General features: G+C 65.0%; 48 protein-coding genes, 1 tRNA gene and 2 rRNA genes (2 of these 51 running past the window's edge). 24 read left to right on the top strand and 27 right to left on the bottom strand.

The genetic code is table 11. The annotated features are described in order from the left end of the window. On the bottom strand, positions 1-256 hold the 5' portion of the coding sequence (locus AC2TZ7_RS04860) for a hypothetical protein (RefSeq protein ID WP_489866085.1). It extends 53 nt beyond the left edge of the window; the window shows 256 of its 309 coding nt (coding positions 1-256); it begins with the start codon at positions 254-256; its stop codon lies off the left edge, out of view. Positions 257-371: 115 nt separating this feature from the next. Here AC2TZ7_RS04860 and AC2TZ7_RS04855 point away from each other — a divergent pair, with 115 nt between their 5' ends. After that, the gene (locus tag AC2TZ7_RS04855; protein WP_489866084.1) at positions 372-1,652 is read left to right on the top strand and encodes an acetylornithine deacetylase/succinyl-diaminopimelate desuccinylase family protein; all 1,281 of its coding nucleotides are present in this window, start codon (positions 372-374) and stop codon (positions 1,650-1,652) included. Between the two features lie 137 nt (positions 1,653-1,789). Here AC2TZ7_RS04855 and panC read toward each other — a convergent pair whose 3' ends face one another. The 3 genes from panC to AC2TZ7_RS04840 form a co-directional block, all read right to left on the bottom strand. Further along, a complete protein-coding gene (panC, locus tag AC2TZ7_RS04850) occupies positions 1,790-2,629 on the bottom strand; it encodes a pantoate--beta-alanine ligase (protein ID WP_489866083.1) in 840 nt (279 codons plus the stop codon). Further along, positions 2,626-3,450: a 3-methyl-2-oxobutanoate hydroxymethyltransferase gene (gene panB, locus AC2TZ7_RS04845; RefSeq protein WP_078604386.1), complete on the bottom strand. Its 825-nt coding sequence runs from the start codon at positions 3,448-3,450 to the stop codon at positions 2,626-2,628. The genes panC and panB overlap by 4 nt, the downstream gene beginning before the upstream one ends. A 192-nt stretch (positions 3,451-3,642) precedes the next feature. After that, entirely contained in the window at positions 3,643-4,575 is a 933-nt protein-coding gene (locus AC2TZ7_RS04840) for a L,D-transpeptidase (RefSeq protein WP_489866082.1), read from the bottom strand. 198 nt (positions 4,576-4,773) lie between these two features. Between AC2TZ7_RS04840 and AC2TZ7_RS04835 the strand changes: the two genes are divergently transcribed. From AC2TZ7_RS04835 to AC2TZ7_RS04810, 6 genes are all read left to right on the top strand, one after another. After that, a complete protein-coding gene (locus AC2TZ7_RS04835; RefSeq protein WP_489866081.1) occupies positions 4,774-6,219 on the top strand; it encodes an aldehyde dehydrogenase family protein in 1,446 nt (481 codons plus the stop codon). Between the two features lie 118 nt (positions 6,220-6,337). Further along, a complete protein-coding gene (locus AC2TZ7_RS04830; RefSeq protein WP_489866080.1) occupies positions 6,338-7,078 on the top strand; it encodes an SDR family oxidoreductase in 741 nt (246 codons plus the stop codon). A 63-nt stretch (positions 7,079-7,141) separates the two neighbouring features. Next, positions 7,142-8,152, top strand: a complete 1,011-nt coding sequence (locus AC2TZ7_RS04825; protein WP_489866079.1) for a P1 family peptidase — start codon at positions 7,142-7,144, stop codon at positions 8,150-8,152. Between the two features lie 33 nt (positions 8,153-8,185). Continuing rightward, positions 8,186-9,664, top strand: coding sequence for an NAD-dependent succinate-semialdehyde dehydrogenase (locus AC2TZ7_RS04820; protein WP_489866078.1), 1,479 nt, complete (start codon positions 8,186-8,188; stop codon positions 9,662-9,664). Between the two features lie 113 nt (positions 9,665-9,777). Then, on the top strand, positions 9,778-11,181 hold the full coding sequence (locus AC2TZ7_RS04815) for a YcjX family GTP-binding protein (protein WP_489866784.1): 1,404 nt from the start codon (positions 9,778-9,780) through the stop codon (positions 11,179-11,181). Beyond that, complete coding sequence (locus AC2TZ7_RS04810) at positions 11,178-12,176, top strand: YcjF family protein (protein ID WP_489866077.1); 999 nt, start codon at positions 11,178-11,180, stop codon at positions 12,174-12,176. The genes AC2TZ7_RS04815 and AC2TZ7_RS04810 overlap by 4 nt, the downstream gene beginning before the upstream one ends. A 129-nt stretch (positions 12,177-12,305) precedes the next feature. Here AC2TZ7_RS04810 and AC2TZ7_RS04805 read toward each other — a convergent pair whose 3' ends face one another. The 4 genes from AC2TZ7_RS04805 to ruvC form a co-directional block, all read right to left on the bottom strand. Further along, positions 12,306-12,713, bottom strand: a complete 408-nt coding sequence (locus AC2TZ7_RS04805; RefSeq protein ID WP_472159184.1) for a group III truncated hemoglobin — start codon at positions 12,711-12,713, stop codon at positions 12,306-12,308. After that, positions 12,706-13,740 (bottom strand): Holliday junction branch migration DNA helicase RuvB, encoded by a 1,035-nt coding sequence (gene ruvB / locus AC2TZ7_RS04800; protein WP_489866076.1) that lies wholly within the window; start codon positions 13,738-13,740, stop codon positions 12,706-12,708. The genes AC2TZ7_RS04805 and ruvB overlap by 8 nt, the downstream gene beginning before the upstream one ends. Before the next feature lie 85 nt (positions 13,741-13,825). After that, the gene (gene ruvA / locus AC2TZ7_RS04795) at positions 13,826-14,494 is read right to left on the bottom strand and encodes a Holliday junction branch migration protein RuvA (protein WP_489866075.1); all 669 of its coding nucleotides are present in this window, start codon (positions 14,492-14,494) and stop codon (positions 13,826-13,828) included. Then, a complete protein-coding gene (ruvC, locus tag AC2TZ7_RS04790; RefSeq protein WP_098409801.1) occupies positions 14,491-15,024 on the bottom strand; it encodes a crossover junction endodeoxyribonuclease RuvC in 534 nt (177 codons plus the stop codon). The genes ruvA and ruvC overlap by 4 nt, the downstream gene beginning before the upstream one ends. A 215-nt stretch (positions 15,025-15,239) precedes the next feature. Between ruvC and AC2TZ7_RS04785 the strand changes: the two genes are divergently transcribed. Continuing rightward, positions 15,240-15,425, top strand: coding sequence for a DUF1127 domain-containing protein (locus AC2TZ7_RS04785; protein ID WP_489866074.1), 186 nt, complete (start codon positions 15,240-15,242; stop codon positions 15,423-15,425). Between the two features lie 78 nt (positions 15,426-15,503). Here AC2TZ7_RS04785 and AC2TZ7_RS04780 read toward each other — a convergent pair whose 3' ends face one another. From AC2TZ7_RS04780 to AC2TZ7_RS04765, 4 genes are all read right to left on the bottom strand, one after another. Then, a complete protein-coding gene (locus tag AC2TZ7_RS04780) occupies positions 15,504-15,851 on the bottom strand; it encodes a hypothetical protein (RefSeq protein ID WP_489866073.1) in 348 nt (115 codons plus the stop codon). A gap of 92 nt (positions 15,852-15,943) precedes the next feature. After that, a complete protein-coding gene (locus AC2TZ7_RS04775) occupies positions 15,944-16,813 on the bottom strand; it encodes a 50S ribosomal protein L11 methyltransferase (protein WP_078604393.1) in 870 nt (289 codons plus the stop codon). Between the two features lie 79 nt (positions 16,814-16,892). After that, positions 16,893-17,537: a peptide-methionine (S)-S-oxide reductase MsrA gene (gene msrA / locus AC2TZ7_RS04770; protein ID WP_489866072.1), complete on the bottom strand. Its 645-nt coding sequence runs from the start codon at positions 17,535-17,537 to the stop codon at positions 16,893-16,895. Between the two features lie 68 nt (positions 17,538-17,605). Further along, complete coding sequence (locus AC2TZ7_RS04765; protein WP_489866071.1) at positions 17,606-18,838, bottom strand: MFS transporter; 1,233 nt, start codon at positions 18,836-18,838, stop codon at positions 17,606-17,608. Between the two features lie 123 nt (positions 18,839-18,961). Between AC2TZ7_RS04765 and AC2TZ7_RS04760 the strand changes: the two genes are divergently transcribed. From AC2TZ7_RS04760 to AC2TZ7_RS04750, 3 genes are all read left to right on the top strand, one after another. Continuing rightward, entirely contained in the window at positions 18,962-20,026 is a 1,065-nt protein-coding gene (locus AC2TZ7_RS04760; protein WP_098409797.1) for a YeeE/YedE family protein, read from the top strand. A gap of 287 nt (positions 20,027-20,313) precedes the next feature. Continuing rightward, positions 20,314-22,197: a GAF domain-containing protein gene (locus AC2TZ7_RS04755; protein WP_489866070.1), complete on the top strand. Its 1,884-nt coding sequence runs from the start codon at positions 20,314-20,316 to the stop codon at positions 22,195-22,197. Between the two features lie 8 nt (positions 22,198-22,205). Next, the gene (locus AC2TZ7_RS04750) at positions 22,206-22,592 is read left to right on the top strand and encodes a response regulator (protein ID WP_098409795.1); all 387 of its coding nucleotides are present in this window, start codon (positions 22,206-22,208) and stop codon (positions 22,590-22,592) included. Positions 22,593-22,629: 37 nt separating this feature from the next. On the opposite strand, the gene AC2TZ7_RS04745 is transcribed toward AC2TZ7_RS04750, so the two are convergent. Together AC2TZ7_RS04745 and AC2TZ7_RS04740 are read right to left on the bottom strand one after the other, a co-directional pair. Beyond that, complete coding sequence (locus AC2TZ7_RS04745) at positions 22,630-23,154, bottom strand: hypothetical protein (RefSeq protein ID WP_255266387.1); 525 nt, start codon at positions 23,152-23,154, stop codon at positions 22,630-22,632. Continuing rightward, positions 23,147-23,767 (bottom strand): helix-turn-helix transcriptional regulator, encoded by a 621-nt coding sequence (locus AC2TZ7_RS04740; protein WP_489866069.1) that lies wholly within the window; start codon positions 23,765-23,767, stop codon positions 23,147-23,149. The genes AC2TZ7_RS04745 and AC2TZ7_RS04740 overlap by 8 nt, the downstream gene beginning before the upstream one ends. Before the next feature lie 773 nt (positions 23,768-24,540). Between AC2TZ7_RS04740 and AC2TZ7_RS04735 the strand changes: the two genes are divergently transcribed. The 9 genes from AC2TZ7_RS04735 (at position 24,541) to AC2TZ7_RS04695 (ending at position 36,442) form a co-directional block, all read left to right on the top strand. Further along, positions 24,541-25,917, top strand: a complete 1,377-nt coding sequence (locus AC2TZ7_RS04735; RefSeq protein ID WP_489866068.1) for a hypothetical protein — start codon at positions 24,541-24,543, stop codon at positions 25,915-25,917. Positions 25,918-26,092: 175 nt separating this feature from the next. Then, the gene (locus tag AC2TZ7_RS04730; protein WP_489866067.1) at positions 26,093-28,396 is read left to right on the top strand and encodes a hypothetical protein; all 2,304 of its coding nucleotides are present in this window, start codon (positions 26,093-26,095) and stop codon (positions 28,394-28,396) included. 36 nt (positions 28,397-28,432) lie between these two features. Beyond that, entirely contained in the window at positions 28,433-30,514 is a 2,082-nt protein-coding gene (locus AC2TZ7_RS04725; protein WP_489866066.1) for a type I secretion system permease/ATPase, read from the top strand. Then, the gene (locus AC2TZ7_RS04720) at positions 30,511-31,863 is read left to right on the top strand and encodes an HlyD family type I secretion periplasmic adaptor subunit (RefSeq protein WP_489866065.1); all 1,353 of its coding nucleotides are present in this window, start codon (positions 30,511-30,513) and stop codon (positions 31,861-31,863) included. The genes AC2TZ7_RS04725 and AC2TZ7_RS04720 overlap by 4 nt, the downstream gene beginning before the upstream one ends. A 244-nt stretch (positions 31,864-32,107) precedes the next feature. Beyond that, entirely contained in the window at positions 32,108-32,395 is a 288-nt protein-coding gene (locus AC2TZ7_RS04715) for a FeoA family protein (RefSeq protein WP_075775765.1), read from the top strand. Next, positions 32,392-34,299 carry a ferrous iron transporter B gene (feoB, locus tag AC2TZ7_RS04710; protein WP_489866064.1) on the top strand — a complete coding sequence of 636 codons (1,908 nt, stop codon included), beginning with the start codon at positions 32,392-32,394 and terminating at the stop codon, positions 34,297-34,299. The genes AC2TZ7_RS04715 and feoB overlap by 4 nt, the downstream gene beginning before the upstream one ends. A 118-nt stretch (positions 34,300-34,417) precedes the next feature. After that, positions 34,418-35,065, top strand: coding sequence for a HupE/UreJ family protein (locus AC2TZ7_RS04705; protein ID WP_489866063.1), 648 nt, complete (start codon positions 34,418-34,420; stop codon positions 35,063-35,065). Next, complete coding sequence (locus AC2TZ7_RS04700) at positions 35,055-35,855, top strand: hypothetical protein (protein WP_489866062.1); 801 nt, start codon at positions 35,055-35,057, stop codon at positions 35,853-35,855. The genes AC2TZ7_RS04705 and AC2TZ7_RS04700 overlap by 11 nt, the downstream gene beginning before the upstream one ends. Next, entirely contained in the window at positions 35,852-36,442 is a 591-nt protein-coding gene (locus tag AC2TZ7_RS04695) for a DUF1007 family protein (RefSeq protein ID WP_489866061.1), read from the top strand. The genes AC2TZ7_RS04700 and AC2TZ7_RS04695 overlap by 4 nt, the downstream gene beginning before the upstream one ends. Before the next feature lie 131 nt (positions 36,443-36,573). On the opposite strand, the gene AC2TZ7_RS04690 is transcribed toward AC2TZ7_RS04695, so the two are convergent. Continuing rightward, complete coding sequence (locus AC2TZ7_RS04690) at positions 36,574-37,689, bottom strand: CaiB/BaiF CoA transferase family protein (protein WP_489866060.1); 1,116 nt, start codon at positions 37,687-37,689, stop codon at positions 36,574-36,576. Further along, on the bottom strand, positions 37,689-38,909 hold the full coding sequence (locus AC2TZ7_RS04685; protein WP_489866059.1) for an acyl-CoA dehydrogenase: 1,221 nt from the start codon (positions 38,907-38,909) through the stop codon (positions 37,689-37,691). Before AC2TZ7_RS04685 ends, AC2TZ7_RS04690 begins: the two co-directional genes overlap by 1 nt. Positions 38,910-39,043: 134 nt before the next feature. On the opposite strand from AC2TZ7_RS04685, the gene AC2TZ7_RS04680 reads away from it, so the two are divergent. Then, the gene (locus tag AC2TZ7_RS04680; protein ID WP_489866058.1) at positions 39,044-39,934 is read left to right on the top strand and encodes a LysR substrate-binding domain-containing protein; all 891 of its coding nucleotides are present in this window, start codon (positions 39,044-39,046) and stop codon (positions 39,932-39,934) included. On the opposite strand, the gene AC2TZ7_RS04675 is transcribed toward AC2TZ7_RS04680, so the two are convergent. The 6 genes from AC2TZ7_RS04675 to glpD form a co-directional block, all read right to left on the bottom strand. After that, positions 39,931-41,058: a zinc-dependent alcohol dehydrogenase family protein gene (locus tag AC2TZ7_RS04675; RefSeq protein WP_489866057.1), complete on the bottom strand. Its 1,128-nt coding sequence runs from the start codon at positions 41,056-41,058 to the stop codon at positions 39,931-39,933. The genes AC2TZ7_RS04680 and AC2TZ7_RS04675 overlap by 4 nt on opposite strands. Positions 41,059-41,135: 77 nt before the next feature. Beyond that, the gene (locus AC2TZ7_RS04670) at positions 41,136-41,624 is read right to left on the bottom strand and encodes an ureidoglycolate lyase (protein WP_489866056.1); all 489 of its coding nucleotides are present in this window, start codon (positions 41,622-41,624) and stop codon (positions 41,136-41,138) included. A gap of 80 nt (positions 41,625-41,704) precedes the next feature. Further along, complete coding sequence (locus AC2TZ7_RS04665; protein ID WP_489866055.1) at positions 41,705-42,538, bottom strand: bifunctional allantoicase/(S)-ureidoglycine aminohydrolase; 834 nt, start codon at positions 42,536-42,538, stop codon at positions 41,705-41,707. Further along, positions 42,538-43,953 carry an allantoinase PuuE gene (puuE, locus tag AC2TZ7_RS04660; RefSeq protein WP_489866054.1) on the bottom strand — a complete coding sequence of 472 codons (1,416 nt, stop codon included), beginning with the start codon at positions 43,951-43,953 and terminating at the stop codon, positions 42,538-42,540. Before puuE ends, AC2TZ7_RS04665 begins: the two co-directional genes overlap by 1 nt. 86 nt (positions 43,954-44,039) lie before the next feature. After that, on the bottom strand, positions 44,040-45,527 hold the full coding sequence (glpK, locus tag AC2TZ7_RS04655; RefSeq protein WP_489866053.1) for a glycerol kinase GlpK: 1,488 nt from the start codon (positions 45,525-45,527) through the stop codon (positions 44,040-44,042). 21 nt (positions 45,528-45,548) lie between these two features. Further along, positions 45,549-47,108 carry a glycerol-3-phosphate dehydrogenase gene (gene glpD / locus AC2TZ7_RS04650; RefSeq protein ID WP_489866052.1) on the bottom strand — a complete coding sequence of 520 codons (1,560 nt, stop codon included), beginning with the start codon at positions 47,106-47,108 and terminating at the stop codon, positions 45,549-45,551. A 331-nt stretch (positions 47,109-47,439) separates the two neighbouring features. Here glpD and AC2TZ7_RS04645 point away from each other — a divergent pair, with 331 nt between their 5' ends. Further along, the gene (locus AC2TZ7_RS04645; RefSeq protein WP_489866051.1) at positions 47,440-48,363 is read left to right on the top strand and encodes an aldose epimerase family protein; all 924 of its coding nucleotides are present in this window, start codon (positions 47,440-47,442) and stop codon (positions 48,361-48,363) included. Positions 48,364-48,408: 45 nt separating this feature from the next. Here the strand turns inward: AC2TZ7_RS04645 and xylB are convergent, their stop codons facing one another. Continuing rightward, positions 48,409-49,845 carry a xylulokinase gene (xylB, locus tag AC2TZ7_RS04640; RefSeq protein ID WP_489866050.1) on the bottom strand — a complete coding sequence of 479 codons (1,437 nt, stop codon included), beginning with the start codon at positions 49,843-49,845 and terminating at the stop codon, positions 48,409-48,411. 157 nt (positions 49,846-50,002) lie between these two features. Here xylB and AC2TZ7_RS04635 point away from each other — a divergent pair, with 157 nt between their 5' ends. Both AC2TZ7_RS04635 and AC2TZ7_RS04630 read left to right on the top strand, forming a co-directional pair. Further along, positions 50,003-51,031, top strand: coding sequence for a sodium:calcium antiporter (locus AC2TZ7_RS04635; protein ID WP_489866049.1), 1,029 nt, complete (start codon positions 50,003-50,005; stop codon positions 51,029-51,031). A gap of 142 nt (positions 51,032-51,173) precedes the next feature. Then, positions 51,174-53,087 carry a DEAD/DEAH box helicase gene (locus tag AC2TZ7_RS04630; RefSeq protein ID WP_489866048.1) on the top strand — a complete coding sequence of 638 codons (1,914 nt, stop codon included), beginning with the start codon at positions 51,174-51,176 and terminating at the stop codon, positions 53,085-53,087. Positions 53,088-53,366: 279 nt separating this feature from the next. Here AC2TZ7_RS04630 and AC2TZ7_RS04625 read toward each other — a convergent pair whose 3' ends face one another. The 4 genes from AC2TZ7_RS04625 to AC2TZ7_RS04610 all read right to left on the bottom strand — a co-directional run. Continuing rightward, entirely contained in the window at positions 53,367-53,858 is a 492-nt protein-coding gene (locus tag AC2TZ7_RS04625) for an ATP-binding protein (protein WP_489866047.1), read from the bottom strand. Between the two features lie 137 nt (positions 53,859-53,995). Continuing rightward, a tRNA-Met gene (locus tag AC2TZ7_RS04620) sits at positions 53,996-54,072 on the bottom strand. A 195-nt stretch (positions 54,073-54,267) separates the two neighbouring features. Beyond that, positions 54,268-54,382: ribosomal RNA gene (rrf, locus tag AC2TZ7_RS04615) — 5S ribosomal RNA — on the bottom strand. 84 nt (positions 54,383-54,466) lie between these two features. Continuing rightward, a 23S ribosomal RNA gene (locus AC2TZ7_RS04610) occupies positions 54,467-56,405 on the bottom strand; it runs 895 nt beyond the window's last position.

The raw sequence follows: 56,405 nt of genomic DNA, 5'->3' as shown, positions 1-56,405 counted from the left end.
AAGCCGCGACCGGGATCAGCGCGAGCACATAGGTCGCGGCGAACATCTGGCGCGGCACGTAGCCGTTCGAGCAGCTCGCCGTGTCGGAGAAGAAATGCAGCACGAAGCCCGCACCGCAGGCGGTGCCGGTCATGTAGAAAGCAGGCACGATCATCGCGACAGGCACCAGCGCCAAAAGCTTCGCCCAGTCGTATTTCGACAGCCACCCTCCGACCGCAATGCAAAGCACGAGCGCGAAGGCCAAGAACAGGTTCATCCGTCCCTCCGTAGGAATTTGAACCGCAATAGCGCGCGGGGGCGGTAAAAGCCATGTGTTTTCAGTCCTTGCGTTTTCGCTTGGCCCGCGGCGGCGCCCGGCGCTAGCCTTGGGTATGGACCTCGCCACCCGCCTGAAATCCGCCATCGACGCGCGCCGCGACGAACTGATCGCGCTGACGCAGGCACTGATCCGCATCCCGACACTGAACCCGCCGGGGCGCAATTACCGCGAAATATGCGACTTCCTCGCCGCCTATCTCTCCGAGCGCGGCTTCACGACCGAACTGATCCGCGCCCATGGCGCGCCCGGCGACAGCGAGACCTATCCGCGCTGGAACCTCGTCGCCCGCATCGAGGGCGCGCACCCCGGCGACTGCGTGCATTTCAATTCGCATCACGACGTGGTCGAGATCGGCCATGGCTGGACCCGCGATCCGTTCGCAGCCGAGATCGACGGAGACCGCATCTACGGGCGCGGCGCCTGCGACATGAAAGGCGGGCTCGCCGCCTCGGTGATCGCGGCGGAGGCCTTCCTCGACATCTGCCCCGATTTCGCGGGCAGCATCGAGATTTCCGCCACTGCCGACGAGGAATCGGGCGGCTATGGCGGCGTGGCCTATCTGGCCGAGCAAGGCCGCTTCGATCCCGCCCGCGTGCAGCATGTCATCATCCCCGAGCCGCTGCACAAGGACCAGATCTGCCTCGGCCATCGCGGCGTCTGGTGGGCCGAGATCGAGACCCATGGCCGCATCGCGCATGGCTCGATGCCGTTTCTGGGCGACAGCGCGATCCGCCATATGAGCGCCGTTCTGAGCGAGATGGAGGAGACGCTCTACCCGCTCCTTCTGGGCAAGCAGACCGAGATGCCCGTGATCCCCGAGGGCGCGCGGGCCTCGACCCTGAACGTCAATTCGATCCATGGCGGCGCGCCGGAAGAGGGGGCCGATTACACCGGCCTGCCCACGCCCTGCGTCGCCGATCGCTGCCGCATCGTGATCGACCGGCGCTTTTTGATCGAGGAAGACCTTGCAGAGGTAAAGGCCGAAATCACCGACCTGATGGAGCGCGTGAAAGCCCAGCGTCCGAGCTTCCGCTATGAAATCCGCGACCTGTTCGAGGTGCAGCCCACGATGACCGACAAGGGCGCGCCGATCGTGCGCTCCACCGCCGCCGCAATCGAGGCCGTGCTCGGGCGCGAGGCGGCTTACGTCGTCTCTCCCGGCACCTATGACCAGAAGCATATCGACCGGATCGGGCGGCTGCAGAATTGCATCGCCTACGGGCCGGGGCTACTGGAACTCGCCCATCAGCCCGACGAATGGGTCGGCATCGAGGATATGGCCGACAGCGCGAAGGTCATGGCGCTGGTTCTGGCAGAGTTGCTGGGGACTTAGGGGCGCTGCCCCTCGGCGCGGGCCGCGCCTCACCCCGGGATATTTCAACCAAGGCGAAGCAGGATCATTTCCGTCTTCGGGCTTGCCCAAGTATCCCGGGGGCGACGCAGTCGCGGGGGCAGCGCCCCCTCGAGTTATCAGACGGCGATATTGTCGATCAGGCGCACATCGCCCAGCCAGATCGCGGCCAGCATCCGCGCCGGTTGCGACAGGTCCGTCGCAGGTTTCAGCCCGTCGACCGTGCGCAGTTCGAGATAGTCGAGCGCCCCGAAGCCCGCGTCTTTCAGCTCGGCTTTCGCATCGTTGAGCGCGCCCTCGACCGGCACGCCGTCGCGGATCTTCGCGGCAGTCTCCTGCATCACCGTATGCAGGCGCGGCGCCAGTTCGCGCTCCTCAGCCGTCAGCCGCACATTGCGCGAGGACATCGCGAGCCCGTCCTCCTCGCGGATGGTCGGGCAGCCGATGATGCGGATCGGCATGTTGAGATCGCGGGTGAGCTGCTGGACCACCTGCAATTGCTGCCAGTCCTTCTCGCCGAAGAACGCGCGCCCCGCCTGCGTCATGCCGAAAAGCTTCGAGCAGACCGTCGCCACGCCGTCGAAATGGCCGGGCCGAAACGCGCCTTCCAGCGGCTCGGTGATGCCCGCGACGGACACGGTGGTGGCGAAGCCGTCGGGATAGACCTCGTCCACGCCCGGCGCAAAGAGCACATCGACCCCTTCCGCTTCCAGAAGCGCCAGATCCTGCGCCTCGTCGCGCGGGTATTTGTCGAGGTCCGAGGCGTTGTTGAACTGCATCGGGTTCACGAAGACCGTCACGATCACACGGTCCGATTGCTTGCGCGCGGCGCGGGCGAGGCTGAGGTGGCCGTCATGCAGCGCGCCCATCGTCGGCACCACGCCGACCAGCATCCCCGAGCGTTTCCACGCTGCCACCTTGTCGCGCAGTTCAGCGGCCTTGCGGATCACCTGCGTCATTTCTTCACCTCATCGGCGAAGCTGTGCTCGGCTGCCGGGAAGCTGCGGTCGCGCACCTCGGCTGCGTAATCGGCGACGGCGGCTTCGGCTTCCTGACCGAGCTGGCCGAAACGCTTGACGAATTTCGGTTTGAAATCGGTGAAGAGGCCCAGCATGTCGTCGACCACCAGCACCTGCCCGTCGCAGCCCGCGCCCGCGCCGATGCCGACGGTGGGGATAGCGACCATCGCGGTGATCTCGTCGGCCAGCCCCTGCGGCACTTTCTCCAGCACCACCGAGAAGGCGCCCGCGTCGGCCACCGCCTTCGCATCCTTGACCAGACGCGCCCGGCTGTCGCCGCGGCCCTGCACCTTGTAGCCGCCCAGCGTGTTCACCGATTGCGGGGTCAGCCCGATATGGGCCTGCACCGGGATACCGCGCGCGGTCAGAAAGGCGATGGTCTCGGCCATATGCGCCCCACCTTCGAGCTTCACCGCCCCCGCGCCGGTCTCGGCCATCAGACGCGAGGCATTGCGGAACGCCTGCGCCGGGCTTTCCTCATACGACCCGAACGGCATGTCGATCACCATCAGCGCATTCGACAGGCCGCGTGCGACCGCTTGGCCGTGGAGGATCATCATCTCCATCGTCACGCCCAGCGTCGAGGGCAGCCCGTGGAGCACCATGCCCACCGAGTCGCCAACCAGCACGAGATCGCAATGGCTGTCGACCAGCTTCGCAATCGGCGTGGTGTAGGCGGTCAGGCAAACGATCGGCGCGCCGCCCTTCATCGCGAGAATATCTGCGGGCATTTTCTGCCGCGTGGTTCCGGTGACGCTCATGGCATCCTCCTGATCTGCTTGCGCGCGAGTCCTAGCGTCACCCGGCCCGCAAGGAAAGACGTGAACGCGCAAACGCTGCGGCATCGGGGCGCGTATCGCGCGATTTGGCACGGTTCTGGAGGGTCCGCAGCGCAAGAAAAACGGCGCGAGGTTGCCCCCGCGCCGTGAGTGTCATCTCGAAAATCGGCTCGATCAGTTGGTGGTATCGACGCAGGTGCCGGTGCCGGAATAGCCGCAATCGACGGTGGAGCTGGCGGTCTCGCCCGAGCCGCCGACCTCTTGGGCCATCGCGACCGAAGCCTGATGCTGCTCTTCTTCGACCTTCTGCTGATCGGGGATCTGGCCCGCTTTCCACGCGGCCTCGTCCTCGTTGATCGCCACCTGATTATAGGCGGAGACCACATAGCCCGAATGCAGCTGTACGACCGGACCTTCCATCTCGAGGCTCTCGGCGCGGCTGCGCACCTTCACCGGCGTGCCCTTCGGCACTTTCGAGAACAGGTCGATGATGTCCTGATTGAACAGACGGATACAGCCAGCCGAGGTCGCACGCCCGATCGAGGACGGGTCCATCGTGCCGTGAATCCGGTAATAGGTATCCCGGTTGCCCTGGTAGAGATAAAGCGCACGCGCGCCCAGCGGGTTGTCCAGACCGCCCGGCAGACCGTCTTTCAGCGGCCCGTAGAGGTCGGGATCTTCCTTGATCATGTTCTGGGTCGGCGTCCAGCTCGGATATTCCTGCTTGCGCTTGATCGTGGCATCGCCCGAGAAGGTCTTGCCGTCGCGGCCCACCGCGATGCCGTAGCGCTCTGCTTTGCCCGGCTCGGTGATGTAGTAGAGGAACCGCGCATAGGGATCGACGACGATCGTCCCGACAGCTTCAGGCCCGTGATAGGGCACGATCTGACGACGGTTCCGTTCCACCAGATATTTCGGATTGATCGCCGGGATGGTTTTCCCGTCATCCTCGCGCGCCTGATATTCGGAGGGCACGGCCTTCGTCGACTGGGTCGGTTGCGCGTAGCGCTGTTCCGGCGCACTCGCGCAGGCTGCCAAGATGCCAGCCAGCCCGAAGAGCATGGCCGGGCGGATTGCGCGTTTGAGCGTCGAATAACTCGCGGTCACTTGCAATTTTCCTGTCTCTTTTTCGGTGGGCCTTCGGCCCGGTTCCGTCATTCAAGGGGCTAGATAGGGGAAAGTTCCCTCCACTCACACTCACATGAATGTGATCTGATCGCGTCCGGCAGATTCCTGCCCTCTTGATTTTCCGCGCGCGCGCGTCGAGCGTGCTGCAAAATCGCGTGACAAGAGGAGGTGCCGCGCATGAGTTTGCCGCTTTGGTTCGATCCCGAGGAGATGTTGATCGGAGGCGTCTGGCGCAAGCCCGATGCGTGCCTTTCCGTGGAATGCCCCTCGGATGGGCGCGAGATGGCGCAGATCGCCCGGGGCGGGAAGCCGGAGATCGACGCGGCGGTCGAGGCCGCACAGGCGGCGCTTGCAGGCGACTGGGGGCAGCTGAGCGCGGCAGAGCGCGGGCGGCTTCTGCTGAAGATGTCCGGGCTCGTGCTGGCCCATGCCGAGGATCTGGCAGTGATCGAGGCGCTCGATGTCGGCAAACCGTTGACGCAGGCGCGTGCCGATGTGGCGGCACTGGCGCGCTATCTCGAATTCTATGGCGGGGCCGCCGACAAGGTGATGGGCGAAACGATCCCCTATCTCAACGGCTACACCGCCTACACGCTGCGCGAGCCGCATGGCGTGACCGCGCATATCGTGCCGTGGAACTACCCGATGCAGATCATCGGGCGTTCGGTCGCAGCGGCGCTGGCGATGGGCAATGCGGCGGTCGTGAAACCTGCCGAGGAAGCCTCGCTCACCGCGCTGGCCTTCGGGCGGATCGCGCAAGAAGCGGGGATGCCGGCCGGTGCGCTCAATATCGTGCCGGGTCTGGGTGAAGAGGCGGGAGCCGCACTCTCGGCCCATCCCGGCATCCAGCATATTTCCTTCACCGGATCGGTCGCGGTCGGCCAGCACATTCAGGCCGCCGCCGCGGCGAATGCCGTGCCGGTCACGCTGGAGCTTGGCGGCAAATCCCCGCAGCTCGTCTTCGAAGATGCCGATCTCGACCGCGCGCTGCCTTTCCTCGTGAATGCAGGCATCCAGAATGCCGGGCAGACCTGTTCGGCCTCGTCGCGCATCCTCGTGCAGCGCAGCCGCCATGACGAGGTGCTGGAGAAGATGGCCGCGCGTTATCGCGGCCTGACGGCGGGGCCCGCGCTTGGCGATCACGACCTCGGCCCGCTGATCTCGGGGCGGCAGAAAGAGATCGTCGAGGGCTATCTGGCGCTCGCCTCCGACCTCACTATCGCGGCTCAAGGCCGGATCGCCGAGGACGTCCCTGCGGGCGGTCATTACGTCGCCCCGACCCTGATCGGCGGCGGCCACGGCGCGCATCGGCTCGCGCAGGAGGAAATCTTCGGCCCGGCGCAGATCGTCATCCCGTTCGAGGACGAAGAAGAGGCCGTCGCCATTGCGAACGGCACAGAATACGGGCTCGTCGCCTCGGTCTGGTCGGAGAATGGCGGGCGAACGATGCGGCTCGCCCGCCGCCTGCGCGCGGGGCAGGTCTTCCTGAACAATTACGGCGCGGGCGGCGGCGTGGAGCTTCCCTTCGGCGGCATCGGCAAATCCGGACACGGGCGCGAGAAAGGGTTCGAGGCGCTCTACGGCTTCTCCACCCTGAAAACCGTCGCCGCGTGGCATGGCTGAGGGTTTCGCCTTGGCGGAAATATCCCGGGGGGCGGTCGGAGACCGGGGGGGGGGGGGCAGAGCCCCCCTTGCACCCGATGTGTCCTGCGACAACAGTAGGCCCCGAGGAGGAGCACCGATGAGACTGGAAGGCAAAAGCGCGATCGTCACCGGCGCGGGCTCGGGCTTCGGCGCGGGGATCGCGCGCCGCTTCGCCGCGGAGGGCGCGCGGGTTCTGGTCGCGGATCTCAACGCCGAGGCCGCGCAGGCCATCGCCGACGAGATCGGCGGCGTGGCCTGCACCGTGGATGTCAGCCGCGATGCGGATGTCGCAGCACTGGCGCAGGCGGCGCGGGAGGCGTTCGGGCAGATCGACATTCTGGTGAACAACGCAGGGACCACCCATCTGCCGAAGCCGATGGAGGAGGTGACCGAGGAGGAGTTCGACCGCGTCCTCACCGTGAACGCGAAATCGGTCTACCTGACGGCGCGCCATATCGTGCCGGGGATGAAAGCGCGCGGCACGGGCGCGATCCTGAACGTGGCCTCCACCGCCGGCGTCAGCCCGCGGCCGAACCTGAGCTGGTACAATGCCTCGAAGGGCTGGATGATCACCGCGACCCGCGCGATGGCGGTGGAGCTTGCGCCCTCCGGGGTCCGCGTCAACGCGATCAACCCCGTCGCCGGAGAGACCCCTCTTCTGAAGAGCTTCATGGGCGAGGACACGCCGGAAATCCGCGCGAAGTTTCTCTCGACCATCCCGCTGGGGCGGTTCTCGACCCCCGAGGACATGGCGAATGCGGCGCTGTTTCTGTGCTCAGACGAGGCGAGCATGATCACCGGCGTCGCGATGGAGGTCGATGGCGGGCGCTGTATCTGAACGCAGGGCATTGAGTTGGGGGCGTTGCCCCCAAACCCCCAGGATATTTGGACCAAGAGGAAGATGAAGGCAGGGCCGAACAATCTGATCACCGATATCGCCGGGCTGCGCGTGGGCAATGCCGAGGATGCGGGCCTACGCTCGGGCGTGAGCGTGCTGCTGGGCGAGCGCCCCTTCACAGCGGCGGTGCAGGTTATGGGCGGCGCGCCGGGGACGCGGGAGACCGATCTTCTGGCGCCGGACAAGCTGGTGCAGGAGGTCGATGCGCTGGTGCTCTCGGGCGGTTCGGCCTTCGGGCTTGGAACCTGCGACGGCGTGATGGCGGGACTGCGCGCGCAAGGCCGCGGATTCGCGGTGGGCGATCAGCGCGTGCCGATCGTGCCCGGCGCGATCCTGTTCGATCTGCTCAATGGCGGCGACAAGAGTTGGACCGAGACGCCCTATCCCGGGCTCGGGCGCGCGGCGCTCGAGGCGGCCTCGGAGCGGTTCGAGATCGGCAGCGCCGGGGCGGGCTTCGGGGCGATGACCGGGACTTTCAAAGGCGGGCTCGGGTCGGCCTCGGCCGTGCTGGAGAGCGGCTTTACCGTCGGCGCGCTGGTGGCGGTGAATGCACTCGGCTCGGTGAGCGTCGGCGAGGGGCCACATTTCTGGGCCGCGCCTTGGGAGATCGCGGGCGAGTTCGGCGGTTTCGGCCCTGCGCCCCAACATGATCCGAGCGCGATGCCCGAACCGATGAAACGTCAGGGCGAGGCCACCACCATCGCCATCGTCGCGACCGATGCCGCCCTCACGCAAGCGCAGGCGCAGCGCATGGCCACGGCCGCCCATGACGGCATGGCGCGGGCCATCGTGCCGTCGCATACCCCGCTCGACGGCGATCTGATCTTCACAGCCGCGACCGGCGAGAAACCCTTGGCCGATCCGGTCCGCGATCCATTCCAGCTTGGCCATGCGGCGTCTTGCGTGCTTGCCCGCGCCATCGCCCGCGCCATCTATGAAGCGAAAGAACACCCCGGCGATCTGCAGCCCTGCTGGCGCAGCCGTTACGGAACATCGAAAAGCCCGGCGCATTGACCGGGCGACCCATCCAGCCCTTCGGAGGACATCATGCTCGACGACAAGACCGACCTCAAATCCATCCTCAAGGACCCCTCGCTTCTGGCGACCAAGGCCTTCGTCGCGGGCGAATGGGTCGATGCCGATGACGGCACCACCTTTGACGTGACCAACCCCGCGCGGGGCGACGTGATCTGCACTGTGCCCGATCTGGGCCGTGCCGAGACTGCCCGCGCCATCGCAGCCGCTGACGAGGCGATGAAGGACTGGGCCGCGCGCACCGGCAAGGAACGCGCGCAGATCATGCGCAAATGGTACGACCTGATGATGGAGAACCAGGACGATCTCGGCGCGATCCTGACCGCCGAGATGGGCAAGCCGCTCGCCGAGGCGAAGGGCGAGATCGCCTATGGCGCAGGCTTCATCGAGTGGTTCGGCGAAGAGGCCAAGCGGGTCTATGGCGAGACGATCCCGGGCCATCAGCGTGACAAGCGGATCACTGTGATCAAGCAGCCGATCGGGGTCGCAGCCTCGATCACGCCGTGGAACTTCCCCAACGCGATGATCGCGCGCAAGGCGGGCCCGGCGCTCGCCGTGGGCTGCGGTTTCGTCTGCCGTCCGGCCTCCGAGACGCCCCTTTCGGCGCTGGCGATGGCGGTGCTGGGCGAACGGGCGGGCCTGCCCAAAGGCATCCTCTCGGTCATCACCTCCGCGAAAGCCTCCGATATCGGCAAGGAGTTCTGCGAGAACCACACGGTGCGCAAGCTGACCTTCACCGGCTCGACCGAGGTGGGCCGCATCCTGCTGCGTCAGGCGGCGGATCAGGTGATGAAATGCTCGATGGAGCTGGGCGGCAACGCACCCTTCATCGTGTTCGACGACGCCGATCTCGATGCGGCGGTCGAAGGCGCAATGGCGTCGAAATTCCGCAACAACGGTCAGACCTGCGTCTGCGCCAACCGCATCTACGTCCAGTCCGGGGTCTATGACGCCTTCGCCGAGAAGCTGGCCAAGGCCGTCAACGCTCTCAAGGTGGGCGACGGCCTCAAGGAAGGCGTCGAGGCCGGTCCGCTGATCAACGAGGAGGCGGTCGAGAAGGTGCAGGAGCACATTCAGGACGTGCTCAAGCATGGCGGCTCGATCGTCACCGGCGGCGCGCGTCACGAAATGGGCGGCACCTTCTTCCAGCCGACCGTGCTGACCGGGGTCACTCAGGAGGCCAAAGTCTCGCATGAGGAGACCTTCGGGCCCGTCGCCCCGCTCTTCAAGTTCGAGACCGAGCAGGAAGCGATCGCCAAGGCCAATGACACGATCTTCGGCCTCGCGAGCTATTTCTACGCCCGCGACGTGGGCCGCATCACCCGCGTGCAGGAGGGGCTGGAATACGGGATCGTCGGCGTGAATACCGGCCTGATCTCGACCGAGGTCGCGCCCTTCGGCGGCGTGAAGCAATCCGGTCTGGGCCGCGAGGGGTCGCATCACGGCGTCGAGGATTACCTCGAGATGAAATATATCTGCCTCGCGGTCTGAGACCGATCCGAGGCGGAAGGACAGTTCAGAGGGCGGGCCGCGTGTCCGCCCTCTCTTTCATTAATACTCACCGCTGCTTATCTTGTTCAGGAATGAGAATGAGGGGCCGGGCTTTGGGCATTTCCGACATTGCGGACGGGATCACGCGCGGGATCGAGGGCATGGGCCATTCGGTCTCTGAGGCGCTGTTCGAACCGGTGATCCGGCTCGGCGTGACGGGTCTGTCGCGCGCGGGCAAGACCGTCTTCATTACATCGTTGGTCGCGAACCTGCTGGATCGCGGGCGGATGCCTGCGCTGGGATCGGCGTCGGATATCACCGCCGCTTACCTGCAGCCGCAGCCCGACGACACCGTCCCGCGCTTCGACTATGAGAGCCACCTTGCCGCGCTGACCGGACCTTCCCCGCATTGGCCGGACGGCACGCGCGCGGTCTCGGAGCTGCGCCTGTCCTTCCGCATCCAGCCGCGCGGGATGCTGGGCGCGGTGCGCGGGCCGCGCGTGGTGCATCTCGACATCGTGGACTATCCCGGCGAGTGGCTGCTCGACCTCGGGCTGATGGACAAAAGCTATGCCGAGTGGTCGGCGGAGGCGCTGGCGCGTCTGCCGAACCGTCCGCAAGGCGTGGAGTATCTGGCGCAATCCGAGGCGGCGGATGGCACGGCCGAATTCACCGAGCCGCAGGCCAAGGCGCTGGCGGCGGGCTTCACGAGGTATCTGGTCGCGGCGCGCGATGCAGGGTTCTCCGACTGCACGCCGGGGCGCTTCCTGTTGCCCGGCGAGATGGCCGGATCGCCCGCTCTGACCTTCGCGCCGCTGCCCGAGGGTGACGCCCCTCGCGGCTCGCTCCGGCGCGAGATGGAGCGCCGCTACGATGCCTATAAGCGCGAGGTCGTACGCCCCTTCTTCCGTGACCATTTCGCCAAGATCGACCGGCAGGTGGTGCTGGTCGATGTGCTGGGCGCGATCCATTCGGGGCCCGCCGCGCTCGACGATCTGCGGCAGGCGATGGCCGATATTCTGGCGGCCTTCCGCCCGGGACGCGCGAGCTGGCTGACCTCGCTGATCGGCGGCAAACGGGTCGAGAAAATCCTCTTCGCCGCCACCAAGGCCGATCACCTACATCACACCCAACACGCCCGCCTGACTGCGATCACCGGCGCGCTGCTGCGCGAAGCCAAGGACCGCGCCGATTTCGCGGGCGCGAAGACGCTGGCCCTGTCGATCGCGGCGCTGCGCAGCACCACGGAAGAAACCCTCTCGCATGACGGGGCGGAGTTGCAGGCGGTGCGCGGGCGGCTGGAGAGCGGCAAATCGGTCGCGCTCTATCCCGGCGAATTGCCCGCCGACCCGGCGCAGCTTCTCTCGCCCGCGGCGCAAGGGGCCTCCGCATGGCTCAATGAGGATTATTCGATCATGAACTTCGCCCCGGCCCCGGTGATCCTGCGACCCGGCGAAGGCCCGCCGCATATCCGGCTCGACCGCGCGGCCGATTTCCTGATCGGGGACAAGCTATGAAAAAACCGGTGATGATCGAGATCGAGGACGCGCCCTCGCCCGCCGAGGCCGCGCCGATCGAGGATATGCCGCATGCGACCGAGGAGCGGCTCGAAGGCCGCGCCATGCAGATCGCGACGCGGCTGGGGGCACGGCGCACCTCGCCCATCGTGCGGTTCTTCTGGCGCGCGAGCGTGGCGCTGGTGGGCTTCCTGATCTCCGTCGCGCTCTGGCGTTTCATCGACGGGCTGTTCGCCACCCATCCGATCCTCGGCTGGATCGGCACCGGGCTGGTCGCGGCCTTCGCGCTTGGCGCTCTGCTGATCACCGGGCGCGAGATCGCCGCCTTCTCGCGGCTGGCGCGGCTCGACAAGGTCCATAAGGAAGTCTCGGAGGCGCTGAGCGAAGATGATCTGAGCCGCGCGCGCAAGGTCACGGCCCATGTCTCGGGCCTCTACGCCGCGCGGCCCGAAATGGATTGGGCGCGCAAGCGGCTGGCCGAGCAAACGGGCGAGGTGCTCGACACGGACACGCTGATGGGGCTGGCGGAGGCCGAGCTGATGGCCCCGCTCGACGCGGCCGCCCGGCTGGAGATCGAGGCCGCCGCGCGTACCGTCGCCACGGTGACAGCCGTCGTGCCGCTGGCACTCGCCGACGTCTTCACAGCCCTCACCGCGAACCTGCGGATGATCCGGCGCATCGCGGAAATCTATGGCGGGCGCTCCGGCACGCTCGGCTCGATCCGGCTGGCACGCACGGTGATGACCCATCTCGTCGCGACCGGTGCGGTGGCGGCCGGCGACGACCTGATCGAGACTGTCACCGGCGGTCATCTGGTCTCGAAACTCTCGCGCCGGTTCGGGGAAGGCGTCATCAACGGCGCACTGACCGCCCGCGTCGGCATCGCCGCGCTGGAGGTCTGCCGTCCGATGCCCTTCCGCAAGTTGCAAAAGCCCCGCGTGACCAACCTGATCGGCCGGTCGCTGACGGGCGTGTTCGGGAAGAAAGAGGACTGATCCTCTTCCTCTTGGCAGAAATATCCCGGGGGGTGAGGCGGGATCAGCGGCCTTCCAGTGGAAGGACGCCCCGCCGAACGCCCGAAGCGCAAGCGAAGGGCCGTCATGGCGGGGGCAGCGCCCCCTCGCCTATTTCAGCTTCGGAATACCGCCCGCAAAGGTCTCGCGTTCGACCACGCCTTGCCGCAGGCTCATGCCGATCCGATGTGCAAGCGCCGACCAGCCCGCCGCCTGCTCGGGCGTGAGCTCCGCGCTCAGCACCTTGTCGAATTCCGCAAGCCAGGTCGAAAACATGCCCGGGCGCACATTGCCCGCCGCGCGGTGGACCTGCATGGGCGAGCCGTCATAGCCCGGCTTGCGCAGGATCGCGTTCTTCCAGAACCGCGCGACCTTGTCCTCATGCGTGGGCCAGTCGGTGACATGCACCGCAAAGACCGGACCGAGCATCGCGTGACCGCGCACGCGCTCGTAGAAGCGCGCGACGACGCGGTCGATCTCCGCCTCGGTGATCTCGAAACGTGCCAAGGGGTCAGCCATCGCCAAAGAAGTCCGTCTGCGGGGTGGCGGGTTTCGGCGCTTCCAGCCCCAGATGCCGCCACGCCCGCGCGCCCAGCATCCGCCCGCGCGGGGTGCGGCTGATCAGGCCCTGTTGCAGCAGGTAGGGCTCGATGACTTCCTCGATCGCGTCGCGGCTTTCCGAGAGCGCGGCCGAAAGCGTCTCCACCCCCACCGGGCCACCGCCGTAATGATCGGCCATCAGCATCATGTAGCGCCGGTCCGCCCCGTCGAGCCCGAGATTGTCGACACCGAGCCGCGTCAGCGCGCGATCCGCGATCTCGCGGGTCAGCCGCCCGTCGCCTTCGACCAGCGCGAAATCGACGACCCTGCGCAGCAGGCGGCCCGCGATGCGCGGAGTACCGCGGGCGCGCTTGGCGATCTCGCGGGTGCCCTCTGGGTCGGACGGAATACCCAAGAGCCGCGACCCGCGCGTCACGATCAGGTCCAGCTCGTCCTCGGTGTAGAATTGCAGCCGCGTCGGGATGCCGAAGCGGTCGCGCAGGGGCGTCGTCAGCAGGCCGAGCCGTGTCGTGGCGCCGACCAGCGTAAAGGGCTGCAGCTCGATCCGCACAGTGCGCGCGGCGGGCCCCTCGCCGATCACCAGATCGAGCTCGAAATCCTCCATCGCGGGGTAGAGCACTTCCTCCACCGCCGGATTCATCCGGTGAATTTCGTCGATGAAGAGCACGTCGCGCGCTTCGAGATTGGTCAGGATCGCGGCCAGATCACCCGCCTTGGCGAGCACCGGCCCCGAGGTCATCTTGAAATTCACGCCCAGCTCGCGCGCCATGATCTGCGCGAGCGTCGTCTTGCCCAGACCGGGCGGGCCGTGGAACAGCGTGTGATCCATCGCCTGAGAGCGCATCTTGGCGCTTTCGATGAAGACGCGCAGATTGGCGCGGGCCTCGGCCTGACCGGTGAATTCCTCCAGCGCCTGCGGGCGCAGGGCGCGGTCGGCGTCTTCGGGCAGGCGGTCGGGCCGCAGGGTGGGATCAGGTTCGCTCATCGTCATTTACTGTCGCGCCTTTGGCGGAGGGGAGCAAGCGGGGCTCTGCCCCGCACCCCGGGATATTTATCCCAAGAGGAAGAGGTCAATCCTTCGGGGCAAGAAGTCGCAGGGCAGCGCGGATTAGCTTCGCCGTGTCGGTGACCTCCGGGTCGTCATTGGCCTGCGCCACGGCCCCGGCCGCGTCCGAGGGCGCATAGCCGAGATTGGTGAGCGCGGAGATCGCCTCGGCGGTGAAGTTCACCTTGGGCGTGGCGGCGGGGGCTGCTTTCTTCGCGGGTTTCTTCGCGGGCGCCTCCTCGATCACATCGGGAGAGGCGTCGACGGTCAGCTCCGCGCCCATCGCCATCACCGAGGGCGCTTTCTCTTTCAGTTCCAGCACCACGCGTTGGGCAAGTTTCGGGCCGACGCCGGGGGCTGATTTCACCGCGGACCAGTCGCCCAGCGCGATCGCGCGACCCAGCCCCTCCGCACCGAGCGTGCCGAGGATCGCGAGCGAAGCCTTCGCCCCGATCCCCTGCACCGAGGTCAGCAGCCGGTGCCATTCCTTCTCCAACAGCGTCGGGAAGCCGAACAGCTGCAGCAGATCCTCGCGCACCAAGAGATCGGTATAGAGCGCGCAGGCCTCGCCCACGGGCGGTAGCGATTGCGCGGTGCGCTGGCTGACATGGACGACATAGCCCACGCCGCGCACGTCGATCATGACATGGTCGAGCGCGCGGTGAATGATGACCCCTGCGATGCGACCGATCATGCGCGCCTCCGCTGGGTTGTGCCCAAGGCATCGCGGGAGAGTTGCGCCGCGTTCATCCGGGCCGCCGATTGCAGATAGAAGGCGTGGCAGATCGCGATGGCGAGCGCATCGGCCGCATCGGCCCCTTCGAACTGCACGCCGGGCAGCTGATGGCGCACCATATGCTGCACCTGCGTCTTGTCGGCATGGCCGACGCCGACGACGGTTTTCTTGATCGCGTTGGGGGCATATTCGCCAACCTCGAGCCCGGCCTGCGCCGGGGCCAGAAGCGCAATGCCGCGCGCCTGCCCCAGTTTCAGCGTCGCCACCGCGTCCTTGTTGACGAAGGTCTGCTCCACCGCCGCCGCCTCGGGGGCGTGGGTCGCGATGACCGCGCTCAGCCCTTCGTGCAGCACCAGCAGGCGCTTTGCCAAATCCTTGCCTTCGGAATGGAGAATCCCGTTCGCGACATGCCTGAGCCGCGATCCGTCCATCTCGATCACGCCCCATCCGAGATTGCGTAACCCCGGATCGATCCCGATCACCCGCATCTGCCCTGCCTCGTTCTCGTGTTGTTTCGCAAGAACTAGCACGAAAAGGGAACATCGACCAGAGGCGATGCAAAAACCGGCCTCATATCACATGCGATTCCTGCATGGCGGGGCTGCCAAAACTGAGATTGTTTTCGCGCCCTGCCAGTCTTATCTGCGCTTCAGAAGATGGAATGCCCGAAACTTGAGCAGTTTGTGAACGAAGGATCCTCCCCATGGCTTCGATGGATATCAACACCCGCATGAGCCGCAGCGCCCGACCGAGCGTCTTTACCTCGCTGATCGCAGCCCTGCACGACTGGAACGACGCACGCGTCACCCGCAAGGCTCTGATGAAGCTCAGCGACCGCGCGCTGGACGATATCGGCCTGACCCGGCTCGACGTGGTGCGCCTGCGCTAACGCGACCGACAGGTCATGCGAAAAGGGCTGCCCCGGCAACGGCGCAGCCCTTTCTTTATGTCTTAATGGCTTTGGCGCTCAGCCGATATACGGCGCGAGCAGCCCGGCGATCTTGCGGGTGATCGGGTCGGCATGCATGACCCAAGCCCCCACCCGTTCGAATTGCGAGCCGTTCGCGAGGCTTGAAACGCGCGCCTCGTAGCTCTCCTGGCCCACCTGGGCGAGCATCGCACCCTTCACCAGCAGAATACCGGCAAAGATCAGCGCCACACCGCGCAGCGGAAAACTGCGGCGCGACTTCGGGCGCATGGAATCAAAATAGCTGCGCCCCAACGCACCGGACGCCTCGAATGCACCGCCTGCTTGATGGATCTGGTCGATCCGATGCAGGCGCTTTTCAAAAGACTCGATTTGCGGATCGCGCATGGCAAACCCCGTTAACTGCGATGCCCCCAAAGGCAATTTCTCAGGTCAGGGTAAAGCAATCCTTACGGCAATCAGAGCGGATTTGTCGCGGATTAGGCGCGCTGCATGGCCAATGTCGTCCATTCGCCGAATTCCTTACGCGAATGGGAAACAAAGCCCTGCGCCTGATAGGCGGCGACGACTTCATCGGCCTGTTCATTGAGAATCCCGCTCAGGATCACGAAGCCTGATTCGGCGCAGTTGCGACCCATTTCGGGGGCGAGCGCGACGAGCGGGCCTTTGAGGATATTGGCGAAGATCAGATCGAAGGGGGCGGCCTCTTTCAGGCGCGGATCGCCGAAGCCCGCGGCCTCGATGCAGATCACGCGGCCCTCAAGATCGTTCACCGCGACATTCGCCGCCGCCGTCTCTACCGCGACCGGGTCGATATCGGAGGCCAGCACCGGCTCGGGCCAGAGCTTCGCCGCCGCCATCGCCAGAACGGCAGTGCCGCAGCCGATATCGGCGACGTTGTGGAAGGTGTGACCCTCGTTCGCGAGATCGTCGAGCGCGGTCAGGCAGCCCGAGGTGGTCCCGTGATGGCCCGTTCCGAAGGCCATCGCCGCGTCGATCCGCAGCGCGATCGCATCGGCGGGGATCTTGTCCTCGTCATGGCTGCCATAGAGGAAGAAACGACCCGCGCGCACCGGGGCCAGTTCGCGCCGCACATGGGCGACCCAATCGGTTTCCGGGATTTCCGAGACGACGAAGGGCTGCGCCCCGTGCGAGATCGCCAGCAGATCCAGCGCCACATCGTCGGGGGCCTCGAGGAAATAACCCGAGACCTCGTAGCGGCCCGACCCGTCCTCGATCTCGAACACGCCGGTGCCGTAGGGGCCGGGATCGAGCTCCTCGAGACGTTCGGACAGCGCCTCGGCGGCCTCGCGATCGGCCAGCGTGGTAAAGGCGGTGAAGGTGGTCATGGGCGCGCTCCTCGGGATGGTTGCGCCCGGGCTTAGGGCCGCGGGCGCGAGCCGTCAAGCGGCGCGCACACGCATCAGATCACGCGTTCAGCCCGATCGGGCAGGTCACGCCGGTGCCGCCGATGCCGCAATAACCGCCGGGGTTCTTCTCCAGATATTGCTGGTGATAATCCTCGGCATAGTAGAAGGGCGGCGCGTCGGTGATCTCGGTGGTGATCGTGCCATAGCCCGCCGCCTGCAGACGCTCGGCATAGGCGTTGCGCGAGGCTTTGGCCGCCTCTTTCTGGGCGTCGGTGTAGGTGTAGATGCCCGAACGATACTGCGTGCCGCGGTCATTGCCCTGACGCATCCCTTGGGTCGGATCGTGGCCCTCCCAGAAGACGCGCAGCAGGTCTTCGTAGCTGACCTTGGCGGGGTCGTAGATCACGCGGACGACCTCGTTATGGCCGGTCATTCCGGTGCAAACCTCGCGATAGGTCGGGTTGGGCGTGGGACCGCCCGCATAGCCGACCATGGTCAGCCAGACGCCATCGGTGTTCCAGAACATGCGCTCGACGCCCCAGAAGCAGCCCATGCCGAACATCGCCTCTTCCATGCCCTCGGGCACGGGCGACCGCAGGTCACGCCCCCAGAGAAAATGCGGCTCTGCCAGAGGCATCGCCTCGGCGCGGCCCGGCAGGGCTTCGGCCTTGGTGGGAATGGTGGCGGGTTTTCCGAACAGCATGGCAAATCTCCCTTTCGCGCCCCTCTCAGATAGGCGCGGAGCGGCGGAATTTCCAGTTCAAGCGGGCGTCACGCCGGAACGGGACCGAGGCCCTGCAGCACCGTCTCGTAGCCTTTCGAGGGATGACGCGGCACCAGCAGCGCGAGCCCCAGCGAGATAACCGCCATCGAGGCCGCCAGCCCGAAGACCGCGCCGGGCGAGACCATCCACAGATAGCCCAGCGTCACCGGCAGGAAGACTGCCGCGATATGGTTGATCGTGAAGGCGACGGCGGCGGTGGGGGCGATATCCTCGGGGTCGCAGATCTTCTGGAAATAGGTCTTCTGCGCGAAGGCCAGAGCGAACAGCAGGTGATCGACCACATAAAGCGCGCAGGCCAGCCAGATACCCCAGCCGAACCAGTAGATGCCGCCATAGGCGAGGAACAGCAGCGTCAGCCCGACATATTCGAAGATCAACGCCCGGCGCTCGCCGAAGCGATGCACGAAGCGGCCCATTGCAGGCGCGGCGGCCATGTTGACCGCAAAGTTGATCAGGAAGAGCGCGGTGATCTCGTCCACGCGCAGCCCGAAGCGCTCGACCATCATGAAGGCGGCGAAGACCACGAAAATCTGCCGCCGTGCGCCCGCCATGAAGGTGATCGCGTAATAGAGCCAGTAGCGACGAAGCAGCACGAACTTCTTCGATTGCGGCTCGCGGGTGTGGAATTGCGGATAGATCAGCGCGGCGGCCGCCATCATCACCATCGTCGTGATCCCGGCGGTGGCGTAGACGAATTCATAGCTGAGGTTGAACGTCTTCCAGGTCAGCACCAGCACCGCATAGGCCGCCAGCGAGGCGCCCGAGCCGATAGCCACGATCCGGCCCAGCGTCTGCGGCGCCTTGGCCTTGTCGATCCACTGCAATTGCAGCGACTGGTTCACCGTCTGGAAATAGTGAAACCCGATCGAGGACAGCAGCGTCACGATGATCAGCCCGGCGAAGCTGGGAAACAGCGCGGTCACCGCCGTCGCCCCACCGAGAAGCAGCAGCGACAGGATGGCCAGCGTCTGCTCACGCATCACCCACAGCACGACGATCACACCGATCGCGAGGAAGCCCGGCACTTCGCGGAAGCTCTGCAGCCAGCCGATATCGACCCCGTCGAAATTCACCACGTCGATGACGAAGTTGTTCAGGAGCGCCGACCAGGTGGCGAAGGAGATCGGCATGGCGGTTGCCATGACGTAAAGCAGCGCCTCGGGCCTGCGCCAGCGCGGCAGCTCGTGGGCCTCGTCGAGAGGGACGGATCGGAACTTCATCATCCTCTCCTTAGACGCGACCGCGCCACCCGCGACAAGTCTGCAAAAGGTGCAACCTGACTCAGATCAATGTGCGTTTCTGCGGTTTCTGGCAGAACCCGTGCGCGAACGGGAGATCGGATCATGGACATCATCGCACTCATCGAGCGGATCGGCGAAGGCCCCACGGCGGCGCTTTTCGGGGTGATCACCGGGCTTATCTTCGGCGTGGCCGCGCAGAAATCCAACTTCTGCCTGCGGGCTGCCACGGTGGAATTTGCGCGCGGCAAGCTGGGCGGCAAGGTCGCGGTATGGTTCCTGACCTTCTCGACCGCGCTGGTCTGGGTGCAGAGCGCGCAATTGCTCGATCTGTTCCGGCAGGGCGACAGCCGGATGATGTCGGTGCCGGGCTCGTGGTCGGGCGCGATCATCGGCGGGCTTCTCTTCGGCGTCGGCATGGTGCTGTCGCGCGGCTGTTCGGGGCGGCTTCTCGTGCTGGCGGCGACGGGCAACCTGCGTTCGGTCGTCTCGGGGCTGATTTTCGCGGTGACCGCCACGATGAGCCTCAAGGGCATCCTTGCGCCGCTGCGTGACCGGCTCGCGAGCCTCTGGATCACCGGCGCGCAGAACGTGAATATCCTCGACGCGCTGCACCTTCCCGACTGGACCGGGCTGGCTGTCGGCATCGTCTTCGCCATCGCGGGCATGTATCTGGCCAAGCGCAACGAGATCGGCGTGAAGACGTGGATTTTCGCCTCCGGTGTCGGCTTCGCCGTCGCGGTGGGCTGGGTGCTGACCTTCATGCTGAGCCAGGTCGCTTTCGACCCGGTGCCGGTGAACTCGGTCACCTTCTCGGGCCCCTCGGCCAATACGCTGATGTTCTTCCTCGACCGCAATTCGGTGCTGGAATTCGACGTGGGCCTCGTGCCCGGCGTGGTTCTGGGCGCTTTCCTGAGCTCGCTCTTCTCGCGTCAGTTCGCGTGGCAGGGCTTCGACTCGATGCCGGTGATGCGGCGCTCGATGATCGGGGCGATCTTCATGGGCTTCGGCGCGATGCTCGCCGGCGGCTGCGCCATCGGCAACGGCGTGACGGGCACCTCCGTTCTGGCAGGCACCGCATGGCTGGCGCTGTTCTGCATGTGGATCGGCGCGATGGTGACCGATTTCCTGCTCGATCAGCGCACGATGACACCTGCTACGGCATGCTGAACGGGCCTTCGTCGCGCGCCTAGGCCAGTTCCTGCCGGTTCGCTGAAACCTGCGCGAATCCTTACCTAACGTCACCCGTTAGGAAGCGTTACGAATTCAGCATAAGACGCCTTCGGAATGCGGGCGATTGCGACCTCTTGGCTCTGCGATTCGTCGACACAGCAATCGCGTCACGAAAAACGTAGAAGAAAATCGTGTTTGGCAGAAATCGTGATCGCAACCGTGTCAAATGACACTGGGCGAAATGGGTTTCTTCGGGGCATAGGTGGAATTATGAGAGCCTGCGCATGAACACCTCTATTCCCCCTCCGCTGACCGGTGAAGAACGGTCCAAACTCGCCGATCCGGCGCGCCTTCGGGCGTTGCGCGAGACCGGCCTGCTGGAGAGTGCGCCTGCGGAAATCTTCGAGCGTGCGACACGGCTCGCCACCCGTGTGACCGGAGTGCCTGTCTCGCTGGTTTCCATGGTCGATGAGAACCGGCAGGTCTTCGTGGCGCAAACCGGGCTGGATGGTCCGGACGCCCCCTCCGAGACGCCGCTTAGCCATTCCTTCTGCCGCTATGTCGTGGAGTCCGATGCGCCGCTGAACGTGCCCGATGCGCGCGAGGACTCGGTGCTGCGCGACAATGGCGCGGTGCGCGATCTGGGTGTGACCGCCTATCTCGGGGTGCCGCTGCGCACGATCGACGGGCAGCCGCTGGGCGCGTTCTGCCTGATCGACCGGGAAGCGCGGCGGTGGACCGAAGAAGAATACGAGGCGCTGTCCGACATCGCCGCCGGGGTCGAGGCGGAAATCCGGCTGCGACGTCAGATCAATGTCGCCCATCGCGAGGAAAACCGGTTCCGCGCCGTTCTCGACCAGATGCCGATCGGCGTCGGCGTAGCCGAAATGGGATCCGGCCGGCTAATCGATCTGAACGCCACCGCGATCGAGATGTTCGGCGTGAAGGACGGCGACGTGAGCAAGCAGCTCCCCTTCGACGCCTACACGCCGGAAGGGCGCAAGCTCAGCCTGAGCGAGTTTCCCATCGTGCGCGCGGCGCGGCATGGCGAAACGGTTAGCCATATGGAGCTGCGCTGCGTGCCCCATGACGGGCCAGAGCGTAATTTGCTCGTCTCGGCGCAGCGGGTCGATTGCGATCCGCCCGTGGCCGTGGCCACCGCGCTCGACATCTCGGACCTGAACGCGGCGCGTGAACATGCCGCCGACGTCGACCGGCGGCTTGCGCATTTTCACGAGATCACCTTCGACGCGATCATCGAACTCGACAGCGAGGACAAAATCCGGTTCGCCAATTCGGTCATGCGCACCCGCATCCGCGAGTCGGTGGGCGCCGAGACGGAGGCACAGGCGGTCGGGCGGTCGCTCTGGGAGACCGCGCCGCATCTGATCGGCAGCAATCTCGCCAACGCCCTGGAAGAGGCCCGGCGCACCGGCGTGCCGACGGTCGCCGATCAGGACGGGCGCGATGGCCGGATTCTGGAGGCGCGGCTTTATCCCGACAACGGCGCGATCCTCGCCTATCTGCGCGACGTGACCGAGGAGCGGCAGCTTGCGCAGGCGCGCGACACGCTGACGCGCGAGCTCAATCACCGGGTCAAGAACGCCTTCGCGATGATGTCGGGGCTGGTCGGCATGACCGCGCGCCATGCGAAGACGCCGGAGGAAATGGCGCGGGGGCTGCGCGAACGCATCGGCGCTCTTGCCCGCGCCCATGAACTGATCAATCCGACCGCCACGCCCGAACGCAATTTCCGCGGCATGGTCGAACTGCGTGAATTGTTGCTGGGTGTGCTCTCGCCCTACACCAATCTCGACGATCCGCGGCTGATCTTCGACGGTCCCGATATCGCGCTGAACCATGCGGGCTCGACCAACCTCGCGCTGGTGATCCACGAACTGGCGACCAACGCGGTGAAATACGGGGCGCTGTCGCATGATGCGGGGCGTCTGGAGCTGACTTGGCGCGAGGCGTCGGGCCAGCTCGAACTCGACTGGCGGGAAAGCGGCCACCCCGGAGAACTGGTGCAGCCGAGCAACAGCGGCTTCGGGTCTCGCTTGATCGACCTCACAATTCAGGGCCAATTGCGAGGAACCTATGGAACCGAATGGGTTCCCGACGGGTTCCAAGCTCGCATGACCGTGCCAATGGACCTGATAAAAGGGTAGTATAGCCCATGCTACAGAGCAGTATTTCTTGCCTCGAGGGCAGCAATGTCCTCGTTGTAGAAGATGAATTATTCATCGCCTATGACATCGCCTTCTCGGTCGAGGAGGCGGGCGGTCAGGTTGCGGGCCCGTTCGCGACCCTGGCGCGCGCACGTGCCGCCCTGTCCGATGACGCGGTATCGGTCGATGGCGCGATCCTCGACATGAACCTGCTGGACGGCTCGGCGGAGGCCCTGATCGTCGAGCTGTGGAAGCGTGAAGTGCCCTTGGTGGTGAACACGGCCGAGCCGCTGCCGCTCGCCTTCCAGTCGATCATGCCGGAAATTCCCGTCTTCTCGAAGCCGACGAACCCGTGGGAACTGGCCGAGGCGCTGGGACGCCAGATGCGCAACTGAGCTTGCGCGCCGCGCCTTTGTAATCCCTCTGCTCCCTTTACAGCGGCATTCCATAGTCCTTGGCGATCGCCCAGATCTCTGCATTGATCGCCTGCATTTCCACAAGCGCAGCTTCCAGATCGGCAAGCGTCGCGCGGTCCAGAACGCTTTCCTCTCCCATTCTCAGACTCGTCTTGCGATCCGCGATCCGCATCTGGATCGCGCGCACCGGCCCTCCGCCCTCGTCGAAGGCGTAGAGGCAATGGTTGAAATGATTGCGCAGCCCCGAGACTTTCTTCATCCGCGCTGACACGGCCAGCACCCGTTCGCAGGCCTTCGGCGCGCAGGGGCAGTCGTCGCGCTTGGCCAGCCGATCTACCAGATCGAGCCGCGCCCGCGTCGTGTTCAGCGTCAGATGGATGATCGTCGCGACACCCTTGTCGGTCCCGGCGAGCCCAGCGATCAGATGGATCAGCAGGCTCTCCGTATTGGTCCACGCGTAGTTGATGCGCCCGATCTGCATCAGGAACTGATCGAAATCCGGCGGGCGCATCTCCGTCGGCGTGGGCGGGTCCTTAGGCACTCCGGCTACGGTGATACCAGATCGCCGCCTCGGTGCGGTTGGTCACGCCGAGCTTCCCGATGATCCGGTGAATATGCAGCTTCACCGTATGTTCGGAGAGATTCAGCTGCCCTGCGATGATCTTGTTCGGCTGCCCCGAGGCGAGCATCTCGAGCACCTCGGTCTCGCGCGGTGTCAGCCCCGAAACGTCGATCGCATGCGCAGCCTCCGTCTCGGCCGATCCGTTCAGTGCCGAGATCGGCGGCTCTGCCGGGCGGCAGCCCAGAAGCGCGGGCGGGATATAGTGCCCTCCCGAGACGATCATCCGCAGGATCAAGAGCCACGTCGTCAGATTGACGTTCATCGGCAGCAGGCTGATGTGGTTCGACAGGATCGCTGCGCCGTGGCGCGTCATCAGATCTTGCGCATACGCCTCGTCTTCAATCGCGACGATCAGCTTCACGCGCGACAGAAGCGGGTCACGGCGTCCCGCCAGCGCGACGAGACCATCGGCGTGGTCCTCGTCGACGATCAGCGAGCACAGCGCGCCGTGATCCTCGATCCAACCGTCGGACCGCAGTTCCTCTAGCAGCGTCTCGAAATCGTCCAGACGCAGGCATTTTGCCGGTGTCACTTCGGCATCCACGGTTCGCAAAACGGTATCGGAAAAAACATGCGACGCGCCGAGAAAGCAGATCGCAGCATCTTGTTTGCGGCAAGACGGCATCACACGCGCTCCCGCAGGTTCACTCTTATACAACGCATTCATGGCGGCCCCCTCATCCTACCCTGAACTCAAATGTTCGGACGGTTAACCCCACGTCATACCGCCCGCATCCACCATATCACGGACCAGTGAGATCAGCGTTACCCGAAGTGTTTACCCAATGGTAAGGATTCTCTTACGCAGCGTAATCCTACCCGAATCGGAAACGGAATCACGGTTTTTCCGCTCAGCGCCGCTTGAGAGGCGTCACAAGTGGTAGCTCTCCCGTTTGCCGCCACTAGACCTTGTCCCGGCCTCGGCATTTGTGACGGCTTCGTGAAAATCTCCCAGATAGTCCGGGATTCCGCAGGATTCAGCACAGGACGCGTAGAGAAACGGATGTTTTTCAGGCGGTTAGGAAGCCGATCCGATTGGCTAGACCCATTTGCTAGCTAGGTCCTCTGGATCACGGGGCGCAGGATGATCGTGTCGCAGCTGGGGGCTGTGACTCGTCTGTTTCCACATCCCGCCCGGAAAGGGTGACCCACCTGCGAATCGCTCGATTCGGGGACCGGGACAGGGGTACCGAGCGGTTGGGGAAGCGGACATTCACCGGGGCGAAAGCCCTGATCGCAATGGTCCGACCATATCCGTTTTAGACAGAGTGACGGATCCCGGACCGAACAACTGGGAGTGAGACAATGAGTAAGCGTTATTACGGAGATCCGGGTCAAAAGCCGAGCGGCCCGCATGATCATCACGACAAGGGCGACATGCACAAGCCGGGTCCCGACACGCAGGAGCAGGAGCAGCAGCAACAACAGCAGCAGCATCAGCATGCCAACAGCGAGTCGAATTCGGACGCTGATGCCGGTGCGATTGCTGGCGCGGGTGCGATGGCTGGTGCCGGTGCCTATGCTGAGGGTGCTGACGTAGACAACACCAACCGTCTCGACGACACGAACCACAACCGTGTCGACACCGACTCGAACTCCAGCTCGCAGGCGGCCAACACCAACACCATCACGATCGATTTCCCGGATGAGGGCATCTTCGGCGAAGACAATGACTTCGCGGATATCGACAACTCGAACGTGGGCGACATGGTCTTTGCCGATGGCGACATGACCTACAGCTACGACTACGATCCGGGTGACGACATCAACCTCAGCGACATGCTCAACGGCATGGGCAATGACGTGATGATGGTCAACACGCAGGCCAACACGCTCACCGACAACGACACGCTTAACAATCCGAGCGTTTCCAACAACGCGAATTTCCAGACGGATGGAACCATCAAGGGGAATTCGGCGGAGTCGGATGACGGGATCGACGCATCCTCCGAAGGCGGCAACGGCGCCGAGGATGTCGGCTCGTCCGGTGGCGCTGCACTCGCGGGTGGCGGTATCGCGCTGTCGACCGGCGGCGTCTCGATCGCAGCCTCGAACACCGAGGGTGAAGGCGATGACGGCGGCGACGGTGGCGCAGGCCTCGGTCTGGGCCTCGGCCTCGGCATGGGCGGCGCCCAGGCGGGTGCTGGAGCGCAAGAAGGCGGCGCGGTCGCAGAATCCGGCGAAGGCGGCGGCATGCCGATGATGAAGCATCACCACGGCCCGCAAATGGGCGGTGCTGGCGATGCGACCGCGACCGATTACGGTCAGGCAATGGCTGATGCAGCGGCGACTGGCACCGGCACCGGCAACGGCACCGGCACGGGTTACGGCGGCGACGGCGGCAACGGCGGCGACGGCTACGGCTGGTCCTCGACCGGTGCGGCGGCAACCGGTGGCGCGGCGAATGCGACGGGTGGCTATGCTGGCGGCGGTAACGGCGGTGGCGACGTCACCGCAGGCGGCGGCGGCAATGGCGGTAGCCTCGGCAACTGGGGTTCGGGCAATGGCGATGATGGTATCGTCACCGGCCACTCCTATGCCGATGCGAGCGCGGCCATCGACACCACCGCGTTCAACCAGTCGATCGTGATGGGTGCCAACATCCTTGGCAACGCAGTCGATACGACCGTGGTCGGCGGGAACCTGTCGTCCTCCTATATCGGCGACGACGACGCCTCGTAAGCAAACACGCGGCGCGCCTCTCCCGGAGGCGCGCCGCATCCCGTTCGGGCCGTTTCACATCGCATCACGCCCGGACCTGACCTCGGCGGCAATCGCCCGCCAGATGCGATGAACCGACAGTCTGACCACCCGCTTCCAAGCGCGGGTTTTCAGCGTCATGAAGGGGGGAAGGAAGATGCTTGATCGGCAGACCGAAATCATCGCCCATTTCATCGGTGCCTTCAATCAGACGACCGAGACCAATGTCGCCCGACAGGAATACGACGCTTTCCGCGCGCTGCAGGCTTCCACGCCTACGCCGGGGGAGCTGCTTTCCGTCAATGTCAGCATCAGTTCGAATTACGCGCTGGAAGATTTCGGCCCGGCGATTTGGCTGAAACTGCCCTTGGCCCCGCCGTCTGGCGCACCCTGGCTGCCCTTCGTCGACGATTTCCAGCTGCGCGACATCGCACCGCCCGGGTTGCCGCCCGGCCAGTTCGCGATCCCGCCTTATGAGTTTCCGCCCGTTCCGATACCGCCTCAGATGTTCCTCGGAATGACCCCGCCCTCGTCGGTGCTGCACATCACCTCGCAGATCAACATGCTGACCGATCATGACGTGCTTTACGACAAGCCCTTCATGATGCCGGCGGGATTGATGGATGAATATGGCCCGGAGGCGACCTCATCGAAGCTGATGGCGCTCGCGGATTATGCCGATGCGCTGACGGTGAGCACCGCGCCTGTGGGCACGACCATCGAAGCGCAGACGGAGACGCTGATCGCGCAGATCGACGCGCTCGATCCCGAGGCCGTGCCCGGTGGTGCGACGGCTGCGATGTTCCGCAGCGAGACGATCTTCGCCGCGCCCACCGACGCGGAGGAGGAAGACGGCCTCGAAGAGGGCGCAGCCGATCCGGCGGCGATGACCGAATTGCAAGGCGAAAGCCTCGAGGGCGATGAAGCGGAGGCCACCTCTCCCCTGCCGCCCGCCTTCTCGGGTGAAGTGGTGTTCGACGGGCAGCTCATGGAAGAACTGCCCGAGACGCTGAAGCTGCGGCTGGAAGCGCGCGATCCGTCTGAGGACGAGGAAGAGGACGCACCGCTCGGCGAAGGTGTGGTCGAGGTCGAGACCGATGGGATCGGCGGCGACGGAGACGGTGCGGCCGGGCTGGTCCAAAGCCCCGATATGCCCGTCGATCCGGCTGGCTTGGCGCTGGAAATCGTGCAGAGCCTGAGCACCGGCAACAACCTTCTGCTGAACCAATCGCAGTCGGTGCATGACTGGCTCGACGCGCCGGTGATCGCGGTGGGCGGGTCGATGACGTCGCTCTCGGTGATCTCGCAGGTCAACGTGCTGCGCGACGCGGATATGAAACCCGGACTGGGCCATCACGGCACCGGCAACAGCGCTGGCGGGAAAGGTCTCGGGAACGCGGAGGGTTATGACCCGCTCGCGTCGCAGGCCCACAACGTCGCTGTCTACACCCAAGAGGCCAATCCCGCGAATTTCCTCAACCTCGTGATGCCCCCCGGGGCCAGCATGATCGCGATGACGGAAATTCGCGGCGACCTGATCATCGATAACCATACGACGCAGGTGAACGCGGTTTCCGACGGAGATCTGGTGAGCTTCGAATTCGGCTCCTTTTCCTCCGAGATCGTGATGGGCGACAACTCGACCGTCAACCTGCAGCTCCTGCTGGAAATTGGTACGCATTTCGATCTGATCATGATCGGCGGCAACATGTACGAGATCGCGCAGCTCGAGCAGATCAACGTGCTGCTCGACGACGATCTGGTGATGAGCGGATCGGGTGGCGTCGGACAGGCCGGCGCGGGCCATGTGTCGAGCGAGGACAATCTGCTGTGGAACGAGGCGCATCTGACCAAGGTAGGCATCGACCAGCATATGGAGATGGACGAGCAATATCAGAACGTGCTCGACCAGCTCTCCGAGATCTACGGCGGCCTCGATCCGAACCCGGGCGAAGGCTATTCGATGCCCCCGGGCGCGGCCTTCGACGCGGTCGAAGGGTTGCTGGGCGACGAGCTTCTGGGCGGCCAGATGGCGCTGCGGGTGCTCTATATCGAGGGCGACCTGATCATCCGGGACAACCTCACCCAGATCAACATTCTCGAAGACGCCGACCTGATTTCGCTCGACGGGCCGGGCGAGTTCGACATCGACGCGGGCGGCAACACGCTCGGCAATGTCGGGTCGCTGACCGTCGCGGGCGTCGACAGCACCATCATGGCCGCCGATGGCGTCTATTCCGACGCGGTGATCTGGCAGGCGGGCATGATGGATGACGGCAGCGGTGATCCTCTGGGCCCGACGAGTTCCAGCGAAGGGGCGCTCGCCTCGGAGGCGGTCGCCTTCCTCGCGGACGGGATGATCGAGAACGCGCCGAGTTATGACGACGAGGAATTCCAAGTGCATCCGGGCTCCCAAGGGGGAAGCGGGTCGCTCGATGCATTGCACACGGTTCTGGCCTGACGGGGGCGCGGAACTTCATTTACTAGGGGAACTTCGATGAAAGACAGGACTGACGACGCCGCCGGGGGGCAGGCGAACCGCCAAGATGGTCATGACGCGATGGCTCAGAACGAGGATCGGCAAGAGACCGATCCGACAGAGAAACGGCAGGCGGAAGCCGCAGCGGGCGACGGCCCCGAGGCGGAAGCGCAAGCCGACGAGACCGGCGCGGAGGGGACTGTCGAAACAGTCGCCGCCCGGACGGAGGGTGGTGCTGACGCCCGAAAGGAGGCGGGTCGTGTCCCCGCGCAAAATGCCTCCGGCTCCCCACCGGCGCCACCCTCCACTCCCGCTTTTCACAAGCGTCTCGGCCCGGTGGATTTCACCCGCACGCTGCATGACATGAAAAAGCGGCTGCGGACGAACATGGCCTTCGTCGTGCTGATGACCTGCGCCACGAATATCCTGATCCTCGCGGTGCCGATCTACCTGTTCCAGATTTCCGACCGGGTCTTCACCTCGCGCTCGACCGATACGCTGGTGATGCTGACCATCGTGATCATCGGTGCGATCGTGGTGCAGACGCTGCTCGATGCGGTACGCCGGCTGGTGCTGATGCGCTCGGCGGTGGATGTGGCAGCCCGTCTGGGCGCGCCGGTCCTGTCGGCGGCGGCGCAGGCCTCGCTGCATTCCAATGGGCGCGAATATCAGGTTCTGGGCGATCTCAACGCGCTGCGGAGCTTTCTCGTGTCCGGCACGCTGCTGTCCTTTCTCGACGTGCCCTTCACACCGATCTTCGTACTCGCGGTCTTCCTGATCCACCCGCATCTGGGGACGATCGTGGTCGTGACCGCGCTGATCCTGATGATCTTCGCCTGGATCAACCAGAAGATCACCTCGGAGGGCTTCCGCCGCGCCAATGTCGCGCAGACCAAAGCGAACCTTCACCTCGAGTCGATGTCGCGCAACAGCCAGATCATCAATGCGATGGCGATGATCCCCGAGGCCGTGTCGATTTGGGGCCGCGATACCGCCGCCTCGCTGCGCGCGCAGACCGAGGCGCAGGACCGCAACGTCTTCACCGCCTCCGCGTCGCGGATGTTCCGCCTGTTCACCCAGATCGGGATGCTCGGCTGGGGTGCCTATCTCGCGCTCGACGGGCAGATCACCGGCGGCATGGTGATCGCCGCCTCGATCGTGGCGGGCCGTGCGCTCGCGCCGATCGAAGGTGCGATCGAGGGCTGGAACTCGTTCCTGCTGGCACGCGGCGCCTACGATCGGGTCGGCCAGCTTCTGGCCTCGGCCAAGACCCGCAACGACAAGCTGCGCCTGCCCAAGGTCGAGGGGCGGCTCGATATCGAGCGTCTCCTCTATGTCCCGCAGGGCACCAAGCATGTCGTGCTGAACGCGCTGACCTTCTCGCTCGCGCCGGGCGATCAGCTTGCGATCATCGGCAATTCGGGCGCGGGCAAGACGACGCTCGGCAAGATGCTGGTGGGATCGGTTCTGCCGACCTCGGGGGCGGTGCGGCTGGATCTGATGGACATCCGTAACTGGGACCCGCGGCAATTCGGGGAATGCATCGGCTATCTGCCGCAAGACGTGCAGCTCTTCCCGGGCACGATCAAGCAGAACATCGCCCGGATGCGCGAGGATGCGAGCGACGCCGCGATCCACCGCGCCGCCGCGCTCGCCGATGTGCATGAGATGATCGCCTCGTTGCCGCAGGGCTACGAGACGGTCGTGGCCTCCGACGGCTCACCGCTCTCGGGCGGACAAAAGCAGCGGATCGGTCTGGCCCGCGCCTTCTTCGGCGATCCGAAATTCGTGGTGCTGGACGAGCCGAACTCGAACCTCGACACCCAGGGCGATGCGGCTCTCGTGCGCGCGCTCGGCCATGCGAAGGCGAACGGGATCACGGTGGTCGTGGTCACGCAGAAACCCTCGCTGCTCAGCGCGGTCGACAAGATCATGCTGCTCAACGACGGCAATATCGCGATGTTCGGCTGGCGCGATCAGATGCTCGCGGAACTGGAGCGGCGCAAGCAGGCCAAGGCCCAGCAGGTGCAGCAACAGCGCGCAGCGGCCCAGACCGCCACCGCCGCCGCAAACGCGCACATGCAAGGAGCAACGGCATGACACTCCTTCTGACCAACCCGCTCCAATCCGCCGAGATCCGCGACTGGTCAACCGAGGTCCCGCGCAACATCAAAACGCTCGTCATCGTCGGCATGATGATCTTCGTGATGGCCTTCGGGGGTTTCGGCATCTGGGCCTTCAGCGCGCCGCTCGCCGCCGCCGTGATGGCGCCGGGCTCGTTCGTGGCCACGGGCCGCAACAAGATGATCCAGCACCTCGAAGGCGGGATTATCAAGGAGATCAACGTCTCCGAGGGCGATTTCGTCACCGCTGGAGAGCCGCTCCTTCGCCTCGACGAGACCTCGGCTCTGGCCAATGAACGCGCGCTGTTTCTGCGCCGTGCGCGACTGACGTCGATGGAGGCCCGGATTCAGGCCGAATATGACGGCTGGCGCGAACTGGTCTTTCCGGAATGGCTTCAAGAGGCCCGGCGCGATGCGGAGATCGCCGCGATGATGGACTCGCAGCGCCTCGCTTTCGAGGTGACACGGGCGAAAGTGCAGAGCGAGCTGGACCTTCTGGCCCGCAATATCGCCGCCATGGAAAGCCGCGCGGAAGGCTATCGCGCGCAGTTGATCGCCACGGAGGCCCAGCGCGACCTGTTGGCCCAGGACCATGAGAGCAAGGCGAAACTCTACGAGAGCGGCCTGATCCGGCGGACCGAACTGAATGCCCTGCTGCGCGCTCTGGCCGATGCGGAGGGACAGATCGGACGCCTCAAGGCGGAGATCGGCGAGAGCGAGGAGATGCGCGCGAAATATCAGGCGCAGACCACGCAGACGATCGAAACCCACAAGCAGGCCGCGCTCGATGAGCTGGAGACCGTGCAGGCGGAGCTGGATTCCGTGCGCGAACAAGAGCGCAAGGCCACCTCCATCCTGAAGCGCGTCGTGATCGACAGTCCCGTTTCCGGCACCGTGGTGCGCCTGAACTATTCCGGCGCGGGCGGCGTGATCGAGGCGGGCAAGGTGATCGCCGAGATCCTGCCCTCGGAAGCGCCGCTGATCATCGAGACGATGATCGCACGTACCGATATCGACGCGATCAAGGTCGGACAGGAGGCCTCGGTGCGGCTTTCGGCTCTCAACCAGCGCACGACGCCGATCCTGATCGGGGAGGTCTATTACATCTCCGCCGACGCGATCGTGGAGCGCTCGGGCGAGCATCCGCGCGAGGTCTATATCGCCCGCATCCGCCTGCCCGCCTCGGAACTGCGCCGGGTGCCGGGCTTCGCGCCGATGCCCGGTATGCCGGTCGAAGTGATGATCCAGACCGCGTCGCGGACCTTCGCCCAATACATCGCGAAACCGGTGGTGGATTCGATGAACCGCGCTTTCCGCGAGCATTGAGGGGTCGATCCGGCGGAAAACCGGCCTGAAGGCGTCGCTCCCAAGGGGGCGGCGCCTTTCCCATTCACATAAACCATTCCAGATACTTACATAACAATTTAGAGTCCTTCTAAATTCCTGACAAAAATAATCGATCACGAAGCCGGGAAAATACCAGACTTCATTTGTCAGAGATCAATTTCCAGACTATCTCCTGTCTATAGGAAGCGAAGAATGACTCGCGACCCGTCACGGAGGTGCCCTTATGAAGGCCAGCCCTATCGAGAACGAAACCTGCAAATGCGCGCTGCCGCTTGGCCAGTGCCGTCGTGGGTTCCGGGGCACTCTGGTTTCCGTCTGCCCGCTTGCCGGGAAAGACGGCTATGACGCGGACGAGTTGGAACTGCGCCTGCTGGAGCTTGGCTTCATCGAGGGCGCTTCGGTCCACATCCTTCACGAAGGTCCGTTCGGGCGCGATCCGATCGCGGTGCGCGTGAACGACACCACCGTCGCTCTGCGGCGTGCCGAGGCGATGGCCATCCTCGCGGAATGACGTCGGCACCTGCCATAAACCAGCCCAAAGCCTCTCAGACCGACCCCGACGCCCAGCCGATCGAGGCCGCGCTCGTCGGCGCGCCCAATTGCGGCAAGACGGCGCTGTTCAACGCGATGACCGGCGCGACGCAGAAGGTCGGCAATTATTCCGGCGTGACCGTGGAGCGCAAAGTCGGCGTGGCCACCACGCCTGCGGGGCGCAAGTTCGCGCTGATCGACCTGCCGGGCACGCATAGCCTGCGCGCCCGCTCCCCCGATGAGGAAGTGACCCGCGACGTACTGCTGGGCCAGCGCCCCGGCGAGCGTGTCCCCGATATGATCCTCGCGGTGGGCGATGCGACCAACCTGCGCGGTGCGCTGCGTCTGGTCTCGGAGCTCAAGAAGATCGGTCTGCCGATCGTGATGATCCTGAACATGATCGACATCGCGCGCCATCGCGGGTTGCAGATCGACCATGTCGCGCTGAGCGAGGAGCTGGGCATCCCGGTGATCCCCGCGACCGCCGTCCGCCGCGGCGGGCTGGACGAGCTGTGGTCCGCAGTGGATCCGATGCTGGAAGCCGGCCTCGACGACCCGCAACCGTCGAGCTGGGCCGTTCCCAGCACCCATGACATGCGGGTCTCGATGCGCGAGGCCGAGCGGTTGGTGAAGACCCATGTGATCCAGCCGCCCGAGCCGGATACGATCTCTGCCAAGATCGACCGCGTGGTGCTCAACCCGATTGCGGGGCCGATCATTCTCCTCGCGGTTCTCTTCGTGATGTTTCAGGCGGTCTTTTCATGGGCCGCGCCGTTCATGGATGCGATCGACTGGGCCTTCAGCTCTCTGGGCGTGCTGGTGGCGCAGGTGATGCCCGAGGGGCTGGTGCAAAGCTTCATCTCGGACGGGCTGATCGCGGGCATCGGCTCGGTCATCATCTTCCTGCCGCAGATCCTGTTCACCTTCCTCTTCATCCTGCTGCTGGAAGATTTCGGCTACATGGCGCGGGCGGCCTTCCTGATGGACCGGATCATGGGCCGCGCAGGGCTGAACGGGCGGGCCTTCATCCCGCTTCTGTCGAGCTTCGCCTGCGCGATCCCCGGCATCATGGCGGCGCGGGTGATCGACAACAAACGCGACCGGCTGACGACGATCCTCGTGGCGCCGCTGATGACATGCTCGGCACGCATTCCCGTCTATACGCTGATCATCGCGGCCTTCATCCCGAACACGAAAGTCCTCGGCGGGCTGAGCCTGCAGGGGCTGGTGATGTTCGGCCTCTACGCCGCGGGTGTGTTCTCGGTGCTCGCGGTGGCCTTCGTCGCGCGCTACCTCTTTGCCCGCGAAGAGCGCTCGGCGCCGCTGATGCTCGACCTGCCCGATTACAAGATGCCGATCCTGCGCAATATCGCGCTGGGGCTTTACCAGCGCGCGCGGGTCTTCCTGCGCCGCGCGGGCACGGTGATCTTCTGGGCGATGGTGGTGATCTGGGTCCTGTCGACCTTCCCGATGACCCCCGAAGGCGCGACGCAGCCCGCGATCAACTATTCCTTCGCCGCGATGATCGGCAAGTTCGTCGCCCCGATCCTCGCGCCTCTGGGCTTCAACTGGCAGATCGCCGTGGCGCTGGTGCCGGGCATGGCCGCGCGCGAAGTCGCGGTCGCAGGGCTGGCCACGGTCTATGCAGTGGGCGGCGAGAACGGGCTGATCCACACGCTCACCGATCAGTGGAGCCTCGGCACCGCGCTGGCGCTGCTCGCATGGTATATCTTCGCGCCGCAATGCATCTCCACCCTGGCGGTGATCCGGCGCGAGGCGGGCTCGGCGAAATGGATGTGGGTCGCAGTGGTCTACATGTTCGCGCTGGCCTATCTCGCAGCCTTCGCAACCTATCAGATTTCCGCGCTGCTCGGCGCGGGCTGAGCGCGCGCGCCCGGCCCCTTCAATGGATGGTGAGGCGCGGTGAGCGATTTGCCGCCTTGAGTTTCGCGCCCCGATCCGGATGATGCCGCCCGACAGTCACGAAACAGAGAGCCTTCGCATGAACCATCGCCGCCTCGCTGCCCTCGCGGGCCTCATCGCCCTGATACTGCCGCAGATGGCTGCCGCCCATATCACCTCGACCGGGTCGGGCGGGTTCACCGCGGGGTTCGAGCATCCACTCTCGGGTTATGACCATTTCCTCGCGATGTTCGCCGTGGGCCTCTGGGGCGCGCAGATGGGTGGACGTCAGGTCTGGCAATTGCCGGTGACCTTCCCGCTGATCATGGTCGTGGGCGGCGTGATCGGCATTCTCGGCCTGCCGCTGCCGGGGATCGAGATCGGGATCGCGCTGTCGATCGTGGTGCTCGGCCTCGCCATCGCCGCCGGGTGGAAACCCTACGAATGGGTGGCGCTGGCGATCATTTCGGTCTTCGCGCTCTATCACGGCTATGCGCATGGGGCGGAACTGCCGCTGGCCGCCGACCCGGCCGATTTCGCGATCGGCTTCGTGCTGGCGACCGGGATGATCCACGTGATCGGCGTCGGCGTCGGCCTCATCCTCGAGCCGATCCGGGGCGGGCAACTCTCGCGCGGGCTGGGTGCGATCATCGCGGTGGTCGGGCTCGGCTTCCTTGCGCTGGCGCTGGGTTACCTGCAATCTCAGCTCGGGTTCCTGCAAGGTGGGCTAAGCCTCTTTGGCCATTGATTTTTCGCATAACCGTTCCGGCCTCGGCTGGCTGCGTCACCTCTGGGTGCTGGCCGGGCTGACCGCCCTGATCGTGCTGGCGGTAATCCCGCCTGCAGACCGCGGCGAGACCGGCGCGTGGCTGATCCGCGACGCGGTCGCGATCGAACGGCTGTTCCCGCTCTTCGGCTTCGGGATCGCGCTGGCCTTGGTCGGGCGGCGCGCCGTGCTGATCGCGGCGCTCCTTTGGGCGGTCGGGATCGCGCTCGGCTTTACCTTCCGCATCGAGCTGATGGCCGCGTTGCAACAACTCCCCGGCGCGATCACGCATCACTTCCTGACCATGCCGATCTCGGCCATCGCCATTGGCGCGACGCTCGCCCTGGGACGTTGGTCGCGGACCGCACTGATCGTGCCTGCGGGCTTTGTGCTGGGGGTGATGTATGCGCTCTCGGTGAAGCTGTCCGATCCGAGCTATGGCGGCAAACCGTGGGTCTTCCTCGCCGGGGTCGGGCTGGGCGTCTGGCTGATCGGTGCGGTTTATCTGGTGCTGCGCAGCTGGCAGGCGCGCTGGTTCGAGATCGCGGGCCGGATCGTCGGCAGCTGGCTCGTCGCGATCGGGCTGCTTTACGGCGGGGTCGCGCTGATGGGTGGCAAGCTCAAGCCCAAGAATGCCGATCCCTCGACCGCGGCCTCCGAGAACGCGCCCGCCGCAGATGCCGCCGTGCCCGAGGCCGATGCTTTCCCGAGCTTCGGCGCGCCACCGCCCGCCGCCCCGCCGGGCAGCAAGAAACCGGATTTCCAGCCGTGATCCGCCGCACTGTTCTCACCCTCGCCGGTCTGATCGGACTACTGCCGGGTCTCGCGAACGCCCACCCGGAAGACGAAATCCTGATCCGCCTGCTCGTCGGCATGGCGAGCGGCAAAGTCACCCATATTGGCGAGAGCTGGACTTTCGACCCGACCGTTTCGGACTGGCTGATCCAGACCTTCGACAAGAATGGCGACGGAGCGTTCACAGGAGACGAGTTGGCTCCGCTGCAAGATGCGGCGAAGCAGAATTCGGAAGGCTCGTTCTTCTACACCCGGTTCTGGAAAGGGGCCGAGCAACTGCCCGACCCGCAGATTTACGGTTTTCAGGCGACGGTGAAGGATGGGGCCGTCACGATGGCCTTCGCGCTCGCCCTGCCCCAGGCCGAGAATCCGAACGATCTGCGCATCGAGATGTATGACCCCGAGAACCTGACCGGACTGGTGCCGGTGAAATCCAACCCGGTCGTGATCCGGGGCTTGGCCGACGGCGCGACCTGCGTGCCGAACGTGTCGGTCAACCAACCGGATGTGCATGGCGGGCCGGACAATATCCCGATCGCGCTGACGCTGGCTTGTAACGGGTGAACTTGGAGGGGGCGCTGCCCCCGCGCTGACGGCCCTTCGCTTGCGCTTCGGGCATTCGGCGGGGCGTCCTTCCACTGGAAGGCCGCTGATCCCGCCTCACCCCCCGGGATATTTCCACCAAGAGGAAGAAGCTAGTCGGCCTTGAGCTTCGGGGCGGGTTTTGGTTCCGCCAAGGGCGTGTCCGAGAAGCGGATCGGCGTGCGGATACCGGGGATGCCCTCGGCCTCGATCCGCATCCCGCGCGCCTCAACCTGCGGGTCGGCGAAGACCTGATCGACAGAGTTGATCGGCCCTGCGGGGACCGTCGCCTTTTCGAGCGCGGCGAGCAGATCGGCACGCGGCCATTGCGCGAGCGCAGGGAAGAGGGCCGCGCGCATCGCCTCACGATTGGCGACGCGCGCTTCGTTCGTGGCGAAGTCCGGGTTGGTTGCAAGGTCGAGGCCCAGCACCTCGCAAAGCCGCCGGAACTGCCCGTCATTGCCGACTGCGAGGATCAGATCGCCGTCCTTGGCGCTCACGACCTCGTAGGGCGCGATGTTGGGATGGGCATTGCCCAGACGCTGCGGCGCGTTGCCGGTCGCGAGGAAGTTCATCCCCTGATTGGCGAGCACGCCCACCGCGCAATCCAGAAGCGCCATGTCGACGAGTTGCCCGCGCCCGGTGCGCTGTCGTGCGGCCAAAGCTGCCTGAATGCCGATCACCGCGTAGAGCCCGGTGAAGATATCGGCGAAGGCGACGCCCACCTTTTGCGGCTGGCCTTGCGGGTCGCCGGTCAGGTCCATCCAGCCCGCCATGCCCTGGATCAGGAAGTCATAGCCCGCGCGGCTGGCATAAGGACCGTCCTGCCCGAAACCGGTGATCGAGCAATAGACGAGACGCGGATTGATCGCCGAAAGGCTCTCGTAGTCGAGCCCGTATTTCTTGAGCCCGCCGAGTTTGAAGTTCTCGATCACCACGTCGGCGTCCTTGACCAGATCGCGCACAATCTTCTGGCCTTCCTCGGTGCGAAAATCTGCCACGACCGAAATCTTCCCGCGATTGGTGGCGTGGAAATAGGCGGCCGAGCGGCCCTCCGGCCCGTCGCCTTCGCGCGCGATGAAGGGCGGGCCCCAGCGGCGGGTATCGTCGCCTTCGGGCGCCTCGACCTTGATCACCTCGGCGCCGAGATCGGCGAGCACCTGACCGGCCCAGGGACCGGCCAGAATGCGCGCCAGCTCGACGACTTTCACACCTTCCAGCGGGGCCATCAGAAGAAGGCCTGCAGGCCCGTTTGCGCGCGACCCAGGATCAGCGCGTGGACGTCATGGGTACCCTCGTAGGTGTTCACCGTCTCGAGATTGACCATGTGGCGGATCACCTGAAACTCGCCCGAGATCCCGTTGCCGCCATGCATGTCGCGGGACATCCGCGCGATGTCCAGCGCCTTGCCGCAGTTGTTGCGCTTGATGAGCGAGATCATCTCGGGCGCGGCATCGGCCTCGTCCATCAGGCGACCCACCTGCAGCGCAGCTTGCAGACCCAAAGTGATTTCGGTCTGCATATCGGCGAGCTTCTTCTGGAAGAGCTGCGTCTGCGCCAGCGGCTTGTTGAACTGCTTGCGGTCGAGCCCGTATTGGCGCGCGGCGTGCCAGCAGAACTCGGCCGAGCCCATCACGCCCCAGGCGATGCCGTAGCGTGCGCGGTTGAGGCAGCCGAACGGACCTTTCAGCCCCTCGACATGCGGCAGCAGCGCGTCTTCGCCGACTTCGACGCCGTCCATGACGATCTCGCCGGTGATCGAGGCGCGCAGGCTCAGCTTCTGCCCGACCTTCGGCGCGCTCAGCCCCTTCATGCCCTTCTCCAGCACGAAGCCGCGGATCTTGCCGCCATGGGCTTCGGACTTCGCCCAGACGACGAAGACATCCGCGATCGGCGAGTTGGTGATCCACATTTTCGAGCCGGTGAGGCGGTAGCCGCTGTCAGTCTTCTCGGCACGAGTCTTCATGCCCGCCGGGTCCGAGCCCGCATCGGGTTCGGTCAGGCCGAAACAGCCGATCCACTCGCCCGAGGCCAGCTTCGGCAGGTATTTCTGGCGCTGCTCCTCCGAGCCATAGGCGTAGATCGGATACATCACGAGGCTGGATTGCACCGACATCATCGAGCGGTAGCCGCTATCGACCCGCTCGATCTCGCGCGCGATCAGCCCGTAGGAGACATAGCCCGCGCCGATCCCGCCATATTCCTCAGGGATGGTCGCGCCCAAGAGCCCCATCTCGCCCATCTCGCGGAAGATCGATGGGTCAGTGGTCTCACTCTCGAAGGCCTCGATCACGCGCGGCTGCAGCTTGTCCTGCGCATAGGCGCGGGCCGCATCGCGCAGCATCCGCTCGTCTTCGCTCAGCTGGGTTTCCAGACGCAGCGCGTCGTCCCAGGTGAACTTGCCCAGATCGGGGGCATCCTTGGCTTTGAGCGTGGGGCGGTCGGTCATGGCGGGTCCTCGGAGGCTGTCTTTCGTTGCGTCGGACTCTAGGCATCGGGGCGCGGACCGCAAACGATTAAATTTGCGAAGATGATGAGTTTTGCGCATGATCTCCTAGACCAAATCGGAGCACCCTCGCGACCATGCGCAAGAGCTATACCCCGACGATCAACGAGCTGCAGGCCTTCGCGGCCTGCGCGCGCCTCGGCACGACGACGCGGGCTGCGGCGGAGTTGAACCTGACGCAATCGGCGGTGTCGCGCTCGCTCGGGACGTTGGAAGAGCGGCTGGGCGTGGCGCTGTTCGACCGGGTGCGCAAGCGGCTGTCTCTTTCGCCTCCGGGTCAGGTTTTTCTGGCGCAGGCCGAAGAAATTCTGCGCCAGATCGACCGGGCCGCGATGGGGGCGATGGCTTTCGGCGGCGCGCGGGCGGTGCTGCGCATGGCGGTGCTGCCGAGCTTTGCGCGCTCTTGGCTGATCCCGCGGCTGGCAGGGTTCGAGGCCGCGCAGCCGGAGGTGAGCCTCGATCTGAGCGCGCGGCTCTTGCCTGTGGAGTTCGAGCATGAGCCCTTCGATCTGGCGATCATGCGCTCAAGGCATGAACCGGCAGGGGCTGAGGTCGAAAATCTGGTAGCGGAGGAATTGATCGTGGTGGCCGCGCCGAAGCTGATGGCGGGGCGGGCGGCGCTGGAGGACGACGCGCTACTGGCCCTGCCGCTGTTGCAGCAATCGACGCGCCCGACGCTCTGGCTCGACTGGTTTCGCGAAAGCGGGCGCGACGCGCGCCATATCCTGCGCGGCGCGCGATTCGATCATTTCGACATGATCCTCGATGCGGCGAGCGCGGGTATGGGCCTCGGGCTGGTGCCCGCGATCATCGCCGAAGGAGCGCTGGCCTCGGGGCGGCTGGTGCAGGCGACGCCGCGCCGGTTTGCGACGGGCGAGAATTACGCGCTGATCCTGCCCGAGCGCGCGCGGGAGGCGCCGCATGTCAGCGCCTTCCGCGATTGGTTGCGGGCCGAGATCGGCGCTTAGTCGAAGACGATGACCTGCCGGATCGCTTCGCCCGCGGCGAGCCGCTCGAAACCTTCGTTGATGTCCTCGAGCTTGAGGCGATGGGTCATCAGGTCCGGGATCGGCAGCTGCCCCTGCACCATCATCTGCGCGAAACGCGGGATGTCGCGGACCGGCACGCAGGAGCCCATGTAAGAGCCCTTCAGCGCGTGCTCGTTCGCGGTCAGCGACACGGCCGGGATCTTGAATTCGGCCTGCGGGTTCGGCAGGCCCGCCGTGACGGTCGTGCCGCCGCGCCGGGTGATGGCATAGGCGAATTGCAGCGCCGGGGCCGCGCCGGCCAGCTCGACCGCGAGATCGACGCCGCCGCCGGTGAGGTCGCGCAGTTTTTGCACCGCCCCTTCCTCGGTCGGGTCGATGACATGGGTCGCACCAAGCTTCAGCGCGAGGTCGCGCTTGTCCTCTGCAAGATCGACGGCGACGATGGTGCGCGCGCCCGCCGCAACCGCGCCCAGAAGCCCCGCGAGGCCGACGCCGCCGAGGCCGATGATCGCGCAGCTTTGGCCGGTCTTCAGCCCGCCCGAGTTCAGCACCGCGCCGACGCCCGTCAGCACCGCGCAGCCCAGAAGGGCCGCCTGATCGAGCGGGATCGATTTGTCGATCTTCACGCAGGAGGCCTCGGAGACGACAGCATAATCGGAGAAGGCCGAGACGCCGATATGGTGGTTCACATGCTCGCCCGCGACCGAGATGCGCTTCGATCCGGTGATCAGGCTGCCTTTGCCCGCTGCAACGGCGGCAGGCTCGCAAAGCGCAGGCCGCCCCTCGGCGCAGGGCACGCAATGGCCGCAGGAGGGGGCGAAGACGAGAACGACGTGATCGCCCGGTGCGAAGCGGGTGACATGCGGTCCGACCGCCTCAACCACGCCGGCCGCCTCATGGCCCAGCGCCACGGGCATATCGCGCGGGCGGTCGCCGTTGATAACGGACAGGTCGGAGTGGCAGAGGCCCGCAGCCGACATCTTGATGAGCAGCTCACCCGGACCGGGATCGTCCAGCTCGGCCTCGACGATCTCCAGCGGCTTGCTGTCGGAATAAGGGCGCGCTTTGCCCATTTCGCGCAGAAGTGCGATCCGCGTTTTCATTCTTGCTCCTCCCCAAAACGATTTGGCGCAGCTTGGGAAAGTTCGGCGGAAGTGTCCATGCCCCCTTTGACGACGGGTCAGGCGATCACGGTGAAAGGCGCGTCCAGAGGGTGCTCTTCGAGGTTCGCGCTCTCGCCGATCCGGTCGACCACGGCGAAAAGGCCGGGCGCTGCGAGCGGCGTCAGCACCCCGTGCCAGGTGCCGCGATGGAGGTTGATCCCCTGCGCACCATTGGTGAGAAACGCGCGCGGCGTGCCGGGCTTACCGTCCGCATCAGGGGCGACGATCACGAGGAACGGGTCCGCGCCCATCGGGAGAAAAGCCTGCGAGCCTTCGGGGTGCCGCTCCAGCAGATCGCAGAGATAAGGCAGCGCGCGCGGCTCTGCCTTGAAGATCGAAATGCCGGCGCGGCCACCCGTCTCCGCCCCGAAATCGAGCTGCGCGCGGTCGTGATAGCGCCCGCAGAGCCCCGCATTGATGATCTTGTCGGGGTCGCCTGCGGCGTCGAGCACATCGCCGAACTGGATGAAAGCTTCGGGTGTCAGCGGTTCGGCCTTGATCTGCATGGCGCGCCTCCGGGGTCTGGCGGAAGAGAGGGGGCGCTGCCCCCTCACCCCCGGGATATTTCAACCAAGCCGAAAGGGGATCAGCCCGAGATGGGCGAGCCGAGCTTCGGGTGGCGGTTTACGTCCTTATAGAGCAGGTAGCGGAACGGGCGGCGGCCCGCGGCGTAGCAGGCTTGCGGGCAGAAGGCGCGCAGCCACATGAAATCGCCCTCTTCGACCTCGATCCAGTCCTGATTGAGCAGGTAGACGCCCCGGCCCTGCAGCACGAAGATGCCGTGCTCCATCACGTGGGTTTCCGCGAAGGGAATGGTTCCGCCCGGCATGAAGGTCACGATATTGACGTGCATGTCGTGGCGCAGATCGTTCGGATCGACGAAGCGCGAGGTCGACCAGTAGCCCGAGGTATTGGGCATCTCGAGCGGCGGCTTGTCCTGATCGGCGGTGACGAAGCTTTCCGGCGCGTCGATGCCGGGCACGCGCTCGTAGCGTTTGCGGACCCAGACGAAGGTGCCGGGCGTGTCCTGATCGTTGGCGACCGACCATTGCGCGCCCGGCGCGAGATAGGCGTAGCCGCCCGCGTCCAGCTCATGGCCGACACGCTCGATCACGAGGCGGATGTGACCGGCGAGCACGAAGATCACGCTCTGGCCCTCGGGGTCGGGTTCGGGATTGTCCGAGCCGCCACCCGGCGCGACTTCGACGACCAGTTCGGCGAAGGTCTCGGCAAAGCCGGAGAGCGGACGGGCGAGCACCCAGGCGCGGGTGTTCTGCCAGCCGGGCAGCAGCGAGATCGTGATATCTGACAGCACCCCGCGCGGGATCACCGCGTAGGAAGTGTTGAATTGGGCGCGCTCGCGGGCGCGCTGGTTCTGATCGGGCAAACCGCCCGTCGGGGCGTAATAGGTGTATTCCATCAAAGGTCCATGGCGTTCAGGCGATGCCACGCGATCCGCTCGACCTGTTTGCAGGCCTCGAGGAATTCCGTCTCGCGGTCTTGGTCAAGCCGGCAGCGGAAGGCGTGGAGGATTGACGCCTTCGTATTGTCTTTTACGGCGATGATGAAGGGGAAACCGAATTTTTCGGTATAGGCGGCGTTGAGAGCCTCGAATGTGGCGCGCTCTTCATCGGTCAGCGCATCGAGCCCGGCGCTGGCCTGCTCGGAGGTGCTTTCGGCGGTGAGGCGCTTGGCCTGCGCGAGTTTGCCCGCGAGATCCGGGTGCGCGGTCAGCACGCCTAGGCGTTCGGCCTCCGACGCCGAGCGGAAGATGCGGGCCAGCGCCGAGGCCACGCCTTCGAGGCAGTCATGCGCCGGGCCGAGCTCCAGATCGAAGGCACGCTGCGCGATCCAGGGCGAATGTTCGTAGATGCCGCCGAAGGCTTCGACGAAACGCTCCCGGCTCATCTGGCTCGGGCGCTCGCGGCGCGTGTGGGGGTGGGTCGCAGCCCAATGCGCGGCGATCTCTCCACGGGTCGCGAACCAGACGCCCTCATGCGACAGCGCGTAATCGAGGAACCGTTTCAGCCCTGCCACTTTGCCGGGCCGCCCGATCAGGCGGTTATGCAGACCGACCGAGAACATCTTCGGCGCGCCGTCCAACCCTTCGGCATAGAGCGTGTCGAAACTGTCCTTGAGATACTGGAAGAACTGTTCGCCCTCGATATAGCCCGGCGCGGTGGCGAAGCGCATATCGTTGGCCTCCAGCGTGTAGGGGATCACGAGCTGGTCGCGCGCGCCGACCTCGAGCCAATAGGGCAGATCGTCGTCATAGGTGTCGGAAATCCAGTCGAAACCGCCCTCTTCGGCGGTCAGCCGCACCGTGCTGGCCGAGCAACGCCCGGTATACCAGCCGCGCGGACGCTCTCCGACGACCTCGGTGTGCAAGCGGATGGCTTCGGCGATCTGGCGGCGCTCTTCGTCTTCCGCCATGTCCTTGTGCTCGACCCATTTGAGGCCATGCGAGGCGATCTCCCAGCCCGCTTCCTTCATCGCGGCGACCTGTTCGGGGGCGCGGACCAGCGCGGTCGCGACACCGTAGATCGTCAGTGGCACGTTGAGCCCGGTGAACAGCCGGTGCAGCCGCCAGAAGCCTGCGCGCGCACCGTATTCGTAGATCGACTCCATGTTCCAGTGCCGCTGGCCGGGCCATTGCGCGGCGCCTGCGATATCGGACAGGAACGCCTCGGAGGCCGCGTCGCCATGCAGGACGTTGTTCTCGCCGCCCTCCTCGAAATTGAGCACCATCGAGATCGCCACGCGCGCCTCGCCCGGCCAATGCGGATCGGGGGTCGTGCGGCCATAGCCGCGCAGGTCGCGGGGGTAGCGGGTCATCGAGAGGCTCCTGTCATCAGATCGGACCGAGACAGCAAAGAGCAAAACGCGGGGAAGGGAAAGGGGGTCTGACCTATCGCTGCGGATCAGACCGCAGCGATGGTGGCCTCGACCGCCTTCTTCCACGCGGCGTAGCGCGCTTCGCGTTTCGCTTCGTCCATCTCGGGGGCGAAGTTGCGATCGAGCGCCCAGCCCTTCGCGAACTCGTCCGGCTCGGGATAAATCCCCGCCTTGTAGCCCGCGAGCCATGCCGCGCCGAGTGCCGTTGTCTCCAACACTTCGGGCCGGTCGACAGGCGCGCCTAGGATGTCCGACAGGAACTGCATCGCCCAATCGGAGGCCGTCATGCCACCATCGACGCGCAGGGTCGGGCGCGCGTCGTCGGACCAATCCGCCTGCATCGCCTCCAAGAGATCACGGGTCTGGAAGCCGACCGATTCCAGCGCCGCACGCGCGAACTCGGCGGGGCCGGAGCTGCGGGTCAGGCCGAAGACCGCGCCGCGGCAATCGGGGTTCCAGTAGGGCGCGCCGAGGCCGGTGAAGGCGGGCACGATGATCACGTCCTGCTCGGGGTCGGACTGCTCGGCCAGCGCCTGAGTCTGATCGGCGGCTTCGATGATCTTCAGCCCGTCGCGCAGCCATTGCACCACGGCCCCCGCGACGAAGATCGAACCTTCGAGCGCGTAGATGACCTTGCCGTCGAGCTGATAGGCGATGGTCGTCAGCAGGCGGTTCTCGGACCGCACCATCTGATCGCCGGTATTGAGAAGCGCGAAGCAGCCCGTGCCATAGGTCGATTTCAGCATGCCCGGCTTGAAACAGGCCTGCCCCACCGTGGCGGCTTGCTGATCGCCCGCGACGCCGAGGATCGGGATTTCCGCACCGAACAGGTCGGACTGCGTCACGCCGAACTCGGCGGCGCAATCCTTGACCTCGGGCAGCATCTCCATCGGCACGCCGAGCTTGGCGGCGATGGTCGTCGACCAGCGGCCCTTGGCAATATCGTAGAGCATCGTGCGCGCGGCATTGGTGGCGTCGGTCACATGCGATGTGCCGCCGGTCAGTTTCCAGATCAGCCAGCTGTCGATCGTGCCGAAGGCGAGCTTGCCCGCCTCGGCCCTCTCGCGCGCGCCGTCGACGTTTTCCAGCAGCCAGCGCAGTTTCGTCGCCGAGAAATACGGATCGACGATCAACCCGGTGCGCGCGGTCACAGTCTCTTCGAACCCGTCCTCGCGCAGCTCGCGACAGAATTCGGCGGTGCGGCGGTCCTGCCAAACGATGGCGTTATGGATCGGTTCTCCGCTCTCGCGATCCCAGACCAGCGCCGTCTCGCGCTGGTTGGTGATGCCTATGCCGGAGATGTCGGAAGCCTCGACCCCGGCCTTCTCGATGGCCCCGCGCACGGTCGCCAGCACGCTGTCCCAGATCTCCTCGGCATCATGCTCGACCCAGCCGGAATGCGGGAAGTGCTGCGTGAATTCCTGCTGCGCGCTCGCCACGGGGCGCAGCGCATCGTCAAAGACGATCGCGCGCGTCGACGTGGTGCCTTGGTCGATTGCAAGAATGTAGGTCATGAAGTCCTCCCGTTTCGCGCGTCAGCCTGCGTGCTCCTCCAGCCACGCGGCGACAGAGTTGACCTGATCGGTATCGAGCCGCAAGCCCAGCTTGGTGCGCCGCCAGATCACGTCCTCGACCTTGCGCGCCCATTCCTTGTCGACCAGCCAGCGCAGCTCGGCCTCGGTCAGCGTGCCGCCGAAATCGCGGCCCAGATCGCCCAGCGCTTTGGCGTCGCCAAAGATATCCCAGGACTCGGTGCCGTAATGGCGGATCATCCGCTCGGCCCATTTGCGATCCACGAAGGGGTAATCCTGCGAGAGCTTGGCGATCTTGGCGCCGACCTCTTCGGGGGCGAAATCGCCACCCGGCAGGCGCGCGCCTTTCGTCCATTGACCGCCCATGCCGGGCAGATGCGGGCGCAGCTTGCCCAGCGCGTCTTCGGCCAGACGACGGTAGGTCGTGATCTTGCCGCCGAAGACATGCAGGGCCGCCGGTTGCCCGGTCGGCGCATCGAGTGAGAGAACATATTCGCGCGTCGCCGCCGTCGCGGAACTCGCGCCGTCTTCATAGAGCGGGCGCACGCCGGAATAGGTCCAGACCACATCGTCGGGCGTGACCTCTTCCTTGAAATACTCGGACGCGAAGTCGCACAGGTAATCGCGCTCGGCCTCGGTGCATTCGGCGGCGAGCGGCGAGTCCTCATGGGCGGCCTCGGTGGTGCCGATCAGGGTGAAGTCCTGCTCATAGGGGATCGCGAAGATGATCCGCCCGTCCGCGCCCTGGAAGAAGTAGCACTTGTCGTGATCGTAGAGTTTGCGAGTCACGATATGGCTGCCGCGCACGAGACGGATATGCTCGCGGCTGGCGCTGCCCATCGTACCTTTCAGGATCTGCTCGACCCACGGGCCGCCGGCATTGACCACGGCGCGGGCCATATGCTCCTCGCGCCCGTTCGGGCCTTCGGTCACGATCACCCAATGGCCGCCGTCGCGATGCGCCTCGACCACCTTGGTCTGCACGCGAATGTCGGCGCCATGCGCCTCGGCGTCGCGGGCATTGAGTACGACGAGCCGGGCATCCTGCACCCAGCCATCGGAATATTCGAACGCATGGGTGAAGCTGTCCTTCAGCGGCGCGCCCTCCGGGGCGTTGCGCAGGTCGAGCCGCTTGGTACCCGGCAGCAGCCCCTGCCCGCCGAGATGGTCATAGAGGAACAGCCCCGAGCGGATCATCCAGGACGGGCGCTTGCCCTTCATCCACGGCATGACGGTGGAGAGCATTTTCGAGACCGGCGTATCGCTCTCGAAACGCATATCGGCGCTATAGGGCAGCACGAAGCGCATCGGCCATGAGATATGCGGCATCGCGCGGATCAGCACCTCGCGCTCGGACAGCGCCTCGCGGACCAGTTTGATCTCGAGATATTCGAGGTAGCGCAGCCCGCCGTGGAACAGCTTGGTCGAGGCCGAAGAGGTCGCCTGCGCAAGGTCGCCCATCTCGGCCAGACGCACCCGTAGCCCCCGTCCGGCCGCGTCGCGCGCGATCCCGCAGCCGTTCACCCCGCCGCCGATCACGAAGAGATCTACTGCTTGTGGCATTTTGCGTACTCCCGCTAGCGCCTGTCGCTCATTCGCAATGAGGCGCGTCAAGTTTTAGGCGCGATAACTTTCGTTATTGCCACATATAATATATTTTCGCGCAAAATCGAGCACGAAAGCACCTTTTCGCTTGCACCCACGCGCCCATCACGAAACTTTTAAGAAGCATTTCGGATGCATATAATCGCACCTACGGCCTGCTTCACCTTTGGCAGGTCCGGCGGGTGTCCATGTGGCTAACTCGTCTCGGATGTTGATCGAGATTAAGGTCAAGGCTTGGAGAATGGCTTACGTTGGGTCATTCTTGTCGCGACATAGACTGGATAAAAGCATGTTCGATCACGAAACAGAATTGGAGATCGGGCTTGCATCAGGGATGCTGGTGCGTATCGACCCGAAAGGCGCGCGACTGACAAGCCTGGCCCTGCCAGGTTCCAATGGACCCGTCGAACTTCTCATCGGCCCGGACCCCGTGCAGACCACGCGCAGCTTCCACGGGGCGACGATAGGACGTTACGCGAACCGCATCGCCGGAGCAAAATTCACGCTCGATGGCGAGCAATTCCAGCTCGATGCAAATGAAAACGGGAACTGCCTTCATGGCGGTGGTCAGGGGTTCGACCAATGCGACTGGAAGGTCGTCGCGCATTGGATCAACGCGGCGACACTGCAGCTCGAAAGCCCGGATGGAGATCAGGGCTTTCCCGGCAATCTCGTCGCGGAGGTGAGCTTCGCGGTATCGGACCCTGCCACCTTGAACATCACCTACCGGGCGCGCTGCGACCGTGCCTGCCCGGTCTCGCTGACCTCGCACGGGTATTTCAATCTCGCAGGCGGCGGCTCGATCGCCGACCACCAGTTGAAGCTCAACGCCGATCAGGTGCTGGAGATCGATGCCGAGACCTTGCCCGTCGGCGCACCGCGCGACGTGGCTGGCACACGCTTCGACTTCCGCGAACCGGCGCCGGTGCCGGGACCGGATGGCGCGGGCTTCGATCACAACTTCTGTCTCCGCCCCGGCGCGATGCGCGAGGTGGCGGTGCTGAGCGATCCGGCCTCCGGACGCAGTATGACGATGCTGAGCAACCAGCCCGGATTGCAGGTCTACACCGCACCGTCCGGAGACAGCTTCAACGCGATCTGTCTGGAGCCGCAAGCCTGGCCCGACGCGCCCAATCACCCCGAATTCCCCTCGGCGATCCTGCGACCGGGCGTGGAATATGTGAACCGGATCCGGCTGCAATTCTCGGGCTGAGTTCTGCGACGCCGCGCCGATCGCTATGGCGCGGCGCGAGGTAGATCAGGTCAAACCCCGCAACGCGGCACCGGCTTGACGGTAGCGATCGTAACCCTCGTCGAAGGCCTCGCGCAACGCGGGCACCGGCTCGATCGTCGCGGCGATCTCCGGCGGCGCGGCAAGCTCCAGCCCGCCACCCGTCGCGGCCATCATCCCAAGCCTCGCCGCGCCGAACGCGCCACCGTAATCGCCCGCCACCGGCAGGGCGACAGGCGTGTCGAGCGCGGTCGCGATCGCCTCGCACCAATAGCGCGAGCGCGTGCCGCCCCCGACGCCGAGCAGCGTCTCGATCCGGGTACCGGTTCCAGCCAGCGCATCGCGACAATCGCGCAGCGCGAAGCTCACCCCTTCCAGCACGGCCCGCGTGGTCGCGGCGCGATCGGTTGCGTGTTCAAGTCCGATGAACGCGCCGCGGATCGCCGCATCGTTGAGCGGCGTGCGCTCGCCGCCGAGATAGGGCAGGAACCGCGCCTTGCCCGGCGCCTGCAGCGGGCCGAGACCTTCGGTCAGTTGCTTGGCGTCGCTCTCCAGAAGCCGCGCATACCAGTTCAGCGCGTCGGTCGCGGCGAGCACCACGCCCATCTGATGCCATGTCTGCGGCAAGGCGTGACAGAAGCTGTGCACCGCACTCGCCGCATCGGGGCGATAGCCGTCATCGGCGGCGAACAGCACGCCCGAGGTGCCGAGTGAGACGAAGGCCTGCCCCGCCGCCACGACGCCGACGCCCACGCCCGAAGCCGCGTTGTCGCCCCCGCCGCCCGCGACGACGACGCCCTCCGGCAGACCAAAGCGCGCCGCGATCTGCGGGCGCAGCGTGCCCGACACGTCCGAGCCTTCGACGAGGCGCGGCATCTGCTCGCGCCGCATCCCGGTTGCCAACAGAAGCGCATCCGACCAATCGCGCGCGCCGGTATCGAACCAGCTCGTCCCGGCGGCATCGGACATCTCCGAGACATGTTCCCCGGTCAGCCAGAGCCGCAGGTAGTCCTTCGGCAGCAGCACCTTCGCCACTTTCGCGAACCGCTCCGGCTCGTGCTTGGCGAGCCACACCAGCTTCGGCGCGGTGAAGCCGGGGAAGACGATATTGCCGCTGATCTCGCGGAATTGCGGCTCCGCATCGAGCGCCGCCGCCTCGCGATGGGCGCGGGTATCGTTCCACAGGATGCAGGGCCGCAGCACCGCGTCCTGCGCGTCCAGCAGCGTCGCGCCATGCATATGCCCCGACAGCCCGATCCCGCGCACCGCCGACAGATCGTGCTGCGCGAGCGAGCCCAGAACCGCCTCCATCGCCGCGATCCATTCGGCGGGATCCTGTTCCGACCAGCCCTCCTGCGGGCGCGACACGGTGAGCGGATGCGTCGCCTCGGCCACCACGCGCTGCGCCTCGTCGATCAGGAGCCCCTTCAGCCCCGATGTGCCCAGATCCAATCCGATAAACATGCTTGTCCTCCCGCGCGCTGATTGGCGCCGACCCTAACGTCTCTTTCGGGCATGTCGACTCCCCCCAGCCCTTTGCAGAGGCGCCACCCTTCGCCCTCTTAACGGAACCGTGAGCGCGCTGCGCGGTTGCTTTTCGAACAGTGTCCCCGGAGCCTTCATGATCGCCTCTCTTTCGACCCCGCTTCTGCTCGGCGTATTTGCCATCGCCGGGCTGATCGTCGTCATCTCCTCCATCAAGGCGACCGGGCTGGCCGATGTGATCGCGGATCGCACGCGGATGGGCGAAGCGCTGGCAGGCGGGATCGTGCTGGGGGCTGCGACGTCGCTGTCGGGGATCGTCGTCTCGGTCTCGGTCGCCGCACAGGGCGATGCGAGTTTCGCCTTCTCCAATGCCGTGGGCGGGATCGCCGCGCAGACCTTCTTTCTGGCGCTCGCCGACATGCTGCACCGACGCGCCAATCTCGAACATTCCGCGGCTGAGCCCGCGAACCTCTTTCAGGCGGTGATGCTGATCGTGCTGCTGTCGATCCCGCTCGCCGCGACCGCCGCGCCCGACTTTGCGATTTGGGGGATCAGCCCGGCCTCGGTGGTGCTGTTCCTCGCCTATCTCGGCGGCACGAAACTCGCGACGCAGGTGTCGGAAACGCCGATGTGGAAACCAGTCGAAACCCGCGAGACGCGCCGTGACGAACCCGAAGACGAGGAGGAAGCGAACCGCTCGCCGCGCGGACCGATCGTCGTCTTCGTGGGCCTCGTCGTCATCATGGGCCTCAGCGGCTGGGTCATTTCGCAGGTCGGGCAGGAATTCGTCACCCGCTTCAGTCTCAGCTCCTCGCTGGTGGGCGCGCTTCTGACGGCGGTCGTGACCTCGCTGCCCGAGCTGGTAACGACGCTGACCGCTGTCCGTCGCGGTGCGCTGCAGCTGGCCATCGGAGGGATCATCGGCGGCAACACCTTCGACACGCTGTTCCTCGTCTTCTCGGACGGGGCCTATCGTGACGGCTCGCTGTATCACGCGGTCTCGATGTCGGACCTCTACTGGCTCGCGACGGGACTGATGATGACGGGCGTGCTGCTCGGCGGGTTGATCCTGCGCCAGAAGGACGGGCCGGCCCGGATCGGGATCGAGAGCCTGCTGCTGGTCGCGATCTACGCCTCGGCGGTGGTGCTGCAAGTCCTCGCCTGACCAAGAATTATTGCCCATAGCGGGCGGATTCTCCAAATAGGCAATATACATTTGCCGCAGGGGCCGTTATGCAGGCGCCTTCCGCACGGGCTGCCAAAGCAGAGCGGCCCGTCCCTTACGTCATTGCTTGGACGACTTTCCGATGATCCCCTCCCTTTCCGCAGCGCTCGCCGAGCGCGGCTACGACACTCTCACTCCCGTGCAGGACGCGGTGACCGATCCCGCGCTGGCGGGCAAGGACCTGCTGGTCTCGGCCCAGACCGGCTCGGGTAAAACGGTCGGCTTCGGTCTCGCGATCGCCCCGACCCTTCTGGGCGAGGCCGAAAGCTTCGGCCCGGCTGGCACGCCGCTTGCACTCGTTGTGGCCCCCACGCGGGAACTCGCCTTTCAGGTCATGCAGGAATTGCGCTGGCTCTACGGCAAGACCGGCGCCATCGTCAGCTCCTGCGTCGGTGGCATGGACCCGCGTCAGGAACGGCGCGCCCTCGAGCGCGGCACCCATATCGTGGTCGGCACGCCCGGCCGCCTGAGCGACCATATTCGCCGCCGCGCGCTCGATCTGAGTGACATCCGCGCCGTCGTGCTCGACGAGGCCGACGAGATGCTCGATCTGGGCTTCCGCGAAGACCTCGAATTCATCCTTGGCTCGGCCACGGAAGAGCGCCGCACGCTGCTGTTCTCGGCCACCGTCTCGCCGATGATCGCGAAGCTGGCCGAGCAGTTCCAGAACGACGCGCAGCGCATCTCGACGATCAACACCGCGCAGCAGCACTCCGACATCGCCTACAAGGCGCTGAAGGTTGCGGCCTCGGATAGCGATCATGCGATCTTCAACCTGCTGCGCTATCACCACGACGAAAGCGCCATCGTTTTCGCCAACACCCGCGCGGCGGTGAACCATCTCAGCGCGCGGCTCGGCAATCGCGGCCTCTCGGTCGTGACGCTGTCGGGCGAACTGTCACAGGCCGAACGCAGCCACGCGCTGCAGGCGATGCGCGACGGGCGGGCACGGGTTTGCGTGGCGACCGATGTGGCTGCGCGCGGCATCGACCTGCCGAACCTGAGCCTCGTGATCCACGCCGATCTACCGCAGAACACCGAGAGCCTGCTGCACCGTTCGGGCCGGACGGGTCGCGCCGGGCGCAAGGGAATGTCCGCGCTGATCGTGCCGCCGCGCATGGTCAAACGCGCCGAGCGCCTGCTGAAATTCGCGAAGATCAACGCCGAATGGACCGTGCCGCCCTCGGCCGAGTCGATCATCGCGCGCGACGAAGAGCGCCTGCTGACCGATCCCGATTGGCGCGAGCCGATCAGCGAGGATCAGGCGGCGTTTGCGCGCAAGCTGCTCGACCGGCACGGGGCCGAGGCTGTCGCCGCCGCCTTCCTGCGGCTGCAGCAGTCGCGCAATGCCCCGCCCGAGGATCTTCTGCCGCCGGACACCAAGGGGCAATCGGAGCGTCAGGAATTCGGCCCGAGCCGCTGGTTCACGCTGTCGGTCGGGCGCAACGACCGGGCCGAGCCGCGCTGGCTGCTGCCCTTGCTGCGCCGCCATGCCGATCTCGACAAATCCGCGATCGGCGCGATCCGCGTGCGCGATGACGAGACCTTCGTCGAGATCGCCGAGAAGAGCGTCGCGAAATTCGAAGCCTCGCTTGGCCCGGATGGGGAACTGTCCGACGAAATCTCCGCCCGCGCCCTCAATGGCGAACCCGATTTTGGTCCGCCGCCGAAAAAACGCCGCGCAGACAAGCCGCATGGCAAACCGGATCGCGGCGAGCGTCCGGGCAAGACGCCCCATCGCAAGGGCCCGCCCAAGGCGCCGCGCGACGACGCCCCGGAGGAGAGTGCGAAGACCAGCGGTTGGAGCCCCGACGACGAGGCCGTGTTCGCAGCCCTCGCGGAAATCTCGCCGAAGAAGCGCAAGCCCAAGCCCGATGGCGGTGCCGCCCCGAAGGGCAAGAAGCCCCGCGCGAAATATGCAGGCCCCGGCAAAGGGCCGCATCCGGGCAAAGGTGGAAAGCCCAAGTCCGGCGGCCCGAAGAAGCCGCGCAAGTGATGGTATGATTTTACAAAAGGCCCGCAGCGATGCGGGCCTTTTCTTATGCTCTCAGAAGCGCCGGGGTCAGCGCCCCGTTACCGCGTCAGCCTGAGATAGAGCGACAAAAGTGTCAACGGCGGAGCAAAAACCGGCCACGGGGCGGAGCAAAAGTCAGCCACCAGAGAGGGCATGGGATTGAAGCGGAGGGAACGCTTCGCGCCCCGGCAGCTGCGCTTTTCAGATAGCTTGCGGCTGCCGGGGCGCTTTGGCCCAGCGGGCCAAACCTGAACGATGTGATCAGGTGTCGGCGCTGTTTCGGGCGCGGCTTTGGGCAAGCCGATAGCTGTCGCCGTTCATCTCGAGGATGTGGACATGGTGGGTGAGCCGGTCGAGCAGAGCGCCGGTCAGGCGCTCGGAGCCGAAGGTTTCGGTCCATTCGTCGAAGGGCAGATTGCTGGTGATCATGGTGGCGCCCCGCTCGTAGCGCTGCGAGATCAGTTCGAACAGCAGCTCGGCGCCGGTCTTGCTCAGAGGCACGAAGCCCAGCTCGTCGATGATCAGGAGCTTGTATCCGACCATCTGTTTCTGCAGGCGTAGCAGGCGGCGCTCGTCACGGGCCTCTCCGTCAGCGGCGCCAATGGCCGCGTTGACAACGGAGCTGGCAATGGCGGCGAGAACATCGAAGGGAAAACGCCGAACAAAAACGGCGAAGACGGCGGCGGTGACGACGATCCCAATTGATGTGCAGTAGCCAAGAAACTCAGTGCTGCCTGCCAAAGTGGGCAGCACTTGCGCACCGGCCGGATCTCTGGGGACCCCGACGCCTACTCTACTCTGCTGCTTCCACAATGCTTCCACGGCTGAACCAGCCCGAATGCAGAAAGCGCCCGTTGGGGCGCTAGTGCATTGTTTTCGTTCGGTATATTTGGTTGCGGGAGTAGGATTTGAACCTACGACCTTCAGGTTATGAGCCTGACGAGCTACCGGGCTGCTCCATCCCGCGTCCGTTGAGCGTTTGCCTTTTTGCCAGGTTATGAGCCTGACGAGGCGATCGCGTTTTTCAAACTCTCGCGGAGAGTTTGTAGCGATTGCGGGGTGCTCGATCCCGCGTTTATTTCCCGAGGGCTTTATGTTTTTGCGATCGGGATTTTGTTTGTCATCGTTGTTTGAGAGATGATTTTTCATCGCTTCTTTCTAGGTTTGGCGGTGACCTACTCTCCCACGTCTTAAGACGCAGTACCATTGGCGCGACGGCACTTAACGGCCGGGTTCGGAATGGAGCCGGGTGTTTTGCTCGTGCTATGACCACCAAACCGAGGAAGAAGCGATGATTTCAAGTCAAGTTGCTATGCAGCTTTTGATTATGATCGGAGCCAGAGGTCTGGCTTCTACCGGATCAAATCAAGCCAATCGGGCAATTAGTACTGGTCAACTGAACGCGTTGCCGCGCTTACATCTCCAGCCTATCGACGTGGTGGTCTTCCACGGCCCTCAAGGGATACCTAGTTTTGAAGGGGGCTTCCCGCTTAGATGCTTTCAGCGGTTATCCTGTCCGGACATAGCTACCCAGCACTACCGTTGGCACGATAACTGGTCCACCAGTGGTCCGTTCACCCCGGTCCTCTCGTACTAGGGGCAACTCTTCTCAAGTATCCTACACCCACGGCAGATAGGGACCGAACTGTCTCACGACGTTCTAAACCCAGCTCACGTACCTCTTTAAACGGCGAACAGCCGTACCCTTGGGACCTGCTCCAGCCCCAGGATGAGATGAGCCGACATCGAGGTGCCAAACGATGCCGTCGATATGGACTCTTGGGCATCATCAGCCTGTTATCCCCAGAGTACCTTTTATCCGTTGAGCGATGGCCCTTCCACTCGGGACCACCGGATCACTATGGCCGACTTTCGTCTCTGCTCGACTTGTCAGTCTTGCAGTCAGGCTGGCTTCTGCCATTGCACTCAACGACCGATTTCCGACCGGTCTGAGCCAACCTTCGCGCGCCTCCGTTACACTTTGGGAGGCGACCGCCCCAGTCAAACTACCCACCACGCAGGGTCCCGGATCCCGATAAGGGACCGCGGTTAGACATCAAGCAGGCGAAGGGTGGTATCTCAAGGATGGCTCCACGAAGACTGGCGTCCCCGTTTCAAAGCCTACCACCTATCCTGCACATCACATGCCTGATGCCAGTGCGAAGCTATAGTAAAGGTTCATGGGGTCTTTCCGTCTAACCGCGGGTAGTGTGCATCTTGACACACAGTTCAATTTCGCTGAGTCCACGTTTGAGACAGCGGGGAGATCGTTACGCCATTCGTGCAGGTCGGAACTTACCCGACAAGGAATTTCGCTACCTTAGGACCGTTATAGTTACGGCCGCCGTTTACCGGGGCTTCAATTCGGAGCTTGCACTCCTCCTTTTAACCTTCCGGCACCGGGCAGGCGTCAGACTGTATACGTCGCCTTACGGCTTCGCACAGCCCTGTGTTTTAAGTAAACAGTCGCCACCCCCTAGTTTGTGCCCCCCACCCTCACTTGCGTGAGAATGGGGCCTCCTTCTCGCGAACTTACGGAGGCATTTTGCCGAGTTCCTTAAACGTGGTTCTCTCAAGCGCCTTGGTATTCTCTACCAGTCCACCTGTGTCGGTTTCGGGTACGGTCCGATAGTGGGGCTATTTCCAGGAACTGCTAAGCGGCCCACACAATCCGATAAGTGTGAACAACCCTCGCAATCCGTCACCACCACATGGCCCAGGAATATTAACCTGGTTCCCATCGACTACGCCTTTCGGCCTCGCCTTAGGGGCCGGCTTACCCTGCTCAGATTAGCTTTAAGCAGGAACCCTTGGACTTTCGGCGACAGGGTCTCTCACCCTGTTTGTCGCTACTCATGTCAACATTCTCACTTCTGATCACTCCACCGGATGCCTTACAGCCCGGCTTCACAGTCAGAACATTGCCTCCAATACTCCGAGAACGGAGATAAGGAGGCAGCGTTCTATATCACAGAACGCTCCGCTACCACGCACATCACTGTGCATCCAAAGCTTCGGCTCATGGCTTGAGCCCCGTTACATCTTCGCCGCAAGACCTCTTGACTAGACCAGTGAGCTGTTACGCTATCTTTAAAGGATGGCTGCTTCTAAGCCAACCTCCTGGTTGTTTTGGAAGTCTCACATGCTTTCCCACTTAGCCATGAATTGGGGGCCTTAGCTGTTGGTCAGGGTTGTTTCCCTCTCCACGACGGACGTTAGCACCCGCCGTGTGTCTGCCGATCAGTTCTTCCCGGTATTCGGAGTTTGCTTAGACTCAGTAAGGCTGTGGGCCCCCATCAT

The sequence above is a fragment of the Thioclava sp. ISO4 genome, assembly GCF_058105145.1.
This window is presented reverse-complemented; position numbering and strand designations above follow the sequence as displayed.

Bases quoted from the DNA above. Each gene is read 5' to 3' on its own strand.
- AC2TZ7_RS04855 (WP_489866084.1), top strand. From the start codon at position 372: ATGGACCTCGCCACCCGCCTGAAATCCGCCATCGACGCGCGCCGCGAC.
- panC (WP_489866083.1), bottom strand. From the start codon at position 2,629: ATGACGCAGGTGATCCGCAAGGCCGCTGAACTGCGCGACAAGGTGGCA.
- panB (WP_078604386.1), bottom strand. From the start codon at position 3,450: ATGAGCGTCACCGGAACCACGCGGCAGAAAATGCCCGCAGATATTCTC.
- AC2TZ7_RS04835 (WP_489866081.1), top strand. From the start codon at position 4,774: ATGAGTTTGCCGCTTTGGTTCGATCCCGAGGAGATGTTGATCGGAGGC.
- AC2TZ7_RS04830 (WP_489866080.1), top strand. From the start codon at position 6,338: ATGAGACTGGAAGGCAAAAGCGCGATCGTCACCGGCGCGGGCTCGGGC.
- AC2TZ7_RS04825 (WP_489866079.1), top strand. From the start codon at position 7,142: ATGAAGGCAGGGCCGAACAATCTGATCACCGATATCGCCGGGCTGCGC.
- AC2TZ7_RS04820 (WP_489866078.1), top strand. From the start codon at position 8,186: ATGCTCGACGACAAGACCGACCTCAAATCCATCCTCAAGGACCCCTCG.
- AC2TZ7_RS04810 (WP_489866077.1), top strand. From the start codon at position 11,178: ATGAAAAAACCGGTGATGATCGAGATCGAGGACGCGCCCTCGCCCGCC.
- AC2TZ7_RS04805 (WP_472159184.1), bottom strand. From the start codon at position 12,713: ATGGCTGACCCCTTGGCACGTTTCGAGATCACCGAGGCGGAGATCGAC.
- ruvB (WP_489866076.1), bottom strand. From the start codon at position 13,740: ATGAGCGAACCTGATCCCACCCTGCGGCCCGACCGCCTGCCCGAAGAC.
- ruvA (WP_489866075.1), bottom strand. From the start codon at position 14,494: ATGATCGGTCGCATCGCAGGGGTCATCATTCACCGCGCGCTCGACCAT.
- ruvC (WP_098409801.1), bottom strand. From the start codon at position 15,024: ATGCGGGTGATCGGGATCGATCCGGGGTTACGCAATCTCGGATGGGGC.
- AC2TZ7_RS04785 (WP_489866074.1), top strand. From the start codon at position 15,240: ATGGCTTCGATGGATATCAACACCCGCATGAGCCGCAGCGCCCGACCG.
- AC2TZ7_RS04780 (WP_489866073.1), bottom strand. From the start codon at position 15,851: ATGCGCGATCCGCAAATCGAGTCTTTTGAAAAGCGCCTGCATCGGATC.
- AC2TZ7_RS04775 (WP_078604393.1), bottom strand. From the start codon at position 16,813: ATGACCACCTTCACCGCCTTTACCACGCTGGCCGATCGCGAGGCCGCC.
- msrA (WP_489866072.1), bottom strand. From the start codon at position 17,537: ATGCTGTTCGGAAAACCCGCCACCATTCCCACCAAGGCCGAAGCCCTG.
- AC2TZ7_RS04765 (WP_489866071.1), bottom strand. From the start codon at position 18,838: ATGAAGTTCCGATCCGTCCCTCTCGACGAGGCCCACGAGCTGCCGCGC.
- AC2TZ7_RS04760 (WP_098409797.1), top strand. From the start codon at position 18,962: ATGGACATCATCGCACTCATCGAGCGGATCGGCGAAGGCCCCACGGCG.
- AC2TZ7_RS04755 (WP_489866070.1), top strand. From the start codon at position 20,314: ATGAACACCTCTATTCCCCCTCCGCTGACCGGTGAAGAACGGTCCAAA.
- AC2TZ7_RS04750 (WP_098409795.1), top strand. From the start codon at position 22,206: ATGCTACAGAGCAGTATTTCTTGCCTCGAGGGCAGCAATGTCCTCGTT.
- AC2TZ7_RS04735 (WP_489866068.1), top strand. From the start codon at position 24,541: ATGAGTAAGCGTTATTACGGAGATCCGGGTCAAAAGCCGAGCGGCCCG.
- AC2TZ7_RS04730 (WP_489866067.1), top strand. From the start codon at position 26,093: ATGCTTGATCGGCAGACCGAAATCATCGCCCATTTCATCGGTGCCTTC.
- AC2TZ7_RS04725 (WP_489866066.1), top strand. From the start codon at position 28,433: ATGAAAGACAGGACTGACGACGCCGCCGGGGGGCAGGCGAACCGCCAA.
- AC2TZ7_RS04720 (WP_489866065.1), top strand. From the start codon at position 30,511: ATGACACTCCTTCTGACCAACCCGCTCCAATCCGCCGAGATCCGCGAC.
- AC2TZ7_RS04715 (WP_075775765.1), top strand. From the start codon at position 32,108: ATGAAGGCCAGCCCTATCGAGAACGAAACCTGCAAATGCGCGCTGCCG.
- feoB (WP_489866064.1), top strand. From the start codon at position 32,392: ATGACGTCGGCACCTGCCATAAACCAGCCCAAAGCCTCTCAGACCGAC.
- AC2TZ7_RS04705 (WP_489866063.1), top strand. From the start codon at position 34,418: ATGAACCATCGCCGCCTCGCTGCCCTCGCGGGCCTCATCGCCCTGATA.
- AC2TZ7_RS04690 (WP_489866060.1), bottom strand. From the start codon at position 37,689: ATGGCCCCGCTGGAAGGTGTGAAAGTCGTCGAGCTGGCGCGCATTCTG.
- AC2TZ7_RS04685 (WP_489866059.1), bottom strand. From the start codon at position 38,909: ATGACCGACCGCCCCACGCTCAAAGCCAAGGATGCCCCCGATCTGGGC.
- AC2TZ7_RS04680 (WP_489866058.1), top strand. From the start codon at position 39,044: ATGCGCAAGAGCTATACCCCGACGATCAACGAGCTGCAGGCCTTCGCG.
- AC2TZ7_RS04675 (WP_489866057.1), bottom strand. From the start codon at position 41,058: ATGAAAACGCGGATCGCACTTCTGCGCGAAATGGGCAAAGCGCGCCCT.
- AC2TZ7_RS04670 (WP_489866056.1), bottom strand. From the start codon at position 41,624: ATGCAGATCAAGGCCGAACCGCTGACACCCGAAGCTTTCATCCAGTTC.
- AC2TZ7_RS04665 (WP_489866055.1), bottom strand. From the start codon at position 42,538: ATGGAATACACCTATTACGCCCCGACGGGCGGTTTGCCCGATCAGAAC.
- puuE (WP_489866054.1), bottom strand. From the start codon at position 43,953: ATGACCCGCTACCCCCGCGACCTGCGCGGCTATGGCCGCACGACCCCC.
- glpK (WP_489866053.1), bottom strand. From the start codon at position 45,527: ATGACCTACATTCTTGCAATCGACCAAGGCACCACGTCGACGCGCGCG.
- glpD (WP_489866052.1), bottom strand. From the start codon at position 47,108: ATGCCACAAGCAGTAGATCTCTTCGTGATCGGCGGCGGGGTGAACGGC.
- AC2TZ7_RS04645 (WP_489866051.1), top strand. From the start codon at position 47,440: ATGTTCGATCACGAAACAGAATTGGAGATCGGGCTTGCATCAGGGATG.
- xylB (WP_489866050.1), bottom strand. From the start codon at position 49,845: ATGTTTATCGGATTGGATCTGGGCACATCGGGGCTGAAGGGGCTCCTG.
- AC2TZ7_RS04635 (WP_489866049.1), top strand. From the start codon at position 50,003: ATGATCGCCTCTCTTTCGACCCCGCTTCTGCTCGGCGTATTTGCCATC.
- AC2TZ7_RS04630 (WP_489866048.1), top strand. From the start codon at position 51,174: ATGATCCCCTCCCTTTCCGCAGCGCTCGCCGAGCGCGGCTACGACACT.